Genomic DNA, 44,908 nt, shown 5'->3' with positions numbered 1-44,908 from the left:
AGTGCGGGCTATGGGACGGGGCAAGGCTTTCGCGCAGAGGGCAGTTGGACGCACCGCAACCTGTTTCCCCCCGAAGGCGCATTACGGGTGGCAGCATTGCTTGGCACGAAAGAGCAGGCAGCTAGCATCGCCTTTGACCGCGCCAATGCCGGACGGCGTGACCGCAATATCGAGATATCCTTGTCGGCACTGCACAGCAATTTTGATGCGTTTGAGGCATATACCGGACGGCTGGCAGTGACGATGGCGTTGGTCTCGACCCCAATCTGGCAAAAGAAATTCACCTGGTCGATGGGTGCGGAAATCCTGGGGACGTCTGAGGATGCGTTTGAATTGGCGCGGGGTGCGCGCGACCGGCGTGTTTATTATGTCGCCGCTTTGCCAGTTCAGGTCGGTTTTGACCGATCGAATGATCTGCTTGATCCCGTGCGGGGTTATCGCGTCAATTTGCGGGTCTCGCCTGAGGCATCTTTAGGCACGGGAAGACAGATTTATGCGCGCGCGTTATTGGATGGATCTTATTATTATCCAGTGCAGGACAATGTGGTGGTGGCGGCCCGCGCGCGCGTTGGAACCATAGCCGGCATATCGCGGGATAATCTCGCACCATCACGCCGATTCTACGGCGGTGGTGGTGGCTCTGTCCGGGGTTTTGGCTATCAACGGCTCGGCCCCTTGGACCCGAAAAATGATCCCATCGGTGGCCGAAGCGTGAATGAATTTGCACTGGAGGGGCGCTATCGCTTTGGCAATTTCGGCGTTGTCGGCTTTGTCGACGCGGGCCAAGCGTATGAATCGAGCCTCCCCAAATTTGATGACTGGCGCGTGGGCGTTGGCATTGGTGGCCGCTTCTACACCAATTTTGGTCCCATCCGGCTTGACCTCGCCACACCCTTGAACCGCCGACCCGGTGACTCCCGCTTCAGCGTCTATGTGTCGATTGGGCAGGCGTTTTAATGGTGTGGCGGCGGATCGCTATTGCCGGCTCTGCCGCTGCGGTGCTTTTGCTACTTTTATTGGTTGGCGGCTTCATTTGGCTCGACAGCCCCTCCGGACGGACTTTTGCCGCACGGCAGATTGCGGCTTTTGAATATGAAAATGGCCTTAACATCCGCATCGGGAAAATTAACGGGTCGATTTACGATGACGCGACGTTGTCCGACGTCCGCTTTCATGATCCCAAGGGCGAATTTGCGCGCGCGCCCGAAATCCGGCTGGATTGGAACCCATTATCCTATTTTTACCGGGGTATCGCAATCCATGCCCTGACGGCGCAAGAGTTGAACATAGCGCGTTTGCCAGCGTTTCGGGCGGTTCCCGACCGTGGCGACCCGCTGCTTCCTGATATCGATATGCACATCGAACGGCTGCAGATAGATCGCATCGTCTTTGCCAAGGCTATTACGGGTGAGACACAAGTCGCCTCATTGTCTGGCAAAGTGCAGATTGCCGATAGGCGCGCAATAATTGACGCGGTCGCAGGCAGCACGCGCGGTGACCGCATTATTTTGAAACTCGATGCCGTGCCCGAAAAAAATCGCTTTGATGTCGATGTGAAGTTGGACGCACCAGCCAAGGGGCTATTCGCTGGACTGGCGGGCCGTTCGGTCCCGATGAATGCGAATTTGAGCGGTCGCGGTGACTGGCGCAAATGGGATGGCGCGTTGACGGCGCAATTGGCGTCTGAGAAAATTGCGGACCTTGCGCTTACCGCGCGCAAAGGGACATTCACAATGAAGGGCACCGCAGCGCCGGCCAGAATAGTGGCCGATAGCTTACTGATGCGCGCGTTGTCGCCCGTTGCAAAGGTGGATATGGCGGCAACCTTCGCCAACCGTGTCGCGAAAATTCGCGGGAGCATCCGTTCTGCCGCAGCAGAGGTTGATGCCGCTGGCGTCGCCGATTTGGGCGAAGGCAGCTTTGATGATCTCGCGCTAGATTTCCGCATTCTTCGCCCTGGCATTATCGGGACGAATGTCAGCGCGGCAAATATACGCGGCAAGGCTTTACTCAATGGTGCGTTTGCTGGCCCTACGGTCGCTTATGCCGCCAGCACTGGTCGGTTGGCATTTGATAGCACAGCATTTGAAGATGTGACTGTAACTGGTGAAATGCAAGGAAAGGCAGATCGCTTCATCATCCCGGTTAACGCCACGGCGCGCCAGGTCACGGGCATCAACCAAATCGCAGGCGGCTTGCTGACCAAATTGCGCGTGAATGGCGATATTGTTATCGCTGATGGGCGGTTGCTTTCCGACAATTTGAAAATTCGTTCGGACCGGATCAACGCAAAGGCTTTGCTGGTCGGGGACATTGATAAAGGCGTTTTTAACACGGCGTTAAACGGAAAGTTGGATGGATTTCAGGTCAACTCTGTCGGCCTGTTCAATGTGGTTGCCGATGTTGATATCGAAACAAAGCGTGGTCGTGGCTATGCTTTGGTCGGCACCGTAAAGGCGCGTTCAACCCGGCTGTTCAGCCAGGGTTTCCAAAAATTCCTTGGCGGCCAAATGTTCGTGAACGCCGGCATCCGTTATAGCAATAATGGCATTTTGCAGATCACGCGCGCCAGTTTGGCGTCGCCCTTGTTCCGGCTAAATAGTGGTAGCGGCACTTATGTGACCCAAGGGGGCCGTGTCGTGTTCAATGGTCAAGGCTATTCCAACCAATATGGCCCTGTGCTCGTCGGCATGACGGGGACATTTGACCGTCCAGAATATCGCATTACGGCAACCAATCCCGGCTTAGGCATCGGTATGTCCAATGTTGTCGGCGTCGTAACGCGCAGTCCGCGTGGCTATGCCATCGCGATGACAGGTTCGACCGATTATGGTCCGATCAGCGGCGATGTCGATGTGCTGGCGGGCGATGGCGCGCTGACCATGGATATCTTGCGCGGCAATTTTGCAGGCATCGGCGTAACAGGCCGGATCCGGCAGGTCGCATCGGGACCATTTGTAGGGACATTAACGGCCGCAGGTTCGGGCTTTGACGGAACCATCGCTTTGTCCGCTCAGGGTGCTTATCAGCGTGCCGTTGTCGATACCACTGCACTCAATGCCTTACTTTCTGGTACACAAAAGCTTGCGATCGGGCGGGGAATTGTGAACGCCGACATCATCTTGTTTGATAGCCCGCAGGTCATTGCTGATGTGCAAGTTGAAAACGCTGTCATGAACGACATTGCGATTGCCGCGGCACGGGTGAAGGTGAATTATAGGGCAAGTTCGGGCACTGCACAGATTTTAGCCGAGGGACGCAGCTCCGTTCCTTTTCGCTTTGCCGCCAATGCGGATTTTACGCCCAAATTGTGGCGGATAGCCGGGAAGGGCCGCGCTAATGGCGTCAATTTCGCGACCAATGGGGCTATGCGCATTGTTCCACGCAGGAGCAGCTATGACATTTTGCCGAGCGATATCAACGTCGCGGATGGCACCTTGCGCATTGCAGGCCGCTATGGCGACGCCCTTGTCCTGCAATCACGCATAGACAAGGTCGATATTGCCGTGCTGGATCCTTTCCTTCCTGGTCTTGGACTTGGCGGGCGGGCAAGCGGCAGTGTGGATTGGTCCCAGGCGTCGTTGTCTGCTTTCCCGAATGCGGATGTGCGGCTGGAGATCAATCGCTTTGTCCGCGCAAATTTGGGTTCACGCTCACAGCCGGTGGACATCAGCATGGTAGGGAGATTGTCACCCACAGGCGGTAACGCTCGTGCCCTGATCCGGCGGCGGGGTGCGGCGGTTGGGCGGCTTCAGATTGATTTGACACCCTTGCCTCCCGGAAACGCTCGCTGGACCGAACGGTTGCTCGCTGCGCCCCTATCCGGTGGCATTCGCTATAACGGACCTGCCGACACATTGTTCTCCTTGGTCGGGCTTGCGGACCAAAGCCTGACCGGTAACATTGGCATTGCCGCAGATTTTTCGGGCAGGGCGCAGACCCCGATATTGACTGGCGTCGTCCGCGCGAATGACCTTGTGTATGAAAATGATAGCTATGGCACGCGATTGACCGATCTGCGTGTGCGGGGCGTATTTACAAATGATCAGTTGGAAGTCACCCAGCTGAGCGCAAAAGCGGGCAATGGCACTGTGATGGGCAAGGGCGTCGTCAACTTAAGTGCAGCCAAGGGCTTTCCAGTGCAGCTTAATCTTGACCTCGACCGTGCCCGCGTTGCCCGTAGCGAACTGATTTCGACAACTGCGACCGGCCAGGTCAGTGTCACCAAAACGCCTTACGGTGAAGCTTTGGTCAGCGGCACATTGCGTCTGCCAGAAACGCGGTTCAAGATTATCCGGCAAGGCGCGGCCAAGGTGGCAACCTTAACCGGCGTCCGCCGTAAAGCACCAACGGGCCGGGTACGTGTGTCCGGCGATGCCGATGCAATCAGAAGTCTTCCCAGCAATTGGAAACTCGACATCCGACTGGAGGCCCCGGATGAATTATATGTGAGCGGCATGGGACTGGAGTCCGAATGGGGCGCGAATTTGCGGATCACAGGGACCAGTGACACGCCGTTGATTTCGGGTGATATGCAACTTGTGCGCGGGACGCTGGGCTTTGCAGGCCGATCCTTTGCTTTGGAAACTGGACGCATTTCCTTCAGCGGCGGGCCTGCCAGCAATCCATCGATCCGCGTGACGGCCGCAAGTGAGGTTGATGGAACAACAGTGCGCGTCAATATTGCGGGCACGGGGCAAAATCCTGCGATTAGCTTTAGTTCAATCCCTGCCATGCCGCAGGATGAAATCATGGCGCGGATATTGTTCGGAAACTCCATCGCCGAATTGTCTGCCATTCAGGCGGTCCAGCTTGCGGGGTCACTGAACAGCTTGCGCGGCGGGTCGGGCGGGCTAAATCCGCTGGGTGTGCTGCAATCGGCGACGGGTCTTGACCGTTTGCGCCTGCTGAATGCGGATGCGAATAATGGGCGTGAAATGGCGGTAGCCTTTGGCCAGTATATAACCAATGATGTCTATGTTGAAATCGTAACGGACGCCCGTGGCTATACCGCAACGCAATTGGAAATTAGTCTGACCCGCGCGCTGTCTGTGCTAAGCCAGATTGGCACCAGCGGCACATCCAACGTCAATATTCGGTATAAAAAGGATTATTGATGCGGCGCTTTTTATGTTTGCTCAGTCTGACCGTAACGTCTTTGCTTGCGGCGGGCTGCCAGCAGGATTTTGACGCACAATATGCGGAGACGGAGCGCAAGGTGAAAGCGGCTGAAGCAAAAATCGATGCTGAAATGGCAAAGGAAGCTAAGCGCGAGCCTATTGAAAATGGCAATTTGGATTAATGCCCTTGCTTTTGGGACGACGCCCCCTTCACTTTCTGTGTAACCGGTCCTAACAGATACAAATGTGGCAACTCCATCAATATCCACTCTGCCCCTTTTCGCGTAAAGTACGTCTGCTGCTTGGCGAAAAAGGCGTGCCATACAGCTTGGTGCGTGAAAATCCGTGGGAGCAGCGCGACGAATTTGTGCAAATGAACCCTGCGGGACGAACGCCCGTAATGCGCGATTCCGAACGTAATATTACTTTGTCCGATTCGGTGGCGATTTCAGAATATTTGGACGAAACCGTCCCAACGAACCCCATGATCAGCGGCACCGCGCAATATCGCGCCGAGATTCGCCGCCTCGTGTCTTGGTTCGACGAGCAATTTTATGGCGACGTCACGCAGCCGCTTTTGCATGAACGCATGAAGAAGCGACTGATTGATCGTCAACCGCCTGAAGCCAAAATACTACGCGAAGCGATGAAGTTGGCGAACGGCCATCTCGATTATATCGATTATCTCATCGACCACCGCGCGTGGCTGGCGGGTTCAACCATGACGATGGCCGATCTGGCTGCAGCGGCCCAGATTTCAGTCGCGGACTATCTTGGCGGCATCGATTGGAATGGGCATGAACAGACCAAGGCGTGGTATGCCATGTTCAAATCACGGCCGAGTTTTAGGCCCTTACTTTCCGAACGGATGGAAGTCATCGCGCCACCCAAGCATTATGAACAGGTCGATTTCTAGGCCCTGAAAATGGCTGATTTCTGGTCAGTTTCCTAGCCTCTTTGGCTATTGATAACGTTAAATTGGATATACTAACCGTTGGTATACGAACCGGCAGCGGTTGCCATAGGCGCAATTCGCGGCGCAATTGGGCTCGTCGATCACTGGACCGATCGGCCGGGCCTCCGCTGTAACGTCATCCCAACGCAGCGGAGGTCCATCTTTGGGGACAGTATATGGTATCGATTGTTTCCACAGTCGCGCCTCTCGGCTTGGAAGCCCGCAGCGTCGAAGTCCAATGCCAGGTCGCACCGGGGATGGTCAGTTTCGCGGTTGTCGGTCTTCCGGATAAAGCCGTCGCCGAAAGCCGCGAGCGTGTTCGCGCGGCTATTTCGGCGCTTGGTCTGGCATTGCCGCCCAAGCGGATCACCATCAATCTCTCACCCGCTGACCTACCCAAAGAGGGTTCGCATTATGATTTGCCAATTGCTTTGGCATTACTCGGGGCCATGGGGCTGGTGGATGCAGAAGCGCTGGCGCAATTTATCGTGGTCGGTGAGCTAGGTTTGGACGGCAGGGTTGCAGCATCACCTGGCGTGCTTTTGGCAGCGCTTCATGCCTCGTCACGCGGGCTCGGGTTGATATGTCCGGCGATGCAAGGGTCAGAAGCGGCTTGGGCTGGCGAAATCGAAGTTGTTGCCGCACCCGACTTACTGGGCTTGCTGAACCATCTGAAAGGGCAATCCTTGCTACGCTCGCCTGAGCCAGGGGTCGCCGCGCCGCGCCAAACGGGACCTGATCTGAAAATGGTAAAGGGACAGGAGACCGCAAAGCGCGCCTTGGAGATTGCCGCTGCTGGCGGTCACAATTTGGCGATGGTTGGTCCACCGGGTGCGGGTAAGTCGCTTTTGGCCGCGTGCATGCCGGGTATTTTGCCGGAGCTTTCGCCTGCTGAGGCATTGGAAGTGTCCATGATTGCATCCGTCGCCGGATCTTTGGATGGTGGCCGCTTATTGCGCACACGCCCGTTCCGTGCACCGCACCATAGCGCGTCCATGCCAGCCTTGGTCGGGGGCGGTCTGCGTATCCGTCCGGGCGAAGTCAGCCTGGCGCATCTTGGAGTCCTGTTCCTCGACGAGCTGCCTGAGTTCCAACGCAGTGTGTTAGACAGTTTGCGACAGCCGTTGGAAACGGGCGAAGTCACCGTCGCACGGGCCAATAGCCATGTGACCTTTCCCGCCAACGTCCAACTGGTCGCTGCGATGAACCCGTGCCGCTGCGGGCATCTTGGTGATGCGGCTTTGGCATGTAGCCGGGCACCGCGTTGCGCTGCGGACTATCAGGCGAAGATATCAGGGCCGTTGCTGGACCGGATCGACTTGCATGTCGATGTGCAGGCCGTGCGCGCGTCAGACTTGGTCCTTCCGCCCCCTGCCGAAGGATCGGCGGAGGTTGCCGTCAGGGTGCAGGCCGCGCGTTTTCTGCAAAGTGCGCGGCTGCAAGGCACTGGCTTGCGGACTAATGCGGATCTTGATGGCGAGACACTTGCGGCTTTTGCCACGCCGGATGCAGCGGGGCTGAGGTTGCCGGCCCAAGCGGCAGAAGCGATGCGCCTATCGGCGCGCGGTTACACACGCATATTGCGCGTTGCCCGGACGATCGCCGATTTGGCTAATGTCACAGACATTGGCCGCATCCACATCGCTGAGGCGCTAAGCTACCGACGACAACCGCCACGCAACTGAGCGGCCATATGGAGCGCGCATGGCATTGATGATAAAGTAATTCAAAGGGCGCCTTCGGCCAATTGGTGCGGATGGCGGGACTCGAACCCGCACGCCCTTACGGACAACAGATTTTAAGTCTGTAGCGTCTACCATTCCGCCACATCCGCTTAGCCATCCGCAGACAGCATTACGCCCGCAGGGTCAAGTGCCTTCGCATAAATGGGTTATTTGTTGAGGCCTTCGCGGACTTCTTTGCCCGGTTTGAAATAGGGTACGCGCTTCGATGGCACTTCGACCGATGCACCGGTGCGCGGGTTGCGGCCCTTGCGTGGGATGCGGTCACGGGTCGAAAAAGCACCAAAGCCGCGCAATTCAACACGCCCGCCATCGGAAAGGCGTTGAATAATCTGGTCAAAAAACAGATCGACGATCTTTTCGATTTCTTCTGTTTTGAGTTCCAGATTCTCGGCTTCCAGCTTTTTGATCAACTCGGAACGGATCATATAATGTCCCTCTCTTGCGGTTATCTAATTGGACGCGGCGCGCTTATCAAACGTCACGTTACAATGCTTTACAACAATGTCGCCACGCTGGCAGAAATTTTTTATCATTACAACGGTCTTCCAAAAGTTTTGTGCCAAAGGCATAAAAAAACCCGCTCCTCATTCAAGGAGCGGGTTTCCATTACGACATTTAGGAGGAAGTTCTTAACCGAAGCTTACTTCTTCACGCCCTTAAGCGCTTCACCCAAGATGTCGCCAAGCGATGCGCCGGAATCGGATGAACCATATTGCTCAACTGCTTGCTTTTCTTCAGCGAGCTGTAGCGCCTTGACTGAGAAGTTCGGCTTTTTCGAACGGTCGAAACCAGTGACCATGGCGTCAAACTTCTGACCAACCTGGAACCGATCGGGACGTTGCTCATCGCGGTCGCGGCCAAGGTCGGCGCGCTTGATGAAGCCCGTTGCGCCATCTTCGCCCGCTTGCACTTCAAGTCCGCCGTCGCGTACTTCAAGAACGGTCACGGTAGTGGTGCCACCCTTCTTCAGGCCGCTTGCCGAAGCAGCGCCGGCTGCCGTTGGGGCACCCTTTTCAAGTTGCTTGATACCAAGCGAAATGCGTTCTTTCTCGGCGTCGATGTCGAGAACGATTGCCTTGACGGTTTCACCCTTGCGGTGAAGGTGCAGAGCTTCTTCACCCGTGATGCCCCATGCAATGTCGGACATGTGGACCATGCCGTCGACGTCGCCGTCGAGACCAATGAACAGACCGAATTCGGTCGCATTCTTGACTTCGCCTTCAACGGTCGAGCCCACTGGGAACTTGTCAGCGAATGATGCCCATGGATTGTCGTGCGCTTGCTTGAGGCCAAGCGAAATGCGGCGTTTTTCCATGTCGATGTCGAGAACAACAACGTCGACTTCTTGTGAGGTCGAAACGATTTTGCCAGGGTGCACGTTCTTTTTTGTCCATGACATTTCCGAAACGTGGACCAGACCTTCGATACCGGCCTCGAGTTCGATGAACGCACCATATTCGGTTATGTTCGTGACTGCACCCTTCAGCTTGGTGCCAACGGGATATTTGGCAACAGCGGCATCCCAAGGATCGCTTTCCAACTGCTTCATGCCAAGGCTGATGCGCTGTGTGTCCTTGTTGATGCGGACGATCTGTACCTTAACGGTGTCACCAATGTTGATGACCTCGCTTGGGTGGTTGATACGCTTGTAGCTGATGTCCGTGACGTGCAGCAGGCCATCGATGCCGCCCAGATCGACGAACGCACCATAATCGGTGATGTTCTTGACAACGCCGTCGATGATCTGACCTTCGATCAGGTTCTGGATGAGGCCAGTGCGCTGTTCCGCGCGTGTTTCTTCCAATATGGCGCGACGCGACACAACGATGTTGCCACGCTTGCGATCCATTTTGAGGATGACGAATGGCTGTGCGATGTCCATCAATGGCGCAACGTCGCGGACGGGGCGGACGTCAACCTGGCTGCCGGGCAAGAATGCTACTGCGCCGCCCAGATCAACGGTGAAACCACCCTTAACGCGGCCGAAGATAACGCCATCTACGCGGTTGCCTGCGTCAAATTCGCCTTCCAGCACATCCCAAGCGGCTTCGCGGCGGGCGCGATCGCGGCTGAGCATGGCTTCGCCGTTCATATTTTCTACGCGGTCAACGAAGACTTCGACTTCGTCGCCAACCTTCAGGTCGGCTTTCTGGCCGGGCATAGCGAATTCACGCAGCGCCACACGGCCTTCGGATTTGAGACCCACATCGATGACAGCATGGTCATTATCGATTGCGGTAATAGTGCCTTTTACGACGCGGCCTTCAAAGCCACCGTCTGCGCCACCAAGTGATTCGTCGAGAAGTGCCGCGAAATCGTCGCGGGTCGGGTTTGGCGAAGTTGCCATAGGTTAGAGTGTCCTTAACTACATTTTGTCCGGCCAGTCGGTTGGTTCCGACGGTCTTTGACCAGAGTTGCCCTGATGCCCGAATAGCAGCAAAGCGTCCAAATACGGTGCATATCGAGCCAATTAACCACCTCATGCTGAACTTGTTTCAGCATCCATCCATCAACTTAGACCAATGGTCAGCGAGGCAAAATGGACCCTGAACCAAGTTCAGGGTGACAGTGTGTTCTATCGATACACTCCGGCCACTTAGCTCTTGTGAAGTCGAGACTCCACCAAAGCGATCGCAGCTTGAACGGCGTCGCCTATAGTCAAATCGCCAGTATCAAGCAATAGCGCGTCTTCTGCGGGTTTTAATGGTGCATCGGCGCGCGCCATGTCGCGCGCATCGCGTGCCTGAATGTCTGCCAAGATATCGGCAAATGCTACATGCATGCCGTGTCGATGCATTTCTGCGTGGCGGCGTCGTGCGCGGACCTCTGCGGGCGCGGTGACGAACAGCTTCACGTCAGCATGTGGCGCGATGACCGTCCCGATATCGCGCCCGTCAAGCAACGCGCCGCCGGGTTGATTGGCAAAGTCCACCTGGCGCTGGTTGAGCGCTGCGCGCACCACGGGGTGGATGGAAACCCGACTAGCTAACCCGCCAACTTCTTCGTTCCGCAAGATAGGGTCATCAAGCAAGCTGTCGGGAAAGCGGCATCCCGCCAAAGCGTCCGCGGCATCGTCGGCGTTGCCCAGGTGCAATTGCACCTGCCGACCGACCGCCCGGTACAACAGGCCCGTATCCAGAAAGGGCAACCCAAAATGCGCTGCCAATGCCTTTGCCAATGTGCCCTTGCCCGAGGCAGTTGGCCCGTCAACGGCGATGATCATTCGGCCGCGCCTTTATCGACACGGTGCTTCATCAGCGCCTTGGTGATGCCAAACAAAGCAATCGCCATCCAGACAATTTCCAGCACCATCGTTGGTAGGTTGAAATTCACCATCAACGAAATGGTCAGCAGCGCCGCGCCAAGGAAGTTTGCAACTTTGAACCACAAGGCGTTCATCTGCGTCGTGAGGTTGCTATACGCGAACGCCGCGACGATGAAGAAGCTACCCGCGAACCCGATGAGGTCTGCGGTGAAAGGCGATACATATTCGGTCAATGCTGCACCTGCAGAGTATGCAAGATAGATTCAAATGTGGGAAAGCTGGTCGCGATGGGCGACACGTCATCCACCGTTACTGCGTGATAGGCATGCTGGCCTGCCACGGCAAAGCTCATGGCGATACGGTGGTCAAGCGCACTGGTGACCGTTGCGCCGCCCTCCAGCGGCTCCCCGCCAGTGCCGTCGATGACGAGACCGTCCTCCCGTTCTTCAACCCGTGCGCCAATCGCTTTCAAGCCAGTCGCCATCAGCGCAAGCCGGTCGGATTCCTTCACCCGCAGTTCGTCGAGGCCGCTGGTCGTTGTCCGGCCCTGCGCCATGCTGGCAGCGACGAAGAAAACGGGAAACTCATCAATCATGCTCGGCGCCACATCCGGTGGGACGTCGATACCGCGCAGAACAGAATGCCGCGCGGTGATGTCTGCCACCGGCTCGCCGCCCACTTCGCGCGCATTAGAATAAGTGAGGTCAGCGCCCATCGCCTCCAGCATCTTGTAGATCCCGGTGCGCGTCGGGTTCATGCCGACATGGGTGACCGTCACTTCGCTGCCGGGCGTGATGAGCGCCGCAACAATAAAGAAGGCTGCGGAGGACGGATCACCGGGAACCTCAATCTGCTGCGGCTGTAATTCCGCCTCCCCCATCAGGCGGATATACCGAACGCCATCGGCTTCGACATCTACCGTCAAATCCGCACCAAAACCACGGAGCATCCGCTCGCTATGGTCGCGGGTAGGCACTGGCTCGATCACTTCGGTAATGCCAGCGATGTTCAACCCCGCGAGCAAGACAGCGCTTTTCACTTGCGCGGAGGCGACCGGCAGTCGGTAGCTGATCGGTATGGCAGGGACTAACCCACGCACCATCAACGGCAACAACCCGCCGGGGCTTGCTGTAAACTCGGCGCCCATTTGGCGGAGCGGATCAATCACGCGGCCCATCGGGCGTTTGGACAGGCTGGCATCGCCAATGAAGGTCGCGGTTAGCCTGTGGCTGGCGACCAGACCCATCAATAACCGTGTTGAAGTCCCGCTATTGCCCATGTCCAGTGCGCCAGCGGGCTGCATTAAGCCGCCCACGCCCAAGCCGTTGACGGTCCAATGGCCCTCGCCCGTGCGTTCAATATGTGCGCCCATGGCCCGCATGGCGGCAGCGGTGGCGAGCACGTCTTCGCCTTCTAGCAAGCCTGTAATTTTGCTCTCACCCACGGCAAGCGCGCTCAACATAAGCGCGCGGTGCGAAATGGATTTGTCGCCAGGAACCTTTAGAGTGCCGAGTAACGGGCCTCGGGGCTGGAAACTGCCGGGTCGGGATGGAGCACTGTGCATTATGTTTTGCGCTTTGCGGATGATGCGCGTTCAAGTCAACGACCACAGTAATTTTTGACAGCGGCGTGTCGCTGTGGCAAAGGCCGCGCCAATTGACGGTGATTCACAGATGTGCGTTGCCTTTCCAAGCCAGTTTAAAAGGATTTAAGCCCGCCATGATCAAGGCTGAATGGGGAACCAAGCGCACTTGCCCGAAATGTGGCGTTCGTTTTTACGACCTGACGAAGGACGAACCGGTTGAATGCATCGAATGCGGCAACCAGTGGACGCCAGAGCCAGTTTTGAAGTCGAAGCAGCCATTGCCGTTTGAAGAAGCCGAAAAGAAGAAAGACGATTCGGATCTGGCGGATGATGATCTCGACATTGACGTCGATGCGGTTGACGGCGACGTTTCGCCCGACAATGATGTCGACTTGGGTGGCGACGAAGATCTTGGCGTTGCTGGCACAGAAGATGAGCCCGACGACATCTAATCTTCGGGCTTGATATATACAGGAGCGGCCGCTAGTGGCGCTCCTCACCATGGCTGCCCAATGGGCGGCCAGATGGGGCCTTAGCTCAGCTGGTAGAGCGCTACACTGGCAGTGTAGAGGTCAGGGGTTCGACTCCCCTAGGCTCCACCAACCTTCTTTTTCACGTAATGCTGAACTTGTTTCAGCATCCATTTGCCAGCTTAGCCCGAAGAGTTGAGACGCATGATGGACCCTGAACCAAGTTCAGGGTGACAAGCTTGGGCATTGAACCCAGCACTGGCCAAAACCAGCATTCTTCCCTAAAGGCCAATATATGCATTTTCTTGACCAAGCTAAGATTTTTGTCCGTTCCGGCGCAGGTGGCCCCGGCGCGGTCAGCTTTCGGCGGGAAAAATATGTACAATATGGCGGCCCCGACGGCGGCAATGGCGGCAAAGGTGGCGATGTCATTTTTGAAGCTGTGGCTGGACTGAACACGCTTATCGATTTTCGTTATGCGCAGCATTTCAAGGCGATGCGCGGTATCCAAGGCATGGGCCGGGACCGCCATGGCGCTTATGGCGATGATCTTGTCATTCAGGTGCCTGTGGGAACGCAGGTGCTGGCCGACGACGAAGAACGCACCTTGTTGCTTGACCTGACCGAGGTCGGTCAACGCGTTGTGTTTTTGCGCGGTGGCGATGGCGGCCGCGGCAACGCATCGTATAAAAGCTCAACCAACCGCGCCCCCCGCCAACATGGTCCCGGTTGGCCGGGTGAGGAAATGTATGTGTGGTTACGGCTGAAGCTTCTAGCCGATGCCGGCCTTGTCGGCATGCCGAACGCGGGCAAATCGACCTTCATCAACCAAGTATCCAATACTAAGGCGAAGGTCGGCGACTATCCCTTCACCACCACCCGCCCGCAATTGGGCGTTGTGGATCATAAATCGCGTGAGTTCGTCTTGGCTGATATACCGGGGCTTATTGCCGGTGCGGCGGAAGGCGTTGGCATTGGCGACCGTTTCTTGGGTCATATTGAACGCTGCCGTATACTCATCCATTTGATCGATGCGACGCAAGATGACCCGATTGCCGCGTGGCATATCGTCTGCGACGAATTGAGCGAATATGGCGCGGCCTTGGATGAAAAGCCCCAGATTGTCGCGCTCAACAAGGGCGATTTGCTTGACCCTGAATTGATGGCCGACATCGCGCAGCAGCTACAAGCGGCTGGCGCGCAGGATGTCATCGCGATTTCCGGTGCGACGGGCCAAGGCGTTGAGCTGGTCCTCGACCGGATATTGGAGGCGCTGCCTGCCAAAAGCGGGATTGAAGGCGCAAAGGCCGATGGCATTACCGAGGACGGGACATGGTCGCCGATCTGAACGCTGCATTCCTGCCAACATCCTGCCCCTTATTAGTGGTGAAGGTCGGCTCGTCGTTGCTGGTGCAGCCAGACGGGACTGTGCGGCGGGAATGGCTTCAGACGCTCGTTGCGGACATCAGTGCGCGGCATAAGGCTGGGCAGAGGTGCATTATTGTCACCTCTGGCGCGATTGCGCTGGGTGCCCGCCGCTTGGGCTTTGAAAAAGGGGGACGCGCAAGCCTTGCAGATGCACAAGCTGCCGCGTCGGTCGGGCAGATTGTATTATCGGGCATCTGGGCGGACCTTTTGGAAGGTCAGTCCTTGGCCGCAGCGCAGATGCTGGTGACACTCGATGATCTTGAGGACCGCCGCCGTTATTTGAACATCGCGGCCACGCTTGATCGCCTATTGGGAGCAGGGGCGGTACCCGTCATCAACGAAAATGATAGCGTCGCCACGGAGGAAATTCGTTTTGGCGACAATGACCGTTTGGCCGCGCGTGTTGCACAAGCTGCGGGTGCAACGGGCGTCATATTGCTGTCCGATGTTGACGGTCTTTTTGACCGCGCACCCCATTTGCCGGGCGCAACGTTGCTGCCGACGATAGACAAGATTGATGGCCGCGTGCGGGTGATGGTGGCCGAAGGCTCCTCCTCAGGCATGGGTTCCGGCGGGATGGCATCAAAATTGGATGCCGCCGATATTGCGGCGCGAGCAGGGATTGGCCTAGTGATCGCGTCCGGCCTACGCGACCATCCGCTTGCGGCGCTGGCACAAGGCGGTCCTGCGACCTTCTTCGCCCCGCGTGAAGGTCGCTCAGCCCGCAAAAGTTGGCTCGGCGGGCGTCTGACGGTCAAGGGCCGGATCCGCATCGATTATGGGGCAGTGCAAGCACTTAAGAACGGAAGCAGCCTGTTGCCTGCTGGCGCACTGTCGGTTGAGGGCGAATTTAAGCGGGGCGATGTCATCGACATCAGCGCCGATGATGGCCTTGCGATTGCGCGTGGACTATCGGAATATGATGCTGTGGATGCCGCGCGGATTTGCGGGCATCGGTCAAGCGCGTTGGCCGCCATATTGGGCACCGTGCCGCGCTCCGTCCTTGTCCACCGGGACCAATTGGTACTTTTGTGAAAACGGTCGCATTGACTGGAGCAACGGGGTTCGTCGGACGGATGACGCTGCGACGATTGGTCGCGGCTGGCTGGCACGTGCGGGCATTGACACGGCGGGACCAGCCCAAGACAGCAGGCGTGACATGGGTGCATGGCCGTCTGGATGATGCGGCCAGCCTCAACGAATTGTGCGACGGCGCCGACGCGGTATTGCATGTTGCTGGCGTTGTTAACGCGCCTGATGCCGCTGGTTTCGAAAGCGGTAATGTGGCGGGCACGGCAAACATGATTGCTGCTGCGCACATGGCGGGTATAGATCGCTTCGTCGCGGTCTCGTCACTTGCCGCGCGCGAACCGGCGCTGTCATTGTACGGTGCGAGCAAGGCCAAGGCGGAAAATCTTGTGAAGGCATCGGCGCTCGACTGGACCGTCATTCGTCCACCCGGTGTCTATGGCCCCGGCGATACCGAGATGTTTGATATGTTCCGTATTGCAGCCAAAGGCTGGGCTTTGTTGCCGCCGCGCGGGCGCGTGTCCGTCATTCATGTCGATGATCTGGCGCGTTTGCTCGTGACCCTGTTGTCAGCTGAAAATGTGTCGAAACGCCTGTTTGAGGCGGATGATGGGACGGCTGGCGGGTGGAGCCATGAAGCCTTCGCCAAAGCCATTGGCGCAGCGGTCGGCCGCAACATCACGGTCGTGCATGCACCGAGCTTTCTTTTGAAATTCGCCGGATGGGCGGACCGCGCTATCCGCGGGCCAAAGGCAAAGCTTACGCCGGACCGCGCCAATTACCTTGCGCATCCCGACTGGACCATTGACCCGGACGCTGCGCCAGCGTCGCAGCTTTGGTTGCCGGAAATTGCAACGGCTGCGGGCCTGAAGGACACCGTAAGCTGGTATCGTAAGCACGGGTGGATGTAGCGCCTTCGCCTTGCCCTTTTGCCGCCTTATTCGCTTGCCATAGCGCGGAGTTATGGGGCATTGGCCGCCAATCATATCGAGGATGTAAGAATGACTGACCGAAGCGAAATGTTTGATCGCCTCAAAGGCTTGATCGAACCATTTAACAAAAAAGGCGTCGAAGTTGGTGAAGCAACCACCTTTGCCGGCGATCTTGAATGGGACAGCCTGACCGTTATGGATTTTGTAGCTGAAGTCGAAGACAGCTTCGATATCATCATCAGCATGAATTTGCAGGCGGAGATCGAAAATGTCGGCCAGTTGGTCGATGCCGTGACCAAGCTAACTGCTGCCTAAATTCATCACGAGAGACGGTTATGACTGACTTATTTTCAAAATTTGATGCCTTGATCGCTCAGCGCGAAGGTCTGCTCGCTACGGGCGTAAAAGACCCGTTCAGCCTGGTGATGGAAGAAGTGAAATCGCCCACCGTCGCTGTCGTCAACGGCAAGGAAACGATCTTGCTTGGCACCTATAATTATATGGGCATGACCTTTGACGATGATGTCATTGCGGCAGGCAAGCAAGCATTGGACGAATTTGGCGCTGGCACAACCGGCAGCCGCGTTCTCAACGGCACGTTTCAGGGCCATAAGGAATGCGAAGACGCGTTGAAGGAATTTTACGGGATGGACCATGCCATGGTCTTTTCCACGGGCTATCAGGCGAATTTGGGTATCATCAGCACGATTGCGGGCAAAGGCGATTATATCATCCTCGATATCGACAGCCATGCGTCGATTTATGATGGTTGCAAAATGGGCGACGCCGAAATCGTCGCATTCCGCCATAATGACGTTGAGGCTCTCGAAAAACGCCTGAAGCGGCTTCCGGCGGACGCAGGCAAGCTTGTTGTGCTTGAGGGCGTTTACTCTATGCTTGGTGACGTTGCGCCTTTGAAGGAAATGATCCGCGTTTCGAAAGAAGCAGGGGCGATGATCCTGGTCGACGAAGCACATTCGATGGGCTTTATTGGCGAAAATGGACGCGGTGTGGCGGAAGAGCAAGGCGTGCTTGATGATGTCGATTTTGTGATTGGCACCTTTTCCAAATCGGTGGGTACCGTAGGTGGCTTCTGCGTGTCGAACCATCCCAAGTTTGAAATCATGCGGCTCGTGTGCCGTCCTTATGTGTTCACCGCATCGCTTCCGCCTTCGGTTGTCGCCTGTTCGGCGGCGAGCATCCGCAAACTCATGCACAATGGCAACAAGCGCGCGCATTTGTGGGAAAATTCAAGAAATCTGCATCAGGGGCTGCGCGATCTCGGCTTCCAATTGGGCACACCCAATGCACAAAGCGCGATCATTGCGGTCATTATGCCCGATCTAGAAAAAGGCGCGGCGATGTGGGCGGCGTTGCTTGAAAACGGCCTCTATGTGAACTTGGCACGTCCGCCCGCGACGCCCGCGGGCATGACCTTGCTGCGTTGCTCGCTTTGCGCGGAGCATACGAGCGATCAGGTCGCAGATATTCTCAACCGCTTCGAACGCGCGGGCAAAGCTGTCGGGATCATCTGACGGAACGTCCGGGAATAGGCTTGACCGTCACGCTCGTTTATTGCCCCCGCGCAACCGATTTGGCGGTTAACGCACCGCGCCCTTGGCCAGCAACTTGGGCACCAGAAACAGCGCCGCGACCAATGGCCATTTGCGTTGCCATGGCCGGATGATGATGTGCGTTCCAGCGTGGCGGTTGATCTTCCACGCCAGATAATCAATCCCGCCCGCATAAGTAAACGCAGCTTTGGCAAGCCGTGCGATAGTCAGTAATTTGCCGCGTCGCCGCAAGCCTGGCCAACGGTTTTTCTCCTGCGCAATTCTTCCATCCACATCCGGCAACAGAAGGATTTTGTCGCCGCGCAGTTCGCTCGCGATGCTGGTGTGATAAAGCGCAGCGATGCCAAAACGGCCATAGCGTTCGGGGTCGAAAGCGATCACGGACGACGGCCGATCGTTGCGTTCGGCACGCAGTTCGGCACTATAGGTCATCTGGAACCCGGACTGCCACAAATCGAGAACATCCACCTCGCGTTCGACACATGCCAGTGCTGCATTTAGCAATGTTGGCGCTGCCCCAGAAATCGCGATTACCGCTGCGTGTCGGGCCGTTTCATCAGCGCACCAGACCAAGCGCGAAGGCTGTGCAAATCTGGCCCAGACCGAAACAGCGGAGGCGGCTGGCCGGTTAAGGTCATGAAAGTCGCTTTCGCTTAACACTGCGACTTTGGCGATGAGGCCATTATGTTGAAACGGAAAGACGTTGGGCGGCAGGCGGCGGTTCCATGTCGCGAGCCAGCTTTTGCTATAAGCTGTCTTATAGTCCGAAACGATCAGGTAAAAGTCGATCATCTCGCCCTGCAATTGCTCTGTCCGTAAACAAGAACCGTAAAACAGCACTGCCCGTGCGGCGCCATTGAATTGCGCTGCGATATGCGCAGCAAATTCGCTAACCCCTGCTTGCACGGGGACAGCCAATTCTTCAGTGATAAGTTGCGTAAGCGAAAGCATATCAGGGGTCTTAGCCGCCTTTATGGACGCTTGTTAAGCGGCCAGTTTCAAGAACGGAACGGGCGGTGTCGAGCGCAGAACGATTGGACTGCCGCGGTGGGCCTGAAACACTTCGCCGTCCAAAACGACACTGCTTTGTTCGCTGTCAATGCGAATGACATCGCCTTGTTGGAAATGCACACCGCGCATATTGGTTAGCCCTAATTTGCCGCGCAGAGAGGCCGCAATCATTTTCAGCATCGCCAATGGTTTTTGGTCCACCGCCAGAAATTTCATCAGCCCGCGTTGTTTAACATTACCAGCCTGACCGCCTAACAAAAGTTTTTCCAAGGTCGTGACAATTAGGACGGAGAAGATGCCGTGCAATTCACCATTGCGGATGAACGATATGCTGACCGGCTTGGATCGTTTGGGCAGGAAGCTGGCCTTTACACTGACGATTGCTGAAAACATGACAGCAATTACGGTCAAAAAATGGCTCAGCCCATTGGGTAGGCCCAAGGGATAAATCTTGTGCCGGCAATATAAAATCGTTTCGGCAAGTCCCGCACCGCCTAGGAACATGCCGAGCACCGGACGCGCACCTTCGCTGCCATCGCTAAGGGCAATGAGTTCGCGCACCACAATATGTTTTGACAGGTCGCCTTTGGCGACTTCAATAATCCGCGAGAGCGCTTCCAGCGGGTCGCCTTCTGCGCCCAAGTCCAAGGCGATGAGGTTCGTTTTTCCGTTAGGTAATACCGCCACTGGCGGCGGAGTGCCGTCAAAGTGGCCACCATGATAAAGCTCCGTCAGGGCGGATTGAACCGTGCCATCGCCGCCGTTGATGACCAGCACCTTGGGCTTGACGCGGGCAATCATCTCCAACGCCTTGGCAATCTGGCCGATCTCCTCGACCTCATAATGGAATATATCCGGATTTTTGGCGCAATAGGTGCGAACTGCCGGCAAGATAGATCGGTTGCCAGTTGAATTCGGGTTAGAAAGGAGCGCCACTAAAGCCAAATAAGTACCCTCACATATATTTCAGATTGACGGTAATGCGCGTAATGCCCGGCCCAGCTTGGAAAGCCACCTTGTGAACAGGTGGTCTGCCCAAATTCAGAATGCTGATGCTTGGGTTATTGGAAAAGCCGCCACCGTCTTGGCTGATATCCGTCTTGCCATTGCCATTGCGGTCATGCCGGACAGCAATGCCATATTTGCCTTCGGAGGGAACCGGTATGCAAATATTCATGCTGCCTTCATTGGCGGGGCTTTCAATCCGATGAAGCCAGCGGCCCTTTGCTAACCATGCACCGGGTATTGCGGGATAGGACTGGACGCGGATTTTTCCGCTCGATTCCTTAACGCCGCGCACCTGCACGAGTACAGCCGGTCCATTGCCCGAAGTGCATCGTGACATATCATTATCTAGCTCTTGGTTGGCCGCAACAGTACCGGAAACCAGAACCAGACCAACCATAGTCACAAGAGCGACACATTTCTTCATTGCAATACTCCTGGAACTTTATGTCCGTTATCCGCCTTTTTTCGGATAGCATCGATATTGCCCCTGAACCTGTAACCGTCTATCGGGTGAGTTTGCGGCCAAATTAGGGTGACAGGGCGACCATAAGTTGAAATTTCTAACTGCCACTGACCGCTATATCTTCCGGCTTGTAATGTTGCCGCTGCTTGCGACCCTCGCAATTGCCGCGTCATTGTTGCTTCTGGAAAAGATGCTGAACCTGTTTGACTTTGTTGCCGCAGAAGGCGGGCCAGTCAGCGTCGTTTGGCGCATGCTTGCCAACCTCTTGCCCGAATATCTTTCCTTGGGTATTCCCATCGGCCTGCTGCTTGGCATCTTGCTGGCCTTCCGCCGATTGGCAACGTCGTCAGAACTCGACATTTTTCGTGCAGTAGGCATGAGCTATTTCCGCTTGTTGCGCGTTCCGTTCATGCTCGCAATCGCGCTTGCCGCCATCAATTTCGCTATCGTCGGCTTTATTCAACCAAGTTCGCGCTATTTGTACGAAGAACTGCGCTTTGAACTACGTTCGGGTGCCTTTGGCGCGAAAGTGCGGGTGGGAGAATTTAACAATGTCGGTAAAAACCTGACCGTCCGTATCGATGAGAGCCGCAATAACGGCAATGCGCTGTCGGGCCTATTTGTTTTCGCGCAAAGCAACAGCGGGCAGACCATTGCGGTGACGGCGGAGCAAGGCCAGTTTCTGCGGACCGATGACCCTGATACGATCTTACTGCGGCTCCAAAAAGGAACGCTCGTGCATTATGCGCCCAGCTATAAATCGCCGCGGGTGCTAAGCTTTACCAGCCATGACATCCCCATTCCGTTGCCAAAGATCGAGAATTTCCGAACGCGCGGTGGCAAGGATCGCGAATATCTGATCACTGAGCTGGTTCAAATTGGCGGCGATGCGCAGAAACCATTGGTGGAACGCGACCGGGCTTGGGCAAATTTTCACTTCCGCTTGGTGGAAGTCGCCATGATGCTTTTGCTGCCGTTACTTGCACTGGCATTGGCGGTCCCGCCAAAGCGGTCGACGTCGGCGCTTGGGGTGTTCTTATCGATTGTGATGGTGGTGACTTATCACAAGATCAACGAATATGCCGAAGGCGTGGGCGGCATGGGCATAGTTGATCCCTTCATTGCCTTGTGGCTGCCATTTCTGCTGTTTGCAGCACTTATCCTGTGGATGTACCATATCATCGCCCATGTGCCGGGCGGGCAACCGATTGGTGCGCTAGAGGTTTTTGCGACAAAAAGCGGCAAATGGGTCAAAAGCATATTCCGGTTCGGTCGAAAATCGCGGCTGGCGACCATTGGAATGCCCGCACCATCGGCGGAGACATAAGCCATGCATTTTTTTCCGTCGCGTAACATCACAATATACATGGCAAAGCTGTTCATTGTTCGTAGCTTTGCGGTACTGATGATGCTTGTTTTGATATTGATGACACTGGATTTGTTGGGTGAAAGCGGCAAAATCCTGTCGGTTCCCGGAAATGACCAGGGCGACGTTCTGCATTATGTTTCGATGCGTGCGCCGCAGATTATTGCACGATTTTTGCCTTTTTCCGTGTTGCTCGGCACCCTCATCACTTTTGCGGGGCTCAGCCAGAACAGCGAAGTCGTGGCGATGAAAGCCGCTGGATTATCCGCGCATCAGATTTTGGCACCGATGTTCGTCGCCAGCCTTGGCGTTGCCGTGATATCCTTTGCCTTTAACGATGCCGTTGTTGCCCCCAGCACTGCGCAGTTAAAAGTGTGGCAGAAAGCGGATTATGGCGCGGTGGCACCTGATAGCGACGCCCGAAACAATATATGGGTGCGTGAGGGCGGTGACCTTATCAACGCGGGCAACGTCTTGGGTTCTGGTGATGACACCGTGCTGGAGGACGTCCGCATATATCTGCGTGCCAATGGCGGATTGCGACAAGTCATCACCGCTACCCGTGCGCGCTACATCGGTGATGCTTGGCAACTTGAAGAAACAAAATCATTTAATGTGGCGACAACAACCGGGACGACGACAGATCGTCTCATCATCGGTAAAGGTATCACGCCCGACAGGTTCAACGTGATGAAAGTCGACGGCGACAGCCTGGCCTTCTTGCCGCTCATGCGCGCAATCGACGATCTCAAGGCCGCTGGACGCCGCACGGATAATCTTGAAGGCATATTATGGCACAAGCTCTCCGGTCCCTTGTCCACATTGTTGATGCCATTGCTCGCCGCCGTGGCGGCCTTTGGCCTTGCCCGATCCGGGGCGCTCTTTTTGCGGGCGGTCATCGGCATGGCCTTGGGCTTTGCCTATTTCGTCGCCGACAATTTCGCTTTGGCGATGGGTAATCTTGGCGCCTATCCGCCATGGATTGCGGCATGGGGGCCGTTTCTGTTGTTCTTCTTGATAGGCGAGACGGTTTTGGTCCGCACAGAAGAATGACGGGCATAGGGCGCACAAGGTTTCAAGGACAGCATATGGCAGATATCAACATTCGTCCCGTTTCGACAAAGGCTGACAAGCAAGCCTTTGTCGATCTGCCTTTCCGCTTATATGCGGACGACCCAAACTGGGTGCCGCCATTGAAAAGTGACGTCATGGCGACAATCACGCCGGGCAAAAACCCTTGGTTCGAACATGGTGAAGCGCAGTTGTTTTTGGCCGAGTGGAAGGGACAGATTGTGGGCCGTATTTCGGCGCATTTGGATTTTCTCGCTTTGGCGCAGCCGCCGGAACAGGGCATGGGGCCGGGTGTCGGCAATTGGGGATTTTTCGAGGCGGAAGACGCCGAAGTGGCAAAAATCCTCATCGAAACCGCAGAAAGCTGGTTGCGTGACAAAAAAATGGTCCGTGCGCTGGGGCCATTGAGCCTTTCGATCTGGGAGGAACCGGGATTGTTGGTGCAAGGCCATGATCACCCGCCGACGATACTGATGGGTCATCACAACCCTGCTTATGGCGATTGGATAGAGGCGGCGGGCTATGCAGGTGTTAAAGACCTGTATACCTATCACATACCCATTGACGTGCCATTTCCGCCGCTCGTGCAGCGTATTGTCGCGACAGGTGAGCGCAATGAACGGATTGTCATTCGAAAGGTTAATAAGGCCAATTTTGATGCCGAAGCGGCCATCATATTGTCGATACTGAACGATGCATGGAGTGGTAATTGGGGCTTTGTGCCCATAACGGATGCAGAAGTAGCGCATACCGGCAAGCAGCTTAAGCCCATTGTATTTAACGATTTGATCCGCATTGCCGAGGTTGATGGAGAGCCCGTGGCATTCATGATGACATGGCCCGATATCAATGAGAAAATCGGCACTTTCGGGGGATCATTATTCCCGTTCAACTGGGCAAAATTGCTGTGGTGGCTCCGTGCCCCGAAGGTCCGCAGCATGCGCGTGCCGTTGATGGGCGTGGTCAAGAAATTTCAAGCAACACGTTTGGCCAGCCAGTTGGCGTTTATGATGGTCACCTATATTCGCGATGCTTCGACTACCAAATTTGGTGCCTCGCGCGGCGAATTTGGTTGGGTTCTGGACGACAATGGCCCGATGCGTTCGGTAGGCGAGGCCATGAATGGCGAGATCAACAAAGTATATCGCATTTATGAAAAGCCGCTGTGATGGCGCGCTCGGAAAAATTGTCCTGCATTGGTGCTAATGGATAAGGATTCAGCATGATTTGGGCCGATTGGAGCAAGACATGTGTGTAGTGTCGATTGCATGGCATGTGCATCCGCGTTGGCAATTGATCGTCGCTGGTAACCGCGACGAATTTCACAGCCGGGCGGCAACGCCTTTGGAGCCATGGCCGGACAATCCGTCGATTATGGCGGGTCGCGATATCCTATCGCAAGGCACATGGATGGGGGTGAGCCACACAGGGCGTTTCGGCGTGGTGACCAATATCCGAACGCCAGACGGCCCGGATCGGCATAAGGCGTCACGCGGCGCTTTGGTCACCGACTGGCTGACGCACGGCACATTTCCCGACATATTGGACAATTTTAACCCGTTCAGCCTGATGGTCGGTGATCAACACGGCCTGCAATATGTCGCCAACCGTCCGACGGAGGTTCGCGCCTCGCTGGCGCATGGCGTGCACGGCCTTTCCAATGCGGTGCAGGACGAACACTGGCCGCGCAAAGAGAGATTGAACCGCGCGCTAACGGGCTGGCTGGACGGCAGGGCAGAAGACCTCATGGCGTTGTTTATTATTCTTGCGGATGCCGATGCCACCCCTGACAGCGCGCACCCGATATTCATCCGCGATGGCGTCTATGGGACACGCTGCAGCACCATATTGGCGGTCGGACATGATGGTGCCGGACGCATTATGGAGCGCCGTTTTGATAGCGCTGGCAATAGCCTTGGGGAAAGCGCCGAGGCCTTTGTTTGGGTAGGCTGAAACGCTTGGGGGTAACGCCTTCGTTCTGCTCCTGTCGACCGCGTGGCTTTAACGTCTGATCACATCGCCCACCGTGACAACGAGCATGACGATCGCAAAAGTTGTGAGCATGCCCGTGAAAAGGGCGACGGCGGGAATTTGAATGACGTCCATGTTGGTTTCCTTCGGTTGAGAAGGTCCTTATGGTGCCGGAAATGCCTTCATGCTTTGATCTGGGTCAAATATCCGACAACTGCGTGCATCGGCAAAACCCCGTATATATGTGGGAAAAGCGCACCGCCGCGGGATGGTTCCCATTTGATTGCATCTTTCAGCGCGGTTAAATCCACCTCGGCAAGCACAAGTTCCTCTTGTCCTGCAAAATGCTTGTCCAACGTGCCCTGAACCTGATCTTGCGTCGACAAATGGATGTAACCATCCGCCAAATCGACAGGTGCACCTTGAAAGACGCCGTCCGCCTCAAATTGCGCCCATTGTGCTGCGGTCAGGATCTTGAAGGCGGTGGCGGGTTGTGGCGTCTGTTCCATGCGGCATTCATGTCCAAATCGGAGGAGTAGGGCAAGCAGCTTTGCCAACATGGCCGGCTTATGCTCCAAATCTGACCGAATGATGCGCGATTGGCCGCAAATGATGGCCTAAAATGTAAAATATGATATTATCGGATGGTAGGGTCCGAACGTCTGCGGTCTGTGCGAAGCATTTCGTACCTATCCGGCGCGCAGACCCTGCTGACATGCGCAAAGGTCCAGTGCACATATGACTCGCTTTCTCTCGCTTCGGCTGATGCTGTCGGCTGCCCTTTTGTGTGGCGCTTGGACAGCCATGCCCGGCGGCGTTGCTGCCTTTGCCGCCAGCGCCACCGATACCGAAACCGCCAATTTTGGCATTTGCAAAAGCGGTGGCGGCACGAACTGCGTCGTGGATGGGGATACGATATGGTATCGCGGTAGCAAAATCCGCATCGCCGATATCGACACCCCCGAAACCCATCAACCGCGGTGCGCGGCGGAGGCGGCGCGCGGTGCCGCGGCAACACGGCGGCTACACCAACTCGTCAATGCTGGCCCCTTCAGCTTGCAAAGCATCAACCGCGATGAAGATCGTTATGGCCGCAAATTGCGCATATTGACGCGCGGTGGCCAAAGCTTGGGCGAACTGTTGGTCGAAGAAGGCCTTGCGCGTTATTATGAAGGCGGCCGACGCAGCTGGTGCTAACCAGCCCTATCGCCGCCCCAGACGCGAGATTACAGCCACAAAGAATGCCGTCGACCATCCGAGCAGCAGCAAGCCGTAAATCCCCTCAATCGCGGCGACAAGCCGCCATTCGGGCGCAATATAGCGGTCGTCAAAGCCAATGCCGGCATAGCTGATCGTCGAGAAATAGACCGCGGTTTCGAGATCCTCCACCGCGCCAAGGCCTTCGTACAAAAACGCATATAGCCAAATTTCAATGCCGTGGAGCACGAACAACGCCAATACCAAAGCCAGCGTAAAGCCCATAGTGCGCAGCGAAAGCCCCGGCACATGATGCGCGCGCTCGGCCTGCACCTCGCCGCGTAACATCCGCCCAAGAATGGCAAGCCCGCCACCATGGATAACTACCGTGAGCAGGACCATGATAGTCGAAACGGCAAGCTGAAGGATCATGCGGAGAGATGTCGCACGAAACGCGCAAACGGGGAAGGGGGGATCTTGGGGGAGAGCTACAGCACCGACGCTAAGAACCAACCACCTACGAATGTTGCAGCAATGGCGTGCAGTATCGCGATTTTGTTGAGGTAGCTGGAAAAAGGCTGCTTGCGTGTCTTGTGCCGGAATAGAGCGCGGCCAGCATAGGCACCGATGCTCCCCCCAAAAAACGCCCAAGTCAGCAACGCCCCTTCGGACACGCGGCTGGACCCCGCCCCAGCGCGCAGCTTATCGACGCCGAACAGCAGGAAGGTGATCAGGTTGACCAGCGCAAACAGGCCAAGGGCGTTGGGGAGGGTAGGGAGGGGCATGCGTGATATGTCGTTTGGTTAAGGTGCGGTGATAGCCTGAATAAGGCGCACGCGCCACAGCGTCGCCACTTAGCGCATTGCGGTAATTTCCTTTAAATCGTCATGCTGAACTTGGTTCAGGGTGACGGTGTTGGGAGAAGCTCAATCCCCGGTCGCAACAGCCCCCGCATCCGGACAGAATGCGTACTAAAAAACTGCCGCACCTCTTTGCAGAAGCGCGGCAGCGGGAATGTCTAACGCGATGGCGTTAAAATCAGATCAAGGAGAAGGCTTACTCTGCCGCAACCCCAGCCGCTTCAAACATGTCCAGGCCGTCATTTTCGGCGACGATGACTTCGGTCACGTCTTTCTTCTTACGGTTGTCGAAGCTGTTCCATACTTGGCCCCAATCGCCGCGTGTCGACGCCTTGCTGTACTCGGTGGCGCGGGTTTCGAAGAAGTTGGCGTGCTCGACACCGTTCAACAATGGCGCAAGCCATGGCAGCGGGTGATCTTCGACCATGTAGATTGGCTGGAAGCCAAGTTGACCCAAGCGCCAATCGGCGATGTAGCGGATATAGCGTTTGATTTCCTTGGCGGTCATGCCGGGGACGGGGCCCATTTCGAACGCGAGGTCGATGAAATTATCTTCCAGACGGACGACCTTCTGGCAACAATCGATAATGTCTTCCTTCACCGACTTGGTGAGGCAGCCACGCTCCGCGCAGAAGGCGTGGAACAGCTTGGTAATGCCTTCGCAATGTAAGGATTCGTCGCGGACGGACCACGAAACGATCTGCCCCATGCCCTTCATCTTGTTGAAGCGCGGGAAGTTCATCAACATCGCGAAGGAGGCAAACAATTGCAGCCCTTCGGTAAAGCCGCCGAACATCGCGAGCGTGCGGGCAATGTCTTCGTCGCTGTCGACGCCGAATTGGTGGATATAATCGACCTTGGCCGCCATTTCTTCATATTCAAGGAACGCTGAATATTCGCTCTCGGGCATGCCGATGGTGTCGAGCAAGTGGCTGTACGCAGCGACATGGACGGTTTCCATGTTGGAAAAGGCGGTCAGCATCATCTTGACTTCGGTCGGTTTGAACACGCGGCCATAATGTTCATGGTAGCAATTCTGCACCTCGATATCAGCTTGCGTGAAGAAACGGAAAATCTGCGTCAAAAGGTTGCGTTCATGGTCCGACAATTTCTGCGCCCAATCGCGGCAATCTTCGCCCAAGGGCACTTCTTCAGGCAGCCAATGGATCTGCTGCTGGCGTTTCCAGAAGTCATAGGCCCATGGATATTCAAAGGGCTTGTAGCTGTTGCGTGCTTCTAACAATGACATGACTGTTTCCTTGGACCTTAATTTAAAATTTTATTGAGATGCCGGCGTGCCTTATTGGCAGGCCAAACATTCGTCATAATCGGTGGTCGTCGCAAGCTCGATAACCGGCGCTTCTGCAGTGTTATCCGCCTCAACCCCGCCTGCAAAGCCGGCGCGTTGGATGGATTTCGAACGCAGATAATAAAGCGACTTCACGCCCAATTCCCATGCGCGGAAGTGGAGCATGAGAAGATCCCATTTTTCCACGTCGGCAGGGATATAGAGATTCAGCGACGTGGCTTGGTCGATATACGGCGTGCGGTCGGCGGCCAGCTCAATCAACCAACGCTGGTCGATTTCGAAGCTGGTTTTAAACGTGTCCTTTTCCTCTGCCGTTAGGAAATCGAGATGCTGGACCGAACCGCCCTTTTCCAAAATGCTGTTCCAGACATTGGTCGAATCCTTCGCCTTTTCCTGAAGCAGTTTTTCCAGATAAGGGTTCTTGACAATGAAGCTGCCCGACAAGGTTTTGTGCGTGTAGATATTGGCCGGAATTGGCTCAATACACGCGCTGGTGCCACCGCAGATGATCGAAATCGATGCGGTTGGGGCAATTGCCATCTTGCAGGAGAAGCGCTCCATAACGCCCATTTCCTCGGCATCGGGGCACGCGCCACGTTCGTTGGCGAGCATCATCGATGCCTCATCCACTTGCGCGCGGACATGTTTGAAGAACTTCATGTTCCATGACTTGGCCAGCGCGCTTTCAAAGCCGACGCCGCGGGACTGCAGGAAGCTGTGATAGCCCATGACGCCAAGGCCGATGGAGCGTTCACGGCTCGCCGAATATTTCGCCCGCGACATTTCAGGTGGCGCACGATCAATGAAGTCCTGCAGCACATTGTCGAGCATGCGCATCACGTCTTCGATGAAGACCTTGTCGCCGTTCCATTCGTCCCATTTTTCCAGGTTCAAGGACGACAGACAGCATACGGCCGTGCGGTCATTGCCCAAATGGTCACGGCCCGTTGGCAAGGTGATTTCCGAACAGAGGTTCGATGTGGAAACCTTCAGACCCAGATCGCGGTGATGCTTTGGCATCGCATTGTTCACGGTGTCGCTGAAGATGATATAAGGCTCCCCTGTTGCAAGGCGGGTTTCCACCAGCTTCTGGAACAAAGACCGCGCATCGACCGTGCTACGCACTTCGCCTGTTTTGGGGCTGCGCAGGTTGAATTCTTCGCCAGCGCGTACGGCTTCCATAAATTCGTCGGACAGCAATACACCATGGTGTAGGTTCAGCGCTTTACGGTTGAAGTCGCCCGATGGTTTGCGGATTTCGAGGAACTCTTCAATTTCAGGGTGGCTAACGTCCAGATAGCAGGCCGCAGAGCCACGACGCAGTGACCCTTGCGAAATCGCAAGCGTCAGGCTGTCCATAACGCGGACAAACGGAATGATGCCGCTGGTCTTACCGTTGAGGCCAACAGGTTCGCCAATGCCGCGGACATTGCCCCAATAAGTACCAATGCCGCCACCGCGTGACGCGAGCCAGACATTTTCGTTCCACGTGTTGACGATGCCTTCCAGGCTGTCATCGACGGAGTTCAAATAGCAGCTGATGGGCAAGCCACGGCCCGTGCCGCCATTGGACAAGACAGGGGTTGCTGGCATGAACCACAGGCGCGAGATATAGTCATAAAGACGCTGCGCATGCGCCTCATCATCGGAATAAGCCGACGCAACACGGGCAAACAGGTCCTGATAACTTTCATCCGGCAGCAAATAACGGTCCTGCAACGTGTCCTTGCCGAATTCGGTCAACAAGGCATCGCGTGCGGAATCGGTGACGACATTGAAACGACGCACGTCAACGGACTTGCTCGACGCGGGTGTCTTAGCATCAACGATCTCCGCATGCGTCGCTTCAGCTATCTTTTCAAGCATATCTGTCATCATTCCTGCGGTCATGTCGTCCGCCCCTTGGCCTGTATCCCTGAAATCCATTTTAACCTGTAGCTCCATTCATTGCGGCGACCCGAAACTGGTCATCGGCTTTCCGACATCCAGCGACCAGCTGTATCTTGACGGGAACCGATGTTCCCATATTGTTCGACTCAGGGCGCGAAACTCCCTCTTAGCATTTTTTGACCTTGTCAGGGGGAGTATTTTGACTTGTCCCCAGCTTATCGACGGGAAAAAAGGCCCCCGCCGACACAAATGTCTACTGAAGCTTCAAGCACAAATTGTGGTAATGCCCCCTGTGGCCAACCGCTACCTATAGTGCCTCATTCATTTTTTGACGCAAGAGGGTAAATACAAAATCTTGATCTCAATTCGTCGCTAATGTGATTCCATTCGTCGCACCTTGGCGCGTCGTGTCAGCGAGCGACGCGCGGACTTGCTAGGCGAAATTCAGAGCGCAAGATGTAAAATGGAGTAATGCGTATTTTTTATGTGCCAAAATGAATGTATCGGTTGGGAGCTCAAATTCGGCGTTCTGACCGTCTGTGCAAACTAAGATTTGCAGTGTCAGATTCGGTGTGCAAATCATGAATCGCCAAGGGGCAGTTGGGGCATCCCATCAGCCGAAGATGCATCAGCGTTTTATTAGGCGATATCTATAGGTCCTAGTGTGCATTTCCACGTTTTAGTTTTTGTCGTTCCGGCGAAGGTAGGGCTGACAGGGTTGATGTGACGATTGCAGGACCTACCAAACTCTCTCATCAAGCGCGGTCGAGACACAGCGCTCACCTTTCGGCCCCATACCAAATGACGCTTGAATAGGCGCTCCAGCGCGTTAAGGGGCATGACATACTTAAAGCGTAGGGGCCGATATGACTGTAATCATCCGCAATGCCGACTTGATCGAAAGCGTGGCCGACGCGTTGCAATATATCAGCTATTTCCACCCGATGGATTATATCCGTGCCTTGGGCGACGCGTATGAGGCGGAGCAATCGCCTGCTGCCAAGGACGCCATCGCGCAGATCCTAACGAACAGCCGTATGTGCGCAGAGGGGCATCGCCCGATTTGCCAGGATACAGGTATCGTCAATGTCTTCGTCAAATGGGGCATGGACTGCCGTTTGGAAGACACGTCCGCATCTTTGCAGGACGTGATCGACGAAGGCGTCCGCCGCGCCTATTTGCATCCGGACAACAAGCTACGCGCGTCCGTGCTCGCGGACCCAGCCTTCACGCGGCGCAATACCAAGGACAATACGCCGTGCGTGCTGCATGTCGACCTCGTCCCTGGTGCCAAAGTGTCCGTCGACGTTGCCGCTAAGGGCGGCGGCAGCGAGAATAAGTCTAAATTCAAGATGATGAATCCGTCGGACAATATCGTCGATTGGGTCGTGGAGATGCTACCCCAAATGGGCGCTGGTTGGTGCCCGCCCGGCATGTTGGGTATCGGTATTGGCGGTACGGCGGAACATTGCGTGCTGCTCGCCAAACAAGCGTTGATGGAGCCCATCGACATGGGACCATTGAAGGCGCGCGGACCACAGAATGACATTGAAGCCATGCGCATCGAGATTTTTGACAAGGTAAATGCCCTTGGCATTGGCGCGCAGGGGCTCGGCGGCCTCTCCACTATCTTGGATGTGAAAATCATGGACGCGCCATGCCATGCGGCAGGTAAGCCCGTGGCCATGATTCCCAATTGCGCGGCCACACGCCACGCCCATTTCACATTGGATGGTGCTGGCCCGGCCTTTCTTGAGGCGCCAAAGTTGGACGAATGGCCCAAGGTCGATTGGAAACCCGATGCCACGGCCATTCGCGTAGATCTCGATACGCTGACGCCGGACGTTGTGGCTGGTTGGAAGCAAGGGGACCGTCTTTTGCTCAATGGCAAGATGCTGACTGGCCGCGACGCCGCCCATAAGCGCATTGCCGATATGCTGGCCAAGGGAGAAGAACTGCCCGTCAGCTTCAAGGGCCGCATGATTTATTATGTTGGCCCCGTCGATCCAGTTGGTGAAGAGATTGTCGGACCCGCAGGGCCGACCACCGCCACGCGGATGGACAAGTTCATGGACATGATGCTGGAGCAAGGTCTGCTCGCGTGCGTCGGCAAGGCTGAACGCGGGCCGGCGGCCACGCAAGCCATCGCCAAGCATAAGAGCGCCTATCTTATGGCCGTTGGCGGCGCTGCCTATCTCGTCGCCCGCGCCATCAAGGGCAGCACAGTCGTCGGCTTTGCAGATTTAGGTATGGAAGCCATTTACGAGTTTGAAGTGCAGGACTTTCCCGTAACCGTTGCGGTCGATAGCAACGGCAACAATGTTCACCAATTAGCGCCCGCTTATTGGCAAAAGCGCATTAAGGATGAAGGTTTGTTGCAGGGGGTCTAGGCCATGACCCTACGGCCCCGCAATTACTGACCGCGCATTTGGGCATCAATTTGTGCCTGAATTTCGGGCGGTAGGCCCTCTGTCGCGCCGCCAGCCTGGCCGCCAGCGCTGCCCTGCTGTTGCTGCATTTCCTGCATCTGCCTTTGCATTGCCTCGATTTCGGCGCGCGACTTGAACTCGAGCAGCTCGACATCGAATGTCAATTCGCTACCGCCGGGAATGACGACTTCGCCTGTTTGCGGGTTGCGCTGATCCTCTGTGCCATAACCAAGCTCAGCTGGAATCCATAAGCGGTATTTGCCGCCACGCTGCATGATCTTCAGGCCTTCGGAAAAACCCGGAACGACGCCCGTTACAGGAAAGCCAGCTTGCGGGTTTTGGTCAAAAACGGTGCCGTCTTTCAACATGCCCTTATAGCTTACAAGGACCACGTCATTGTCGGCAGGATTGGGGCCTTCGCCCGCTTCCATAATCTTGTAGCGCAGGCCGGATGGGGTCGTCACAACATCACCAAATTCCTGCCGAACGTCGCTGGTGCCCCAATAAGCAAGACCACCACCTGCAGCGAGGACCAATGCAATTGCCGCCCAATATTTGGTGAGCGAACCTTTTTTAAGTGGCTGAATGGGAACGGCAGTGACGGACATAAAAAATTCCTATGAGCTGTGGTGCGCGTTGACTAGCAGAAAGCGGCGCGGATTCTAGACACAAAAAAAGCGCCAGTTGAAGGCGCTTTCTTTGTTTCAGAGTGCAGACGGTTATTTCGCGCCGTCACGCTCTTGTTGCTTACGCTCCATCTTGCGCGCGCGACGGACAGCAGCAGCCTTTTCACGCGCACGCTTTTCCGATGGCTTTTCAAAATGACGACGAAGCTTCATTTCGCGATATACACCCTCACGCTGTAGCTTCTTCTTCAGCGCGCGTAGGGCCTGATCAACATTATTGTCGCGAACCATGATTTGCATAAAAACTCAACTCCGCATCGAATCGGCAAAATGGCTTAAAACGGCCATTTTGAAAGGCTAAAAACGAAAAACGCCGCGTTCACAGGCGGCGTGTTGATGTAGCCCCTACCCATGTCGCCTCCAAATATCAAGCGGAAATGGCGCTTTTTGTGGGCTTGGTTGGTGTTTGAAGCAGTAGCTTGCTGGAAAACTATCTGCCTTTGTCCAATCGCCTAACACTTGCCCTAACGCCTTGTTCGTTTCATAATGAAACGCATCTGGCGATCAGGAGAGAGCACATGGCCACCCAATTAAAGTCGAGTAGCAAGTATAGCGAGGCGGAATTGACCGCACGGCAAGAGCTTGCGGCCTGCTACCGGATATTTTCGATGTTTGGCTGGGATGAGCTTGTGTTCAATCACATTACGGTCAAGGTGCCGGATGAGGACGGGGCGTTTTTGATTAACCCTTATGGTATGCATTTCGGTGAAATTACCGCGTCCAGCCTTATCAAAATCGATATAGATGGCAACAAGATCGACGTCGATAACCCGTGGCATGTGAACAAAGCAGGCTTTGTCCAGCACAGCCTGTTCCATCGCACATTGCCCGACGCACATGCGATTATCCACACGCACACCACGGCAACCGTAGCGGTGTGCAGCCTTGAGGGCGGATTGCAACCTGTGAACTTCTACGCGTGCAACTTCATGGGACAATTGGCCTATCATGACTTTGAAGGCGTCACCGTGCGCGAGGAAGAGGGGGTTCGGCTGGTCGAACATCTCGGCGACAAGCGGATTTTGATGCTGCGCAACCATGGCCCTGTTGTGATGGGCAAGACGCTTCCCGATGCCTTTATCAAATATTGGGCGCTCCAGCGCGCGTGCGAGCATCAGATGGCGACGCTGCAAATGGGTAAGCCGATCATGGTGTCGCCAGAGGTGATCGCCGTGCATCAGCGCGATTTGTACATGGCATCGCCCCCTGGCGGATCAGGCCGTGTTGAATTTGACGCGATGGTGCGGAAGGTTGACCAAATCGATAAAAGCTGGCGGGATTAATTATTACCCAACACGAACGGATTAAGTTTAGGGGTATTCCCCTCCCGCTTGCGGGAGGGTTTAGCGGAGGGTAAACTCATAAGATGACACCGCGACACACCCTCCTCCAGCCCCTCCCGCAAGCGGGAGGGACGTTATGACCAAATTCACCGTCAACGACCGCCCTGTCCAATATAAAATGGACCCGCAAACGCCTTTATTGTGGGCGTTACGCGACGCGTCGAACTTGACGGGTACCAAATATGGCTGCGGCATTGGCGACTGCGGTGCATGCATGGTCGAAATTGATGGTGAGGCTATCCGCTCCTGCCTTGTGACCATAGCCGAGGCGGAGGGGCGTTTTGTCACGACTATTGAGGGCCTGAGCCGTGACCGGAGCCATCCGTTGCAACAGGCGTTTGTCGCCAACAATGTTCCGCAATGTGGTTTTTGCATTTCCGGCGTCATCATGGTGGCGTCTGTGTTGCTCAAGAAAAGCAGCGATCCCACCGATGCTGAAATTGACGCCGCGATCACCAACCTGTGCCGCTGCGGCCTTTATCCAAGGTTGCGGGGTGCTATCAAACGTGCGGGCCGTGTAATGCGTGGCGAAGAGCGCATCGCCGCAGCGCCGCCGCCGGGCATTAATCCCGAGGATGCGGCGCGGGCAGTGCCGGCTTTGACGGTGACAAAATAAGGGCTTAGCCCTCCAGTTCGATGTCCCAGTACAACCAGTCGTGCCATGTTTCATGTAGATGGTTCGGTGGAAACGCGCGGCCCCGATCTTGCAATTGCCAGCTTGTCGGCCGGATTGCGGCCATGTTGAGTTGCATATGCGCTTGCTTCGGTGTGCGACCACCTTTTTTAAGGTTGCAGTGCAGGCAAGCGGTGGTGACATTTTCCCAACTGGTAATGCCGCCCAAGCGACGTGGGACAATATGGTCAAAGGTTAAATTGTCGCCCGACCCGCAATATTGGCATTCAAACTTGTCGCGCAGGAAGAGGTTGAATCGCGTGAATGCGGGATATTCCGATGGCTTCACATATTGGCGCAGCGCAATCACCGACGGAATTTTCATGTCCAGACTTGGACTATGCACATGCCGGTCATAGTTGGACACAATGTCGACCTTGTCGAGGAAAACCGCCTTAATAGCTGTCTGCCAAGGCCAAAGACTCAGTGGATAATAACTTAATGGAGTGTAATCCGCGTTCAGCACAAGCGCAGGGCAATTTTCTGGGTGCCTTGCTCGGCCCGCCGCCTCGAAAGTTCCGGTATGCAACATCAGTCGAACCTACTCCCCTTTTGTCATACATGCTTTAAGCCTATTAGCGTTACAGCATTCTGACAGTCGCCAAACTATTTACACATATTGTGACGTCAATAGGGTAAAGCTACCGAATGTGGTATAATTGGGGATAATTTTTTGACGGCATTCGACTTCATCTATTCCTTTCTGGGCCAGATAGTGGGGCCGAAGGGCCTGGCGGTCACCAGATTTGCCCCGAGTCCCAACGGGCAGTTGCATTTGGGGCACGCCTTTTCGGCGCTATGTGCCCAAGAATTTGCCCGCGCCTTTGGGGGTCAGTTTCGCCTTCGGATCGAGGATATTGACGGGACGCGCAGTCGGCCCGAGCATGTCCAAGCGATCCTTGCTGACATGCAGTGGCTGGGGCTGGCGCATGACGGTGATGTGCAGTTCCAATCGCAACATATCGCCCGGTATGTGGTCGCGCGTGACCGGCTGAATGCCGAAGGCCTGTTATATCGCTGCGGTTGCACCAGAGGTGACATCGCCGAAGCTCTAAAGCATAAACCTGTGCCCCATGGCCCTGACGGGCCACATTATCCAGGCACCTGTCGGGAACAGCCCTTTTTAGAAGATGGCCCATATAGCTGGCGCCTTGACATAAGAAAGGCCTTAGACTTGGCAGGCCCGCTTATGTGGACGGATTTGGCGGCGGGGCAGCAGTTTGCAGACCCAATGGCCTTTGGCGATGTCATATTATGGCGCAAAGATGCGCCGGCATCTTATCATCTCGCGGCGACCGTTGACGATGCCGCCGATGGCATTACCCATGTAGTGCGTGGCAAGGACCTGTTCGCTTACACTGCCGTGCATCGGCTGCTGCAGACGCTGCTCGACTTACCGGAGCCAGTCTATTGGCATCACCCGCTCTTACTGGACAGCACAGACGAAAAGCTGGCCAAGAGCAAATCCTCAGCGGCTTTGTCCGCCCGCCGTTTGGCAGGCGAAAGCGGAAACAAACTTATGGATAATTTGCGTCACCGAATGCTTCCGCTTGGAATTTCCTTATCCGATGCCTAAATAGGGCAACGGGGTATTAGCCCTGAACAAGGATTTCTCCCGATGACTATATTGTTGGTTCTACTCATCATTGGTGCCGCTGGTGCCGTCGCCTTCGCGTTGATCCGCGGATTGCATGCTTTTGCCAATTTGCGTCCGGCCGATGTGGATGAAGCCGGTTTACCCAAATCGCTGGCGGTGCAGAATAAGATGATGTTTGCACGCGTGAAGTGGCAGGCGATCACGATCGTGTTGCTTGCTGTTTTGGTATTGGTTGCCGGATCGCAATAAGCAAAGCGCGCATGGTTAAACTCAACAAAATTTATACGCGGACCGGCGACGATGGCACAACGGGCTTAGTCGACGGCTCACGTGTGTCGAAAACGGCTTCACGGTTGCACGCGATTGGTGAAATTGATGAAACCAATTGCGCGCTGGGCGTTGCGATCCAGTCATTGGCCGCAGATGAGGGCGATACGCCCTTGGTGAATGAACTGCGCCGGATCCAAAACGACCTGTTTGATTTAGGTGCGGATATTGCGACGCCGGGTGAGAGTTTTGAACCTTCTCCTATGGAGTTACGGATAATTTCGTCTCAGGTTGAATGGCTAGAGGCGGCGATAGATAATGCCAATGCCCAACTTCCGCCGCTGACCAGTTTCATCCTGCCGGGCGGGAGCTTGCCAGCCGCACAGATGCACATGGCGCGGGTAACTTCGCGTCGCGCCGAGCGCGCACTTGTAGCCGCATCGCTTGATGTCGCGATCAACCCTTACGCGCTGCATTATCTGAACCGTCTGTCGGACTATCTCTTCACCCTGTGCCGTTTAATCAACGCAACGCGTGGCGGTGATATCTTGTGGGTGCCAGGCGCATCGCGCTAAGCGGCCCACCGCTGTTGCGGGAATGACAAAAAGAGCGGGTTGATTGGCGCTGTATGTATTTGCGGCATTGGCTATCGCTTGCGCCCGCATGGCCCAAGCGATTCAATGACAAATTTATAGTCGGCCTGCGCGCGGGCGGTATCTGCATTTGACGCGCCTTCAACGCGGTCGGCAGGCAGAGAGCGTGGAAGGCCACATGCCAGGCGATACCATAATAAGGTAAAGCGCTGCGGTGCCATTGCCGACGCGTCAATGACTTCGGCTGTTGAGACAGCCCATATTTTTTGCTGGCCCGGGCGGCTCAATATGGTGAGCGATAGCGGCCGATCGCTGTCCGTTTTCAAGAAGACCTGCGTTTCGCCTTCGCCCAAAACTGTCCCCACGCTGTGAAAGGCGCTGCTCACACTAGAAATGCGCGGGGCTGCATTAGCTTGGACGGCCTCTTTGGTGATGGCGCGGACCAGCGCATCATTGGTTGTGCTATATAAGGCCAATGCATTTGGCCGTGCCAGCTGCACCTCGCCGGGTCGACCGGTCACCTGCCGGCCAAATAGATACATGCGCTGTTTTTTTAGTTTGGGAATTTTCCCTTTCGCGTTTTTGGGTACATCGAGCAGGAAGCGCACGCGCGGCGTGACGCCTCCTTCGCCGCGAATCAACGCCATGACGTCGGCCTCAACCAGCACGCGTTCTAGCGACGCTGGGACACCCGCCGATTGTTCAGCAGACAATTTTCGGACATTTCGAACGGTCACATCGACAATAAGAGGCGAAATTACCACCAAATCGGCAACATCTGAATAGCTCGCCCTATCGGCCTCGATTACAAAGGAAGGCGGAAGGTCAAACGGTGCCTGTGCTGATGTTACCGTGCTGAGGCCTAGTAAAATCAAGCATAAACCCGTTTTTGCATGAATGAATCGCATTCATTATCCCTTTCTTTGCCCGTCTGCGGACGTTGTTTAAGCCTCTATCATATAGTTGGATATTGCCTACCTATCTATGAATTGCGTCTTAATCGCAGAATCCGGATTGCTTGGCCCGTAAGGGTTGGCTAATGCATCGATGAATCGAGCAATAAAAAAGTCATAAGAATTCGATATCGCGGGGGTACATCAGGAGCATGTTCAAGCATGCTACTAAAATGTACTGTTTTGTTTTGAAGGTAGGAGAGTTTTTTCCGCATGGCATATGCTGATCAAGATGGGATGAGCACAAACCGTTTGGTTTCTGTCATCATTGTTATCCTACTTCACGCTTTCCTCGGTTATGCCTTGGTTACGGGTCTTGCGTATGACGCGGTCGCGACCCTCAAGGAAAAGATGACCGTCGTAGACGTGAAGGAAGAGGAGCCACCCGAAGAAGAAGAGCCGCCACCCGAGCCCGAAAAGCAGATCGAGCCTCCGGTTGTTTCGCCTCCACCACTGGTGCAGACCGTGACGCCGCCACCAACGATTCGTACCGTTGCTACGCCGCCACCTTCTGCTCCGATTGTTCCTACTGCCGCTCCGCCGGCACCACCCCCGCCTGCACCGGCGGGGCCAACTGCCGATGCGAAACCTCGTGGGAACCCTGGAAACTGGGCCAACACCAACGATTATCCGTCGCGCGCTTTGCAGCAGGAGCGTGAAGGTACCACCGGTTTCCGCGTTACGATTGGGGTAGATGGTCGCGTGGTTGACTGCGTGGTTACGCAGTCCAGCGGTCACGACGATTTGGATGCAGCAACCTGCTCCAACGTGAAGCGTCGCGCGCGCTTCGAGCCTGCCGTTCGTAACGGTGAAAAGGTTCAAGGTTCCTACTCGAACCGCGTACGGTGGCAAATACCGAAATAATTTCACGACCCGGCAAAGGGGGAGCCATCGCGCCGGGTCTTTTTTGCTAGATAGTTCTATTTTTTGAGAGGTAGTTAAAATGTCGATTTTGTTTCTGACTGCGGCGGGTGCCGCAAATCCAGATGTGGCCGCACAATTCGGTCTTATCCCTGCACTGAACGAAGGTGGTCCAATTTCATGGTCTATCTTCATCGTCATGGTCATCATGTCGGTTTTCTCATTTTACATCATGTTCACAAAGCTGTTCGAACAGCAGAAGGTTCTGAACCAGTATAAAGAAGTCCGTGCGCAATTCTGGCGCGCTGCAACGCTTGAAGAAGGCGCTGCAAAGCTCGACAAGAACAGCGCATATCGTCAAGTCGTCGACGACGGCATCGCCGCGCAAAAGCAGCATAGCCTTTTGACTGACCCAATCGAAGCACATGATTGGTTGCACGGCGCGATGGCCCGTTCGGAAGATTCGATCAACAACAAGCTTGCGAGCGGCCTGCCGTTCCTCGCAACGGTTGGTGCAACCGCTCCATTCGTTGGTCTGCTTGGTACGGTTATCGGCATCTACTCGGCACTGATCAAAATCGGTATCGCGGGTCAGGCCGACATCGGCAAGATTGCTGGCCCAGTTGGTGAAGCATTGATCATGACCGCAATTGGTCTGTTCGTTGCTGTTCCTGCGGTGCTTGCGTATAACTGGCTTCAGGCGCGCAACAAGACAATCGCGCGCAGCTTGACGACCTTCTCGAATGATGTGCTTGGATACATCTCCTCGGGTGGCCGTGTGAAGCCAGCCGCGACTGCAGCAGTAGCAGGCAAGCCAGCGCCAGCAGCGGTTAAGAAGTAAGATTGGGTGGGGGCTGCGTTTGCGCGCAGCCCATCCGCCAGCCTGTGCTGGCGCTCGATTTTTGACCCAATTTAGTTAGAGAGGATTGGCCAATGGCAATCAGTTCAGGAGGCGGCGGCAATGATACGCCAATGTCTGACATCAACACGACGCCGCTCGTCGACGTCATGCTGGTGCTCCTCATCGTGTTCCTTATCGCAATTCCGGTTGCAATCCAGACAGTGAAGATGGACATTCCGATCATCAAGTTTGAACCGACAAAAGCAAAGCGTGAAAATGTTTTGTTGTCGGTAACGACAACTGATGTCGGCGGACGTGATCCAGGTGATCCCGCGTATCAGGGTGCAAACCCCGGAGGCGAGTGCCGCATTTACTGGAACGTTACTCCGGTCGATTCGACAGAATTGGTCGATCGCGCTGCAAAGCATTTGAAGGCTGAGTTTGAAAAGCTGGGTGGCGAAGAAGCTGCTGCTGCCGGTCAAATCTTACCTGAAATGTTGCCTGAGGCGCACATCCGTGGTGATATTAACACGCCCTATCGTTGCATCGGTGGTGCAATTTACACCATGCAAATGGCTGGTTTCGCGCGCGTTGGCTTCATTTCGTCGCCATTCGAAAACGCGAATGTCCAGTAAGCAATTTAAGGAGTAATCATCATGGCAATGAGTGGCGGTAACGATGATGGCCAGCCGATGATGGAAATGAACACGACGCCGTTAATCGACGTCATGCTCGTTCTCCTCATCATGCTGATGATCACCATCCCCCCGGTTTCGCACGCCGTAAATATCGATCTTCCCGTTAATGACCCTAATGCGCCTCCACCCGAGGTTCCGATTGATCCTGTGATTAACAAGATCATCATTTTGCCGGATAGCACTATTCAATGGAATGGCACGCCAGTGACGTTGCAGCAAATGGAGCAGTATTTGGTGCGGACCCGGTCGATGACGCCAGAGCCGGAGCTTCAGTTCCAGCCAGCCCCAACGGCGCCTTATGACACCGTTGATAAGGCGTTGGTCTCTGTGAAGCGCAGCGGCATTACGAAGTTCGGATTTGTCGGCAACGAACAATATCGCGTCTTCGGTAAGGCAGCGCGTGAGGGGCGGTAGTTTAAAGACTTCGAATTAATCGACATGGAAAGGGCGGCGCAGAAGTGCGCCGCCCTTTTTTGTTGATGCGCTGCGGCCGCGGTCTGAAACGCCCAGCCGAAGCTTTTTGGTCATTTAGGGCAACGAAAGCCGAAGCCGTCGCTCTAGCGCCAAAGGGCCGCGTTTCTCGCGATAAATCGGGCGTCGCTCCAGCGCGGGCTAGAGCTTATCTCGCCTCTCGTTTTCAACCGAAAAATGTGATGGGTCCAAGCCTCCACTGGGACGTCGTTGTTTGGAAGCGCTTACGGCGTTGAAAGTACCTATGTCATGGCTCCCTGCTAAATTATTCCCCGCGCGATAGCCGCGTCATCAATATGGCGGCCCGCTTCGCTTGACGCTTGATACTGGCGAGGTCCACGGTTTCGCCGGGAGCGTGGTCGCCTTTGCTGTAAACGCCGAGGCCCACAAGACCATCCACGTCATTGGCTACGAAGCTGATATCGCCAGCGCCGCGCTTCAACGGGTCCAGCACGGGCTGCTTGGCAAGGCCAAGGTCGTGGTTCACGGCATTAAGGCGAGCGAGAAGTGCCTTGTTGCCCTCCGTCGGCGCCATCGCAGGATAGCTTCCCGGGTCAAAGTTGATCGTCGCTTTCGTTTTGGGGGCCGATGCAGAAACGATGGCAAGCATTTTCCCCCGAACACGTGCGCTTTGTTCTTCGGACAAAGTCCGGAAATCGCCGCGCGCAATGGCCAAGCCGGGGATGATATTCGTCTTGCCCTTCGCACTCACGCGGACGCCATCGGTATCAACGTTCACCTCTTGCCCGGCTGCGACCAAGCCGACGTTGAATGTTAAATTCGGCTCCGGTAGCTCCAAACGGAACCTATGCAGGATGCGGGCAAGTTCAAAAGCCGCGCCATCGCCATACGTGGTGTCGAATATCAGGGAGCTGTGTCCTGTGACGCCGGACACTTCCAATTTCCAACTGTTGGACGAGCGCCGCGATATAACGCCCATATCCTTGCCATTTTCAATCGAAAGCCCTTCAAAATCGAGCGCTACGTCTGCGGTTTTCCCCGCTGCGATCAACGGCGCACGTGTGATGTCAATCGGGTCGCCGGCATCCTCCTCATCCCCCGTCATATGGATTTCTATGCTTGCGTCCTTCAACGTGCCCGCCGCTTGCATTGCGCGCAAAGCAGACACGATGACGACCATGCCGCCCTTGTCATCGCCTGCACCCGGGCCAATCGCTTGTTCGCCATTGCGGACAAAGGTCTGGAACGGGCTATCTGCTTCAAATACCGTGTCGAGATGGGCAATGAGCAACAGTTTCTTCGAGCCCTTCTTACCTGCCTTGGTCGCGACGAGATGCCCCGAACGACCCGCCTTTGCCATATCGATCCATTCGACCTTGAAGCCCAGTGGCTCCAGTTCGGCCCGCATCATGTCGCCGACGGTCTTTACGCCGGGAAAGTTCATGGTGCCCGAATTCTGGTTCACCAGCTTTTCAAGCAGGGTGATGGATCGTTCATATTCCGCGTCGACGGTTGCGACCATTTTGGTTTCGGGTGCAGATAATTTGGCATGCGCCACGGGTGAAAGGGCGACGAGGGCAATGCTGCTGCGCAGCATGAAGGCACGGAATTTCATGATATTCTCCCGATTAAGTCCCGCATGATGTGCCGTGCTTTGCCGATTGAGGCAAGGGCGTTGAACAGGCCGATTTTACGCGGGTTTCTTGTCCGACAGAATATGTTCAAGAATGAAATGCGGGACAGTCAGCGTGGATATCAGAATGAAAGCCGTCCGGATAATGCCCATGTCAGCGGGAACATCGCCCTGATACAGGAACATCAATACACCCAGACCCAATGACAAAGCGAATACCGCGCAAATGATAGCAGCCTTCTTCAATGGCGACAGGTCCCCTGTCTCGCGTAACGCGTCGGCCATATGCCGCGGCGAATGGAGCCCGCAAAAGAATATCGCAAATGCCACAAGTGGCGGCAGGAACAAGGCGGCGACGATGCAGGCAAGCACCTCCAACGCGCTTTGTTTGTCATCATGGCGGAATGCCCAATAAGCAAAAACGAGAGTGCCCAAGGTCGCCGGGACCGAAGCTGCGCCAAGCAATGCAGCAATCACTGCACCATTATCGTTGCCGGTCAGCGCGGCGAATATCATGGCGACATTGTCAGGGCTGGCAAGCGCGGGCAATGCTACCAAAGCCCATCCGACCATCATGGCCAGAAACGGGTCAACGCCGCCGCGCCAATCTCGGCTGAAATGGACGATTGAAATGATGAGAAATGAGATGAGCGCAAGCTCCGGAAGTAATATCCATAAGAACACCATAGCTGCTGCGCAGAACAGATAACCGCCAATGATCCTGATTTTGCCAGTGATGCCTTTCTGCCCGAAATGGACCGCGGCGATTTCAACGTCCAATGTGCCGTGTGGAATACCTGCCAGCACGATAGCGACCGCCGCCATCATATTGGCCGCCGCGCTGTCCATAACGCCCAAGAAGCGGTCAGCGAGGATCAGCAGCAGTGTAGCCACCGGTAACGCAAACAGGCGCAGCATTTTTGGAAATGCTGCGCCTGTAGAATGCGAGTATAAAATTGTAGTCATATTGGAGTGTACGCCACCGAAGCGGCGTACGTCCAGTGCTTAACCTTAGACCTTATCGCCATATTCGGCTTGCGACTTGCGTACTGCGATCATGTAGATCAAGACGCCAACGCCGGCCTTTGCGATCAAGTCAGCGATTGTGTAGCCGACTTGCACGCCTACGGTTACGTCAGAACCGCTCAGATTGGTGTAAGGGATCATGTATACGATCGGGTAGAAACCCCATGATGCGAAGGTCAGCAAACGTGCCTTCTTCACCAATTCGCGTACATTTTCTGGCTGGCTGTTGATCGATGCACCAAGACCAGCAAACAGTTGCCACATGATGTAGACAAAAGGAATTGCCGACAATGTGCCCCACAATACGCGGGTTGGAATGTCGGTTGCGATTTCACCTGGATAGCCCAGGATGATCATCAGCGCTGCTGCGCCGCCGAGCTTGATCGACTTCGATACGGTTTCGTCTTGGCTCAAACGCATCACGAGGATGAACTCGATCAACAACAATGGCACGGTCAGCAACCAATCGACATAACGATAAGCATCGTTAAATGCATAACCGCTTGCGGCGACTACGCCGCCTTCAACGGTATATGCACCTTCCCAGCTTTCGAAAATACGGAAATAGTGATAAGCGGCAATGGCAGTAACCAAGCCGGAAATGGTAAGCGCAGTCTTGTAGGCTGG

The 44,908-nt window shown here is 55.5% G+C and carries 46 protein-coding genes and 2 tRNA genes; 27 read left to right on the top strand and 21 right to left on the bottom strand.

Annotated elements, in window-relative coordinates:
- From Q0O33_RS07765 to Q0O33_RS07745, 5 genes are all read left to right on the top strand, one after another.
- Positions 1 to 957 (top strand): BamA/TamA family outer membrane protein (locus tag Q0O33_RS07765; protein WP_295497943.1); only part of this gene is annotated, 957 nt, incomplete at its 5' end.
- Positions 957 to 5,117, top strand: a complete 4,161-nt coding sequence (locus Q0O33_RS07760) for a translocation/assembly module TamB domain-containing protein (protein ID WP_295497941.1) — start codon at positions 957 to 959, stop codon at positions 5,115 to 5,117. The genes Q0O33_RS07765 and Q0O33_RS07760, both read left to right, overlap by 1 nt.
- Positions 5,117 to 5,302: a hypothetical protein gene (locus Q0O33_RS07755; protein WP_295497939.1), complete on the top strand. Its 186-nt coding sequence runs from the start codon at positions 5,117 to 5,119 to the stop codon at positions 5,300 to 5,302. Before Q0O33_RS07760 ends, Q0O33_RS07755 begins: the two co-directional genes overlap by 1 nt.
- A 62-nt stretch (positions 5,303 to 5,364) precedes the next feature.
- Positions 5,365 to 6,036: a glutathione S-transferase family protein gene (locus tag Q0O33_RS07750; RefSeq protein WP_295497937.1), complete on the top strand. Its 672-nt coding sequence runs from the start codon at positions 5,365 to 5,367 to the stop codon at positions 6,034 to 6,036.
- A 215-nt stretch (positions 6,037 to 6,251) separates the two neighbouring features.
- On the top strand, positions 6,252 to 7,760 hold the full coding sequence (locus tag Q0O33_RS07745; protein WP_295497935.1) for a YifB family Mg chelatase-like AAA ATPase: 1,509 nt from the start codon (positions 6,252 to 6,254) through the stop codon (positions 7,758 to 7,760).
- A gap of 63 nt (positions 7,761 to 7,823) precedes the next feature.
- Here Q0O33_RS07745 and Q0O33_RS07740 read toward each other — a convergent pair.
- The 6 genes from Q0O33_RS07740 to aroA all read right to left on the bottom strand — a co-directional run bounded on the left by Q0O33_RS07740 (position 7,824) and on the right by aroA (position 12,649).
- Positions 7,824 to 7,909: transfer RNA gene (locus Q0O33_RS07740), tRNA-Leu, on the bottom strand.
- A 57-nt stretch (positions 7,910 to 7,966) separates the two neighbouring features.
- The gene (locus Q0O33_RS07735; RefSeq protein ID WP_295497933.1) at positions 7,967 to 8,245 is read right to left on the bottom strand and encodes an integration host factor subunit beta; all 279 of its coding nucleotides are present in this window, start codon (positions 8,243 to 8,245) and stop codon (positions 7,967 to 7,969) included.
- Between the two features lie 215 nt (positions 8,246 to 8,460).
- A complete protein-coding gene (gene rpsA / locus Q0O33_RS07730) occupies positions 8,461 to 10,167 on the bottom strand; it encodes a 30S ribosomal protein S1 (RefSeq protein WP_295497931.1) in 1,707 nt (568 codons plus the stop codon).
- 249 nt (positions 10,168 to 10,416) lie between these two features.
- Positions 10,417 to 11,043 carry a d(CMP) kinase gene (locus Q0O33_RS07725; RefSeq protein WP_295497929.1) on the bottom strand — a complete coding sequence of 209 codons (627 nt, stop codon included), beginning with the start codon at positions 11,041 to 11,043 and terminating at the stop codon, positions 10,417 to 10,419.
- Complete coding sequence (locus Q0O33_RS07720) at positions 11,040 to 11,318, bottom strand: hypothetical protein (protein WP_295497927.1); 279 nt, start codon at positions 11,316 to 11,318, stop codon at positions 11,040 to 11,042. Before Q0O33_RS07720 ends, Q0O33_RS07725 begins: the two co-directional genes overlap by 4 nt.
- Positions 11,315 to 12,649: a 3-phosphoshikimate 1-carboxyvinyltransferase gene (gene aroA, locus Q0O33_RS07715; protein WP_295497925.1), complete on the bottom strand. Its 1,335-nt coding sequence runs from the start codon at positions 12,647 to 12,649 to the stop codon at positions 11,315 to 11,317. The genes Q0O33_RS07720 and aroA overlap by 4 nt, the downstream gene beginning before the upstream one ends.
- Positions 12,650 to 12,804: 155 nt before the next feature.
- Here aroA and Q0O33_RS07710 point away from each other — a divergent pair, with 155 nt between their 5' ends.
- The 7 genes from Q0O33_RS07710 (at position 12,805) to Q0O33_RS07680 (ending at position 18,064) form a co-directional block, all read left to right on the top strand.
- Complete coding sequence (locus Q0O33_RS07710; RefSeq protein ID WP_125231048.1) at positions 12,805 to 13,122, top strand: FYDLN acid domain-containing protein; 318 nt, start codon at positions 12,805 to 12,807, stop codon at positions 13,120 to 13,122.
- Between the two features lie 74 nt (positions 13,123 to 13,196).
- Positions 13,197 to 13,272: transfer RNA gene (locus Q0O33_RS07705), tRNA-Ala, on the top strand.
- Between the two features lie 163 nt (positions 13,273 to 13,435).
- Positions 13,436 to 14,488 carry a GTPase ObgE gene (gene obgE / locus Q0O33_RS07700; RefSeq protein ID WP_295497923.1) on the top strand — a complete coding sequence of 351 codons (1,053 nt, stop codon included), beginning with the start codon at positions 13,436 to 13,438 and terminating at the stop codon, positions 14,486 to 14,488.
- On the top strand, positions 14,473 to 15,603 hold the full coding sequence (proB, locus tag Q0O33_RS07695) for a glutamate 5-kinase (protein WP_295497921.1): 1,131 nt from the start codon (positions 14,473 to 14,475) through the stop codon (positions 15,601 to 15,603). The genes obgE and proB overlap by 16 nt, the downstream gene beginning before the upstream one ends.
- Complete coding sequence (locus tag Q0O33_RS07690) at positions 15,600 to 16,508, top strand: NAD(P)H-binding protein (protein WP_295497919.1); 909 nt, start codon at positions 15,600 to 15,602, stop codon at positions 16,506 to 16,508. The genes proB and Q0O33_RS07690 overlap by 4 nt, the downstream gene beginning before the upstream one ends.
- A 90-nt stretch (positions 16,509 to 16,598) precedes the next feature.
- Positions 16,599 to 16,844: an acyl carrier protein gene (locus Q0O33_RS07685; protein ID WP_295497917.1), complete on the top strand. Its 246-nt coding sequence runs from the start codon at positions 16,599 to 16,601 to the stop codon at positions 16,842 to 16,844.
- A 20-nt stretch (positions 16,845 to 16,864) separates the two neighbouring features.
- Positions 16,865 to 18,064: an aminotransferase class I/II-fold pyridoxal phosphate-dependent enzyme gene (locus tag Q0O33_RS07680; RefSeq protein WP_295497915.1), complete on the top strand. Its 1,200-nt coding sequence runs from the start codon at positions 16,865 to 16,867 to the stop codon at positions 18,062 to 18,064.
- Between the two features lie 66 nt (positions 18,065 to 18,130).
- On the opposite strand, the gene Q0O33_RS07675 is transcribed toward Q0O33_RS07680, so the two are convergent.
- From Q0O33_RS07675 to Q0O33_RS07665, 3 genes are read right to left on the bottom strand one after another with little or no spacing between them, the layout of a single operon-like run.
- A complete protein-coding gene (locus Q0O33_RS07675; protein ID WP_295497913.1) occupies positions 18,131 to 19,054 on the bottom strand; it encodes a hypothetical protein in 924 nt (307 codons plus the stop codon).
- Between the two features lie 33 nt (positions 19,055 to 19,087).
- Positions 19,088 to 20,059: a diacylglycerol kinase family protein gene (locus tag Q0O33_RS07670; protein ID WP_295497910.1), complete on the bottom strand. Its 972-nt coding sequence runs from the start codon at positions 20,057 to 20,059 to the stop codon at positions 19,088 to 19,090.
- Positions 20,060 to 20,069: 10 nt separating this feature from the next.
- Positions 20,070 to 20,546 (bottom strand): DUF2141 domain-containing protein, encoded by a 477-nt coding sequence (locus tag Q0O33_RS07665; RefSeq protein WP_295497908.1) that lies wholly within the window; start codon positions 20,544 to 20,546, stop codon positions 20,070 to 20,072.
- Between the two features lie 127 nt (positions 20,547 to 20,673).
- Here Q0O33_RS07665 and Q0O33_RS07660 point away from each other — a divergent pair, with 127 nt between their 5' ends.
- The 4 genes from Q0O33_RS07660 to Q0O33_RS07645 all read left to right on the top strand — a co-directional run bounded on the left by Q0O33_RS07660 (position 20,674) and on the right by Q0O33_RS07645 (position 24,975).
- Positions 20,674 to 21,912 carry an LptF/LptG family permease gene (locus tag Q0O33_RS07660; protein WP_295497906.1) on the top strand — a complete coding sequence of 413 codons (1,239 nt, stop codon included), beginning with the start codon at positions 20,674 to 20,676 and terminating at the stop codon, positions 21,910 to 21,912.
- 3 nt (positions 21,913 to 21,915) lie between these two features.
- Entirely contained in the window at positions 21,916 to 23,004 is a 1,089-nt protein-coding gene (lptG, locus tag Q0O33_RS07655; protein WP_295497904.1) for an LPS export ABC transporter permease LptG, read from the top strand.
- A 35-nt stretch (positions 23,005 to 23,039) separates the two neighbouring features.
- On the top strand, positions 23,040 to 24,191 hold the full coding sequence (locus tag Q0O33_RS07650) for an N-acetyltransferase (protein ID WP_295497902.1): 1,152 nt from the start codon (positions 23,040 to 23,042) through the stop codon (positions 24,189 to 24,191).
- Between the two features lie 79 nt (positions 24,192 to 24,270).
- Positions 24,271 to 24,975: an NRDE family protein gene (locus Q0O33_RS07645; protein ID WP_295497900.1), complete on the top strand. Its 705-nt coding sequence runs from the start codon at positions 24,271 to 24,273 to the stop codon at positions 24,973 to 24,975.
- A gap of 200 nt (positions 24,976 to 25,175) precedes the next feature.
- On the opposite strand, the gene Q0O33_RS07640 is transcribed toward Q0O33_RS07645, so the two are convergent.
- Positions 25,176 to 25,502, bottom strand: coding sequence for a DUF952 domain-containing protein (locus Q0O33_RS07640; RefSeq protein ID WP_295497899.1), 327 nt, complete (start codon positions 25,500 to 25,502; stop codon positions 25,176 to 25,178).
- A gap of 229 nt (positions 25,503 to 25,731) precedes the next feature.
- Here Q0O33_RS07640 and Q0O33_RS07635 point away from each other — a divergent pair, with 229 nt between their 5' ends.
- Positions 25,732 to 26,190: a thermonuclease family protein gene (locus tag Q0O33_RS07635; RefSeq protein ID WP_295497898.1), complete on the top strand. Its 459-nt coding sequence runs from the start codon at positions 25,732 to 25,734 to the stop codon at positions 26,188 to 26,190.
- 6 nt (positions 26,191 to 26,196) lie between these two features.
- Here the strand turns inward: Q0O33_RS07635 and Q0O33_RS07630 are convergent, their stop codons facing one another.
- The 4 genes from Q0O33_RS07630 to Q0O33_RS07615 form a co-directional block, all read right to left on the bottom strand.
- Positions 26,197 to 26,622 carry an ion channel gene (locus Q0O33_RS07630; RefSeq protein WP_295497897.1) on the bottom strand — a complete coding sequence of 142 codons (426 nt, stop codon included), beginning with the start codon at positions 26,620 to 26,622 and terminating at the stop codon, positions 26,197 to 26,199.
- 56 nt (positions 26,623 to 26,678) lie between these two features.
- Positions 26,679 to 26,975 carry a DUF1294 domain-containing protein gene (locus tag Q0O33_RS07625; RefSeq protein ID WP_295497896.1) on the bottom strand — a complete coding sequence of 99 codons (297 nt, stop codon included), beginning with the start codon at positions 26,973 to 26,975 and terminating at the stop codon, positions 26,679 to 26,681.
- Between the two features lie 271 nt (positions 26,976 to 27,246).
- Positions 27,247 to 28,299 (bottom strand): ribonucleotide-diphosphate reductase subunit beta, encoded by a 1,053-nt coding sequence (locus tag Q0O33_RS07620; RefSeq protein ID WP_295497894.1) that lies wholly within the window; start codon positions 28,297 to 28,299, stop codon positions 27,247 to 27,249.
- Positions 28,300 to 28,350: 51 nt separating this feature from the next.
- Positions 28,351 to 30,285, bottom strand: a complete 1,935-nt coding sequence (locus Q0O33_RS07615) for a ribonucleoside-diphosphate reductase subunit alpha (RefSeq protein WP_295497892.1) — start codon at positions 30,283 to 30,285, stop codon at positions 28,351 to 28,353.
- Between the two features lie 830 nt (positions 30,286 to 31,115).
- On the opposite strand from Q0O33_RS07615, the gene Q0O33_RS07610 reads away from it, so the two are divergent.
- The gene (locus tag Q0O33_RS07610) at positions 31,116 to 32,639 is read left to right on the top strand and encodes a fumarate hydratase (protein ID WP_295497890.1); all 1,524 of its coding nucleotides are present in this window, start codon (positions 31,116 to 31,118) and stop codon (positions 32,637 to 32,639) included.
- Between the two features lie 23 nt (positions 32,640 to 32,662).
- Here the strand turns inward: Q0O33_RS07610 and Q0O33_RS07605 are convergent, their stop codons facing one another.
- The gene (locus Q0O33_RS07605; RefSeq protein WP_295497888.1) at positions 32,663 to 33,286 is read right to left on the bottom strand and encodes an FKBP-type peptidyl-prolyl cis-trans isomerase; all 624 of its coding nucleotides are present in this window, start codon (positions 33,284 to 33,286) and stop codon (positions 32,663 to 32,665) included.
- Positions 33,287 to 33,397: 111 nt separating this feature from the next.
- Positions 33,398 to 33,604 carry a 30S ribosomal protein S21 gene (rpsU, locus tag Q0O33_RS07600; RefSeq protein ID WP_125231027.1) on the bottom strand — a complete coding sequence of 69 codons (207 nt, stop codon included), beginning with the start codon at positions 33,602 to 33,604 and terminating at the stop codon, positions 33,398 to 33,400.
- A gap of 278 nt (positions 33,605 to 33,882) precedes the next feature.
- Here rpsU and Q0O33_RS07595 point away from each other — a divergent pair, with 278 nt between their 5' ends.
- Positions 33,883 to 34,647 (top strand): class II aldolase/adducin family protein, encoded by a 765-nt coding sequence (locus Q0O33_RS07595; protein ID WP_295497887.1) that lies wholly within the window; start codon positions 33,883 to 33,885, stop codon positions 34,645 to 34,647.
- Positions 34,648 to 34,783: 136 nt separating this feature from the next.
- Positions 34,784 to 35,323 carry a (2Fe-2S)-binding protein gene (locus tag Q0O33_RS07590; protein ID WP_295497885.1) on the top strand — a complete coding sequence of 180 codons (540 nt, stop codon included), beginning with the start codon at positions 34,784 to 34,786 and terminating at the stop codon, positions 35,321 to 35,323.
- Positions 35,324 to 35,327: 4 nt separating this feature from the next.
- Here the strand turns inward: Q0O33_RS07590 and Q0O33_RS07585 are convergent, their stop codons facing one another.
- Positions 35,328 to 35,912, bottom strand: a complete 585-nt coding sequence (locus tag Q0O33_RS07585) for an HNH endonuclease (RefSeq protein ID WP_295497883.1) — start codon at positions 35,910 to 35,912, stop codon at positions 35,328 to 35,330.
- Between the two features lie 198 nt (positions 35,913 to 36,110).
- Between Q0O33_RS07585 and gluQRS the strand changes: the two genes are divergently transcribed.
- The 3 genes from gluQRS to Q0O33_RS07570 are packed head-to-tail and all read left to right on the top strand — an operon-like array spanning position 36,111 to position 37,819.
- Positions 36,111 to 36,956 carry a tRNA glutamyl-Q(34) synthetase GluQRS gene (gluQRS, locus tag Q0O33_RS07580; RefSeq protein WP_295497945.1) on the top strand — a complete coding sequence of 282 codons (846 nt, stop codon included), beginning with the start codon at positions 36,111 to 36,113 and terminating at the stop codon, positions 36,954 to 36,956.
- A 42-nt stretch (positions 36,957 to 36,998) separates the two neighbouring features.
- A complete protein-coding gene (locus tag Q0O33_RS07575; RefSeq protein ID WP_295497881.1) occupies positions 36,999 to 37,226 on the top strand; it encodes an HIG1 domain-containing protein in 228 nt (75 codons plus the stop codon).
- A gap of 11 nt (positions 37,227 to 37,237) precedes the next feature.
- Positions 37,238 to 37,819 (top strand): cob(I)yrinic acid a,c-diamide adenosyltransferase, encoded by a 582-nt coding sequence (locus tag Q0O33_RS07570; RefSeq protein ID WP_295497879.1) that lies wholly within the window; start codon positions 37,238 to 37,240, stop codon positions 37,817 to 37,819.
- 71 nt (positions 37,820 to 37,890) lie between these two features.
- Here the strand turns inward: Q0O33_RS07570 and Q0O33_RS07565 are convergent, their stop codons facing one another.
- A complete protein-coding gene (locus Q0O33_RS07565) occupies positions 37,891 to 38,712 on the bottom strand; it encodes a hypothetical protein (RefSeq protein ID WP_295497877.1) in 822 nt (273 codons plus the stop codon).
- A 291-nt stretch (positions 38,713 to 39,003) separates the two neighbouring features.
- On the opposite strand from Q0O33_RS07565, the gene Q0O33_RS07560 reads away from it, so the two are divergent.
- The 4 genes from Q0O33_RS07560 to Q0O33_RS07545 all read left to right on the top strand — a co-directional run bounded on the left by Q0O33_RS07560 (position 39,004) and on the right by Q0O33_RS07545 (position 41,604).
- Positions 39,004 to 39,654 (top strand): energy transducer TonB, encoded by a 651-nt coding sequence (locus Q0O33_RS07560; protein WP_295497876.1) that lies wholly within the window; start codon positions 39,004 to 39,006, stop codon positions 39,652 to 39,654.
- Positions 39,655 to 39,733: 79 nt separating this feature from the next.
- Positions 39,734 to 40,492 (top strand): MotA/TolQ/ExbB proton channel family protein, encoded by a 759-nt coding sequence (locus Q0O33_RS07555; protein WP_295497874.1) that lies wholly within the window; start codon positions 39,734 to 39,736, stop codon positions 40,490 to 40,492.
- 92 nt (positions 40,493 to 40,584) lie between these two features.
- Entirely contained in the window at positions 40,585 to 41,127 is a 543-nt protein-coding gene (locus Q0O33_RS07550; RefSeq protein ID WP_295497872.1) for a biopolymer transporter ExbD, read from the top strand.
- 21 nt (positions 41,128 to 41,148) lie between these two features.
- Complete coding sequence (locus Q0O33_RS07545) at positions 41,149 to 41,604, top strand: biopolymer transporter ExbD (RefSeq protein ID WP_295497870.1); 456 nt, start codon at positions 41,149 to 41,151, stop codon at positions 41,602 to 41,604.
- A gap of 322 nt (positions 41,605 to 41,926) precedes the next feature.
- Here the strand turns inward: Q0O33_RS07545 and Q0O33_RS07540 are convergent, their stop codons facing one another.
- The 3 genes from Q0O33_RS07540 to Q0O33_RS07530 form a co-directional block, all read right to left on the bottom strand.
- The gene (locus Q0O33_RS07540) at positions 41,927 to 43,237 is read right to left on the bottom strand and encodes a M20/M25/M40 family metallo-hydrolase (protein WP_295497868.1); all 1,311 of its coding nucleotides are present in this window, start codon (positions 43,235 to 43,237) and stop codon (positions 41,927 to 41,929) included.
- A gap of 75 nt (positions 43,238 to 43,312) precedes the next feature.
- Positions 43,313 to 44,221, bottom strand: coding sequence for a Brp/Blh family beta-carotene 15,15'-dioxygenase (locus Q0O33_RS07535; protein WP_295497867.1), 909 nt, complete (start codon positions 44,219 to 44,221; stop codon positions 43,313 to 43,315).
- Positions 44,222 to 44,266: 45 nt separating this feature from the next.
- Positions 44,267 to 44,908: bacteriorhodopsin-like (locus Q0O33_RS07530; protein ID WP_295497865.1), on the bottom strand; the 642-nt coding region annotated here is incomplete at its 5' end.

This window comes from Sphingorhabdus sp. EL138 (assembly GCF_945862485.1).
Lineage (GTDB): Bacteria > Pseudomonadota > Alphaproteobacteria > Sphingomonadales > Sphingomonadaceae > Sphingorhabdus_B.
The sequence above is the reverse complement of the archived record's forward strand: the minus strand, read 5'-3'. Positions and strand labels throughout refer to the sequence as shown.

Bases quoted from the DNA above. Each gene is read 5' to 3' on its own strand.
- Q0O33_RS07760 (WP_295497941.1), top strand. From the start codon at position 957: ATGGTGTGGCGGCGGATCGCTATTGCCGGCTCTGCCGCTGCGGTGCTT.
- Q0O33_RS07755 (WP_295497939.1), top strand. From the start codon at position 5,117: ATGCGGCGCTTTTTATGTTTGCTCAGTCTGACCGTAACGTCTTTGCTT.
- Q0O33_RS07750 (WP_295497937.1), top strand. From the start codon at position 5,365: ATGTGGCAACTCCATCAATATCCACTCTGCCCCTTTTCGCGTAAAGTA.
- Q0O33_RS07745 (WP_295497935.1), top strand. From the start codon at position 6,252: ATGGTATCGATTGTTTCCACAGTCGCGCCTCTCGGCTTGGAAGCCCGC.
- Q0O33_RS07735 (WP_295497933.1), bottom strand. From the start codon at position 8,245: ATGATCCGTTCCGAGTTGATCAAAAAGCTGGAAGCCGAGAATCTGGAA.
- rpsA (WP_295497931.1), bottom strand. From the start codon at position 10,167: ATGGCAACTTCGCCAAACCCGACCCGCGACGATTTCGCGGCACTTCTC.
- Q0O33_RS07725 (WP_295497929.1), bottom strand. From the start codon at position 11,043: ATGATCATCGCCGTTGACGGGCCAACTGCCTCGGGCAAGGGCACATTG.
- aroA (WP_295497925.1), bottom strand. From the start codon at position 12,649: ATGCACAGTGCTCCATCCCGACCCGGCAGTTTCCAGCCCCGAGGCCCG.
- Q0O33_RS07710 (WP_125231048.1), top strand. From the start codon at position 12,805: ATGATCAAGGCTGAATGGGGAACCAAGCGCACTTGCCCGAAATGTGGC.
- obgE (WP_295497923.1), top strand. From the start codon at position 13,436: ATGCATTTTCTTGACCAAGCTAAGATTTTTGTCCGTTCCGGCGCAGGT.
- proB (WP_295497921.1), top strand. From the start codon at position 14,473: ATGGTCGCCGATCTGAACGCTGCATTCCTGCCAACATCCTGCCCCTTA.
- Q0O33_RS07685 (WP_295497917.1), top strand. From the start codon at position 16,599: ATGACTGACCGAAGCGAAATGTTTGATCGCCTCAAAGGCTTGATCGAA.
- Q0O33_RS07680 (WP_295497915.1), top strand. From the start codon at position 16,865: ATGACTGACTTATTTTCAAAATTTGATGCCTTGATCGCTCAGCGCGAA.
- Q0O33_RS07675 (WP_295497913.1), bottom strand. From the start codon at position 19,054: ATGCTTTCGCTTACGCAACTTATCACTGAAGAATTGGCTGTCCCCGTG.
- Q0O33_RS07665 (WP_295497908.1), bottom strand. From the start codon at position 20,546: ATGAAGAAATGTGTCGCTCTTGTGACTATGGTTGGTCTGGTTCTGGTT.
- lptG (WP_295497904.1), top strand. From the start codon at position 21,916: ATGCATTTTTTTCCGTCGCGTAACATCACAATATACATGGCAAAGCTG.
- Q0O33_RS07650 (WP_295497902.1), top strand. From the start codon at position 23,040: ATGGCAGATATCAACATTCGTCCCGTTTCGACAAAGGCTGACAAGCAA.
- Q0O33_RS07645 (WP_295497900.1), top strand. From the start codon at position 24,271: ATGTGTGTAGTGTCGATTGCATGGCATGTGCATCCGCGTTGGCAATTG.
- Q0O33_RS07640 (WP_295497899.1), bottom strand. From the start codon at position 25,502: ATGGAACAGACGCCACAACCCGCCACCGCCTTCAAGATCCTGACCGCA.
- Q0O33_RS07635 (WP_295497898.1), top strand. From the start codon at position 25,732: ATGACTCGCTTTCTCTCGCTTCGGCTGATGCTGTCGGCTGCCCTTTTG.
- Q0O33_RS07630 (WP_295497897.1), bottom strand. From the start codon at position 26,622: ATGATCCTTCAGCTTGCCGTTTCGACTATCATGGTCCTGCTCACGGTA.
- Q0O33_RS07625 (WP_295497896.1), bottom strand. From the start codon at position 26,975: ATGCCCCTCCCTACCCTCCCCAACGCCCTTGGCCTGTTTGCGCTGGTC.
- Q0O33_RS07620 (WP_295497894.1), bottom strand. From the start codon at position 28,299: ATGTCATTGTTAGAAGCACGCAACAGCTACAAGCCCTTTGAATATCCA.
- Q0O33_RS07615 (WP_295497892.1), bottom strand. From the start codon at position 30,285: ATGGATTTCAGGGATACAGGCCAAGGGGCGGACGACATGACCGCAGGA.
- Q0O33_RS07610 (WP_295497890.1), top strand. From the start codon at position 31,116: ATGACTGTAATCATCCGCAATGCCGACTTGATCGAAAGCGTGGCCGAC.
- Q0O33_RS07605 (WP_295497888.1), bottom strand. From the start codon at position 33,286: ATGTCCGTCACTGCCGTTCCCATTCAGCCACTTAAAAAAGGTTCGCTC.
- rpsU (WP_125231027.1), bottom strand. From the start codon at position 33,604: ATGCAAATCATGGTTCGCGACAATAATGTTGATCAGGCCCTACGCGCG.
- Q0O33_RS07595 (WP_295497887.1), top strand. From the start codon at position 33,883: ATGGCCACCCAATTAAAGTCGAGTAGCAAGTATAGCGAGGCGGAATTG.
- Q0O33_RS07590 (WP_295497885.1), top strand. From the start codon at position 34,784: ATGACCAAATTCACCGTCAACGACCGCCCTGTCCAATATAAAATGGAC.
- Q0O33_RS07585 (WP_295497883.1), bottom strand. From the start codon at position 35,912: ATGTTGCATACCGGAACTTTCGAGGCGGCGGGCCGAGCAAGGCACCCA.
- Q0O33_RS07575 (WP_295497881.1), top strand. From the start codon at position 36,999: ATGACTATATTGTTGGTTCTACTCATCATTGGTGCCGCTGGTGCCGTC.
- Q0O33_RS07570 (WP_295497879.1), top strand. From the start codon at position 37,238: ATGGTTAAACTCAACAAAATTTATACGCGGACCGGCGACGATGGCACA.
- Q0O33_RS07560 (WP_295497876.1), top strand. From the start codon at position 39,004: ATGGCATATGCTGATCAAGATGGGATGAGCACAAACCGTTTGGTTTCT.
- Q0O33_RS07555 (WP_295497874.1), top strand. From the start codon at position 39,734: ATGTCGATTTTGTTTCTGACTGCGGCGGGTGCCGCAAATCCAGATGTG.
- Q0O33_RS07550 (WP_295497872.1), top strand. From the start codon at position 40,585: ATGGCAATCAGTTCAGGAGGCGGCGGCAATGATACGCCAATGTCTGAC.
- Q0O33_RS07545 (WP_295497870.1), top strand. From the start codon at position 41,149: ATGGCAATGAGTGGCGGTAACGATGATGGCCAGCCGATGATGGAAATG.
- Q0O33_RS07540 (WP_295497868.1), bottom strand. From the start codon at position 43,237: ATGAAATTCCGTGCCTTCATGCTGCGCAGCAGCATTGCCCTCGTCGCC.
- Q0O33_RS07535 (WP_295497867.1), bottom strand. From the start codon at position 44,221: ATGACTACAATTTTATACTCGCATTCTACAGGCGCAGCATTTCCAAAA.